Source organism: Klebsiella sp. TF21-TM, assembly GCF_019753495.1.
GTDB lineage: Bacteria > Pseudomonadota > Gammaproteobacteria > Enterobacterales > Enterobacteriaceae > Klebsiella > Klebsiella quasipneumoniae.
This window is the reverse complement of sequence record NZ_JAIJYL010000030.1, coordinates 1-57671: the sequence shown is the minus strand read 5'-3', so window position 1 is coordinate 57671 and position 57671 is coordinate 1. Positions and strand designations below refer to the sequence as shown.

The 57671-nt window shown below is 53.0% G+C and carries 30 protein-coding genes and 1 tRNA gene (1 of these 31 running past the window's edge); 16 read left to right on the top strand and 15 right to left on the bottom strand.

The window, feature by feature from the left end:
• Positions 1-940: the 5' portion of a xylose isomerase gene (xylA, locus tag K5R89_RS22490; RefSeq protein ID WP_023291802.1), read on the bottom strand. The gene continues 380 nt to the left of window position 1, outside the view; only the first 940 of its 1320 coding nucleotides appear in the window; it begins with the start codon at positions 938-940; the stop codon falls past the left edge of the window.
• Positions 941-1366: 426 nt separating this feature from the next.
• Between xylA and K5R89_RS22485 the strand changes: the two genes are divergently transcribed.
• Both K5R89_RS22485 and K5R89_RS22480 read left to right on the top strand, forming a co-directional pair.
• Entirely contained in the window at positions 1367-2806 is a 1440-nt protein-coding gene (locus K5R89_RS22485; protein WP_072199169.1) for an MFS transporter, read from the top strand.
• 58 nt (positions 2807-2864) lie between these two features.
• On the top strand, positions 2865-4544 hold the full coding sequence (locus K5R89_RS22480; RefSeq protein WP_087824611.1) for a glycoside hydrolase family 43 protein: 1680 nt from the start codon (positions 2865-2867) through the stop codon (positions 4542-4544).
• Positions 4545-4626: 82 nt separating this feature from the next.
• Here K5R89_RS22480 and K5R89_RS22475 read toward each other — a convergent pair whose 3' ends face one another.
• Positions 4627-5265, bottom strand: a complete 639-nt coding sequence (locus K5R89_RS22475) for an HNH endonuclease (RefSeq protein ID WP_087827331.1) — start codon at positions 5263-5265, stop codon at positions 4627-4629.
• A 179-nt stretch (positions 5266-5444) separates the two neighbouring features.
• Here K5R89_RS22475 and K5R89_RS22470 point away from each other — a divergent pair, with 179 nt between their 5' ends.
• Positions 5445-6314 carry a phosphorothioated DNA-binding restriction endonuclease gene (locus K5R89_RS22470; protein ID WP_087827330.1) on the top strand — a complete coding sequence of 290 codons (870 nt, stop codon included), beginning with the start codon at positions 5445-5447 and terminating at the stop codon, positions 6312-6314.
• A 55-nt stretch (positions 6315-6369) separates the two neighbouring features.
• Here K5R89_RS22470 and K5R89_RS22465 read toward each other — a convergent pair.
• From K5R89_RS22465 to K5R89_RS22435, 7 genes are all read right to left on the bottom strand, one after another.
• A protein-coding gene (locus K5R89_RS22465; protein ID WP_087827329.1) for an IS3 family transposase occupies positions 6370-7517 on the bottom strand; the annotation gives its coding sequence in 2 pieces (ribosomal slippage) (positions 6370-7280 and positions 7280-7517; 1149 coding nt in all).
• A gap of 320 nt (positions 7518-7837) precedes the next feature.
• Positions 7838-9961: an ATP-dependent helicase gene (locus tag K5R89_RS22460; RefSeq protein WP_087827328.1), complete on the bottom strand. Its 2124-nt coding sequence runs from the start codon at positions 9959-9961 to the stop codon at positions 7838-7840.
• Positions 9958-16299, bottom strand: a complete 6342-nt coding sequence (locus K5R89_RS22455; RefSeq protein ID WP_087827327.1) for a DEAD/DEAH box helicase — start codon at positions 16297-16299, stop codon at positions 9958-9960. Before K5R89_RS22455 ends, K5R89_RS22460 begins: the two co-directional genes overlap by 4 nt.
• Positions 16299-21209 (bottom strand): class I SAM-dependent DNA methyltransferase, encoded by a 4911-nt coding sequence (locus K5R89_RS22450; RefSeq protein ID WP_087827326.1) that lies wholly within the window; start codon positions 21207-21209, stop codon positions 16299-16301. The genes K5R89_RS22455 and K5R89_RS22450 overlap by 1 nt, the downstream gene beginning before the upstream one ends.
• Before the next feature lie 2 nt (positions 21210-21211).
• Positions 21212-24070 carry a DEAD/DEAH box helicase gene (locus K5R89_RS22445; protein WP_137910614.1) on the bottom strand — a complete coding sequence of 953 codons (2859 nt, stop codon included), beginning with the start codon at positions 24068-24070 and terminating at the stop codon, positions 21212-21214.
• Positions 24071-24294: 224 nt separating this feature from the next.
• Positions 24295-30621, bottom strand: coding sequence for a DEAD/DEAH box helicase (locus K5R89_RS22440; protein WP_217220403.1), 6327 nt, complete (start codon positions 30619-30621; stop codon positions 24295-24297).
• Positions 30621-33980, bottom strand: coding sequence for an STY4851/ECs_5259 family protein (locus tag K5R89_RS22435; protein ID WP_142293028.1), 3360 nt, complete (start codon positions 33978-33980; stop codon positions 30621-30623). The genes K5R89_RS22440 and K5R89_RS22435 overlap by 1 nt, the downstream gene beginning before the upstream one ends.
• Before the next feature lie 213 nt (positions 33981-34193).
• Between K5R89_RS22435 and zorA2 the strand changes: the two genes are divergently transcribed.
• Genes zorA2 through zorE form a run of 3 tightly spaced genes read left to right on the top strand, consistent with a single transcriptional unit; the run spans position 34194 to position 37655 of the window.
• The gene (zorA2, locus tag K5R89_RS22430) at positions 34194-35846 is read left to right on the top strand and encodes a type II Zorya anti-phage system protein ZorA2 (protein ID WP_017694609.1); all 1653 of its coding nucleotides are present in this window, start codon (positions 34194-34196) and stop codon (positions 35844-35846) included.
• Between the two features lie 6 nt (positions 35847-35852).
• The gene (gene zorB2 / locus K5R89_RS22425) at positions 35853-36560 is read left to right on the top strand and encodes a type II Zorya anti-phage system protein ZorB2 (RefSeq protein WP_023343022.1); all 708 of its coding nucleotides are present in this window, start codon (positions 35853-35855) and stop codon (positions 36558-36560) included.
• A 3-nt stretch (positions 36561-36563) separates the two neighbouring features.
• Positions 36564-37655: a type II Zorya anti-phage system protein ZorE gene (zorE, locus tag K5R89_RS22420; RefSeq protein ID WP_017694611.1), complete on the top strand. Its 1092-nt coding sequence runs from the start codon at positions 36564-36566 to the stop codon at positions 37653-37655.
• Positions 37656-37743: 88 nt separating this feature from the next.
• On the opposite strand, the gene K5R89_RS22415 is transcribed toward zorE, so the two are convergent.
• On the bottom strand, positions 37744-39018 hold the full coding sequence (locus tag K5R89_RS22415) for an integrase arm-type DNA-binding domain-containing protein (protein ID WP_087827322.1): 1275 nt from the start codon (positions 39016-39018) through the stop codon (positions 37744-37746).
• Between the two features lie 197 nt (positions 39019-39215).
• Positions 39216-39300: transfer RNA gene (locus K5R89_RS22410), tRNA-Leu, on the bottom strand.
• A gap of 594 nt (positions 39301-39894) precedes the next feature.
• On the opposite strand from K5R89_RS22410, the gene K5R89_RS22405 reads away from it, so the two are divergent.
• From K5R89_RS22405 to K5R89_RS22370, 8 genes are all read left to right on the top strand, one after another.
• On the top strand, positions 39895-40575 hold the full coding sequence (locus K5R89_RS22405; RefSeq protein WP_182962301.1) for a carbonic anhydrase: 681 nt from the start codon (positions 39895-39897) through the stop codon (positions 40573-40575).
• Positions 40572-42041 (top strand): SulP family inorganic anion transporter, encoded by a 1470-nt coding sequence (locus tag K5R89_RS22400; protein WP_171878917.1) that lies wholly within the window; start codon positions 40572-40574, stop codon positions 42039-42041. Before K5R89_RS22405 ends, K5R89_RS22400 begins: the two co-directional genes overlap by 4 nt.
• A gap of 111 nt (positions 42042-42152) precedes the next feature.
• Positions 42153-43172 (top strand): NAD(P)-dependent alcohol dehydrogenase, encoded by a 1020-nt coding sequence (locus K5R89_RS22395; protein ID WP_004178400.1) that lies wholly within the window; start codon positions 42153-42155, stop codon positions 43170-43172.
• A gap of 130 nt (positions 43173-43302) precedes the next feature.
• Positions 43303-44187, top strand: coding sequence for a carbohydrate ABC transporter permease (locus K5R89_RS22390; RefSeq protein ID WP_004146807.1), 885 nt, complete (start codon positions 43303-43305; stop codon positions 44185-44187).
• A complete protein-coding gene (locus K5R89_RS22385; RefSeq protein ID WP_217220401.1) occupies positions 44177-45064 on the top strand; it encodes a carbohydrate ABC transporter permease in 888 nt (295 codons plus the stop codon). Before K5R89_RS22390 ends, K5R89_RS22385 begins: the two co-directional genes overlap by 11 nt.
• Before the next feature lie 10 nt (positions 45065-45074).
• The gene (locus tag K5R89_RS22380) at positions 45075-45899 is read left to right on the top strand and encodes a phosphodiesterase (RefSeq protein ID WP_023291782.1); all 825 of its coding nucleotides are present in this window, start codon (positions 45075-45077) and stop codon (positions 45897-45899) included.
• A 5-nt stretch (positions 45900-45904) separates the two neighbouring features.
• Positions 45905-46978, top strand: a complete 1074-nt coding sequence (locus K5R89_RS22375; RefSeq protein ID WP_217259433.1) for an ABC transporter ATP-binding protein — start codon at positions 45905-45907, stop codon at positions 46976-46978.
• The gene (locus K5R89_RS22370) at positions 46971-48281 is read left to right on the top strand and encodes an ABC transporter substrate-binding protein (protein WP_080820645.1); all 1311 of its coding nucleotides are present in this window, start codon (positions 46971-46973) and stop codon (positions 48279-48281) included. Before K5R89_RS22375 ends, K5R89_RS22370 begins: the two co-directional genes overlap by 8 nt.
• A gap of 165 nt (positions 48282-48446) precedes the next feature.
• On the opposite strand, the gene iolE is transcribed toward K5R89_RS22370, so the two are convergent.
• Genes iolE through iolD form a run of 4 tightly spaced genes read right to left on the bottom strand, consistent with a single transcriptional unit; the run spans position 48447 to position 53296 of the window.
• Complete coding sequence (gene iolE, locus K5R89_RS22365; RefSeq protein ID WP_004192343.1) at positions 48447-49346, bottom strand: myo-inosose-2 dehydratase; 900 nt, start codon at positions 49344-49346, stop codon at positions 48447-48449.
• 23 nt (positions 49347-49369) lie between these two features.
• The gene (locus K5R89_RS22360) at positions 49370-50254 is read right to left on the bottom strand and encodes a sugar phosphate isomerase/epimerase family protein (protein WP_004152193.1); all 885 of its coding nucleotides are present in this window, start codon (positions 50252-50254) and stop codon (positions 49370-49372) included.
• Between the two features lie 41 nt (positions 50255-50295).
• Positions 50296-51309 (bottom strand): Gfo/Idh/MocA family protein, encoded by a 1014-nt coding sequence (locus tag K5R89_RS22355; RefSeq protein WP_004152192.1) that lies wholly within the window; start codon positions 51307-51309, stop codon positions 50296-50298.
• Positions 51310-51355: 46 nt separating this feature from the next.
• Positions 51356-53296 (bottom strand): 3D-(3,5/4)-trihydroxycyclohexane-1,2-dione acylhydrolase (decyclizing), encoded by a 1941-nt coding sequence (gene iolD / locus K5R89_RS22350; RefSeq protein WP_023291779.1) that lies wholly within the window; start codon positions 53294-53296, stop codon positions 51356-51358.
• Positions 53297-53801: 505 nt separating this feature from the next.
• Here iolD and iolC point away from each other — a divergent pair.
• Together iolC and K5R89_RS22340 are read left to right on the top strand one after the other, a co-directional pair.
• Positions 53802-55715 carry a 5-dehydro-2-deoxygluconokinase gene (gene iolC, locus K5R89_RS22345; protein ID WP_023291778.1) on the top strand — a complete coding sequence of 638 codons (1914 nt, stop codon included), beginning with the start codon at positions 53802-53804 and terminating at the stop codon, positions 55713-55715.
• 151 nt (positions 55716-55866) lie between these two features.
• Complete coding sequence (locus tag K5R89_RS22340) at positions 55867-56724, top strand: MurR/RpiR family transcriptional regulator (protein ID WP_004206536.1); 858 nt, start codon at positions 55867-55869, stop codon at positions 56722-56724.
• The last annotated feature ends 947 nt before the right edge of the window (positions 56725-57671 follow it).

The following is a 57671-nucleotide window of genomic DNA, read 5'->3' as shown; positions in this document are numbered from 1 at the left end:
TGTTCGGGAACTGATCGGTATCCCAGCCGAGCTGCGCATCGCCGCGGTTGGCATCAACGGAGCCGAAGATCCCCAACGCGATGGCGCTGGCGATTTCATGGTGGAAAGAGTGCCCCGCCAGGGTGGCGTGGTTGGCTTCAATGTTCACCTTGATCTCATTTTCCAGACCAAACTGCTTCAGGAAGCCATACACTGTCGCGACATCGTAATCGTACTGATGCTTGGTGGGCTCCTGCGGTTTCGGCTCGATAAGCAGCGTGCCGCCAAAGCCAATCTTATGCTTGTGCTCCACGACCATCTGCAGGAAACGGCCAATCTGCTCGCGCTCCTGACGCAGGTCGGTATTCAGCAGGGACTCGTAACCTTCGCGACCGCCCCACAGAACATAGTTTTCGCCGCCGAGCTGGTGGGTGGCGTTCATGGCGGTCACCACCTGCGTGGCCGCCCAGGCAAACACCTCCGGATCGGGGTTGGTCGCCGCCCCGGCGCCGTAGCGCGGGTGGGTAAAGCAGTTGGCGGTGCCCCACAGCAGTTTCACGCCGGTTTGCTGCTGTTTCTCCGCCAGCACCTCGGTCATCACGGCAAAATTATGCAAATATTCTTTCAGCGACGCGCCTTCTGGCGAGACGTCGACATCGTGGAAGCAGTAATACGGCACGTTGAGCTTGTAGAAAAACTCAAACGCCACGTCCGCTTTGCGTTTGGCCATTTCCAGCGCATCGCCCGCGGCCTGCCAGGGACGCTCAAACGAGCCGGCGCCAAACATATCCGCGCCATTCCAGCAGAAGTTATGCCAATAACAGGCGGCAAAGCGCAGATGATCTGCCATGCGTTTTCCCAGCACGATTTCATCCGGATTATAGTGGCGAAACGCCAGAGGATTATCGGTTTTAGGTCCGGCAAAAAGAACGCGTTCGAGCTGGTCAAAATAAGTTTGCATGATGAACTCCGAAATTGAGGAAGCCGAAAATTAACAACTGTGACACATCGTGTATTCTCATCGGCGGTTGCTCAATTACGTTATTTCACTCAGCGATTGAGAAAATGCTCAAATGTGAGCCATCTCGCAAATAAAACTATTTTAAATATCTCGCTTCGCGCGCGTATAGAGTACACTTCCTGGGGAATTCAGGTGGACATAGCGAATTAAAATGCCGGTTTTGTCACATTGCCTGTCTGCCAAAAAATTAGCGGCGGATGGCGGCTCAACGCAGGTGATACAGGCCTTTGCTTCGAGGATCACAGAAGTAAAAAAACATAATTACGTAATTTAAAAACGTAATAGATTCTTCCATGTCAACTGTGTCAGAAAGTGTTTCACCTACACAAAACAAACCGGAGTCTGCTTAGAATGAGTAAAAACATAATGCACAGTCGGCATGATGAATATCATAAATTAACCCGCGGAGAACGAATTGGTTATGGCATGGGCGACTTTGCGCAAAACCTGGTTTTCGGCACAATTGGGGGTTTTCTGGCTTTGCATATGCTGACGGTAAATACCATCAGCACGGCAACGGCAGGCTTTATTTTTCTTTTTGTCCGCATAATTAACGTGTTTTGGGATCCGATGGTCGGCACCTACGTGGATAAACGAACCTCGAAAGCAGGGAAATATCGTCCGTGGCTGTTACGAGCCGGCGTGCCGCTGGTGATCCTCTCGGCATTACTGTTCGCGCCCATCCCCGGAGTGAAAGGTTCGGTGGCTTTCGCCTTTATTATTTATCTGGCGCTGGACCTGGTTTATTCCTTAGTCAATATTCCCTATGGCTCGCTGAATGCGTCACTGACCCGCGACCCGGAATCGATCGATAAGCTCACCAGTACCCGCATGATGCTGGCCAACAGCGCCAACCTGCTGGTCTATACCCTGTTCCCGATGTTTGTGCAGATGGCGGCGCCGAAAGATCGCAGCCTAAAAGACACCGGCTTTTTTGGCCTTGAGCTGAATCTGGGGAATTATGCCGATCCGTCGGCAAACTACGCCTGGTTTGGCGTGTACGCCATCTATATGATCATCGGCGCGGTGGCTCTGTTTATCTGTTATAAATTCACCAAAGAACGCGTTGTCGCGACCGCCGAGCAGACCGCCAACGTCAAAACCACCGACCTTTTCCACGAGCTCCGACATAACCGCCCGCTGGTTATTCTGGGCATGTTCTTTATGCTGGCCTTTACCTTCATGTTCTTCATGAACACTGTTAACGGCTTCTTCAACCAGTACGTCGTCGGCCACTCCGAATGGATGGGCGCGGTGGGTCTCGTCGCGTCTATTCCCGGCATCGCCTTCCCGATTTTCTGGCCGAAACTGAAAAAAATCTTTGGTAAAAAAGGCTTCTTCCATCTGTTCCTCGCCATGTTCATCGTCGGCGAACTGCTGACCTACGTCTGGTCCCGCGAAGGGATGCACGACGCGCTGTGGCTGGCCTACATCGCCACCTTTATTAAACAGTGGGGCTTAACCTCCGCCACCGGCTTTATGTGGGCGCTAGTACCGGAAGTCATCGCGTACGGCGAATTAAAATCTGGCAAACGCAATGCCGCCATTATCAATGCCATTATGGGACTCTTCTTCAAGATCGGCTTCACCATCGGCGGCGCGATCCCGCTGTGGCTGCTGGCGGTGTATGGCTTTAATGAAAGCGGCGCCGTGCAAAGCGCCAGCGCCATCGACGGGATTATTATGACCGCGGTGTGGATCCCGATCGCGCTGGCCGCTATTTCGATGGTGATTATCCAAGTTTATCCGATCTCCGATAAACATGTTACCGACATCAACCGTCAACTGGATGAGATCCGCGTGTAGTTAAAAAAATTATAAATCAGACCGATTCGTCACTTTCCATTTTAAAAGGTGTAATGAAATGTCACTTATTCAAAACCCGATATTACGCGGCTTTAATGCCGACCCCAGTATTATTCGCGTCGAGGATACGTACTATATTGCCAACTCGACGTTTGAGTGGTTCCCGGGCGTGCGTTTACATGAGTCCAAAGACCTGAAAAACTGGAACCTGCTGCCTTCGCCGCTCTCCACCACCACCCTGCTGGACATGAAGGGCAACCCCTCCTCCGGCGGCATTTGGGCGCCGGCGCTCTCCTGGGCCGATGGGCAATTCTGGTTGGTGTATACCGATGTGAAGGTCACCGAAGGCGCCTTCAAAGACATGACCAACTACCTGACCACCGCGAAGGATATTCGGGGCCCGTGGAGCGACCCGATCAAGCTGAACGGCGTCGGGTTTGACGCCTCGCTGTTCCATGACGACGATGGCCGGAAATATATCGTCCAGCAAACCTGGGATCACCGGGAGTACCATCACCCCTTCGATGGCATTACCTTAACGGAGCTGGATACCAACACGCTGAAGTTAATGCCGGAAACCGCGCGCACCATCTACCGCGGCACCGCCGTGGCGCTGGTCGAGGGGCCGCACCTCTATAAACTGAACGGTTATTACTATCTGTTTGCCGCCCAGGGCGGCACCGTATTTACCCACCAGGAGGTGGTGGCGCGGTCGACAACCCTCGAGGCCGACAGCTTCGAAACCGAGCCGGGCGACGTGTTCTTAACCAACGTCGACACCCCGGACAGCTACATCCAGAAACAGGGCCATGGCGCGCTGGTCTCCACCCCGGAAGGCGAATGGTATTACGCCTCGCTCTGCGCCCGGCCGTGGAATCGCCCGGGGGAATCCATCTACGACCCGCGCGGCTGGTCAACCCTCGGCCGGGAAACCGCGATCCAGAAAGTGTACTGGGATGACGAGGGCTGGCCGCGTATTGAAGGCGGTCACGGCGGGAAAACCTTCGTCGAAGGGCCGAAAGACGCCATCTTCACCGAAAGCGCCAGCGATAATAGCCAGCAGGATGACTTTACCTCGCCAGCGCTCGACCCGAACTGGAATACCCTGCGGGTGCCGTTTACGGCCAAAATGGGCGCCACCGGCAACGGCAAATTAACCTTAATCGGCCAGGGTTCGTTAGCCAATACGCATGACCTGTCGCTGATTGCCCGCCGCTGGCAGGCCTTCTATTTTGACGCCGCGGTGAAGGTGAAATTCGAGCCCTTCAGCTATCAGCAGATGGCCGGGTTAACGAATTACTATAACGACCGCCACTGGAGCTTCGTCTTCCTTACCTGGAATGAAATTAACGGCAAGGTCATCGAAGTCGGCGAAAATAACCGCGGGAAATACACGTCGTACCTGAAAGATAACGCCATCAAGGTGCCGGACGGCGTGGAATACGTCTGGTTCCGGACCAAAGTCCGCAAGCAGACCTACAGCTATGAATACAGCTTCGATGGCGTGACGTTCACCGAGATCCCGGTCCAGCTGGATGCCGCGGTGCTGTCCGATGACTATGTGTTGCAGAGCTACGGCGGGTTCTTTACCGGGGCGTTCGTCGGCCTGGCGGCGGTAGACTACGCCGGGTACGGTACCCAGGCTGAGTTTTATCAGTTCGAGTATCAGGAGCTGGGCGATAGCTTAGCGGCCGATGGCAGCTACAGCTGGGAGGCTGGCGAGACGCGGGATAAGTAAAAGAGAGCGGGCCCACGCTACCGGTAAGGTAGCGTGGGGTTTGTGGTGTGTTTGATGAACGTAAAGCGAGCGCTGTCGGATTTCAGTCTGTGGGGCGCAGCCGGGCCTTCAGCTCTTCGGGGGTAAACGGCGGATCTCGCCGGTGCAGCATCGCATGGCAGTTGGGACATACCGGGATCAGATCGGTTTCAGGGTTCAGGCGGTAGTCCTGCTTTATCCCGGCCAGCGGGATGAGATGGTGGATATGGATAAAGCCCTGGCCGATATCGCCATAGCGGCTGGCCATATCCAGACCGCATACCTGACACTGGCAGCCATGCAGGCGAAGCGCCGCCTGACGAGCCTGACGGTCGCGCTCATAGCGATTGACCACTACCTGCATCGCCACCCCTTCCACGTACTCCATGGTCGTCTGCCCCTCATCGGGGAAAAGCGCAACCTCGTCATCGCCAGCGCCCTGCGACGCGATCGTAAATCCTTGCTCCAGTAACAGACGCACGCATTTGGATTTAATCCCTCCGCTGAAATCCGCCGGGGTAAATTCCGTCCCCGTCGCAAGCGTGGCCGCTAACCCGACGATGGCTTTTGAAGGATACCGACGCCCCTCAAACTCGATCTCATACAGACGCGCGCTTTTAAACTGATGCGCAACGCCTGCATCGTAAGCGCGAATAGCGGCGATGATGCATTCCCTGGATAAATGGTCCGGTAGTTTTTTCATAAGACATAGCTATCTGATGGCGCGAAGCTTGAGTATAAATAGAAAGCTATGGGCTTTTCGAACAAATAACTGGCAGTGATAATTAAATCGCGATCCACGTAGAATCGCCGCATCTGGTAGGTTGATCGGCAAGGATTTTGCGAGCATCATCGCATTTATTTAGCTGCCAATGTAACGCTATGCCCTCCAGCACGACCCTGCAACACGCGATCGAGAACATCACCATCTGGCGCAAAGGCGAACAGCGTGCGCCGCATAAGCCACTATTGCTGCTGTACGTCCTCTCACAGTACCAGCGCGGCCATGCGCGGATGTTCGATTACGCCTCGGAGATACGCGATGAGCTGCATAGCCTGCTGGAACGCTTTGGCCCGCAGCGCCGCCAGTACCGGCCGGACATGCCATTCTGGCGCCTGAAAGGCGACGGCTTCTGGGAGTTGCACAACAGCGAACAGTGCTCAACCCAGGGCAGCCGACAGCCGCCCGGCAAAGAGCTGGAGCTCTGTCACGTCGCCGGCGGCTTCGATGAGCCGCATTTTGCGCTACTCAACAGAAATAAGAAGCTGATCAATACCCTCGCCCATCAGATCCTCGAAGCGCATTTCCCGGAGAGTATTCAGGAAGAGCTGGCTGAAGAGATGGGGTTTGATCTACAGCAGATCCGCAAAGAGCGCGACCCGCATTTCCGCCAGCAGGTGCTGCGCGCCTATAATTATGAGTGCGCGATCTGCGGCTTCAATATGCGCCATGATAATACCTCCATCGCCCTGGAAGCGGCCCATATCAAATGGAAGCAGCACGGCGGCCCATGCGAAATCCCTAACGGCCTGGCGCTCTGCGCGATTCACCATAAGGCTTTTGATAAAGGATCCATTGGTCTGGATGAGGATATGCGCATCCAGGTTTCGCCGGCGGTGAACGGCGGGGGCATCGTTGGCAGGCTGTTCTGGGATTTTAATGGTAAGCCGATTACCTTGCCTCTGGGGAAAGAATGCTATCCCCAGGAGGGGTTTGTGGCGTGGCACCGGCGGGAGGTGTTCAGGGGGTGACGGGGGATGGTGTGTGGGGTTAATGTTGAGCGTAGGGTGAATCGCCACGGATAATCTAGACACTTCTGAGCCGTTGATAATACTGGTTTTCGTATTCTGTCGGTGACATCTGATTGCTCGAACCATGCCGACGCTTACTGTTATAAAACATTTCGATGTAATCGAAAATATCGCTGCGGGCTTCTTCCCGTGTTCCGTAGATCTTTTTCTTTATCCGTTCGCGTTTCAGCAACTGGAAAAAGCTTTCTGCAACCGCATTATCGTGACAGTTACCACGACGGCTCATGCTGCACTCCAGGCCGTGTGATTTCAGGAATGACTGCCACTCATGGCTTGTGTACTGACTGCCCTGATCTGAATGAACCAGCACCTGTTTTAGAGGATTACGTCGCCATATGGCCATCAGAAGCGCATTCAGGACAATGTCCTTTGTCATCCGGGATTGCATTGACCAGCCGATAATTTTGCGTGAGAACAGGTCAACAACCACGGCAAGATACAGCCAGCCTTCGTGGGTCCTGATGTAAGTTATGTCCGTTACCCAACGCTCATCCGGAGCATCCGGATTGAATTGTCGCTGGAGCCTGTTGGGCGATACGATACTGATCTCGCCTTTGTGTGCCCGCGGGCTCCGGTACCCGACCTGAGCCTTTATCCCGGCACGATTCATCAGTCGCCAGACTCTGTTCACTCCGCACTGTTGCCCGCTATCCCGCAAGTCCAGATGGTTCTTGCGATAACCATAAACGCAACCGGACTCCAGCCAGAACTGTTTGATCTGTCCCGTCAGTCTCAGATCTACCTGGTGGCGCTGAGAATACGGTTGCTTAAACCAGGCGTAAAAGCCACTGGGATGAACATCCAGCACCCTGCAGAGCAGACGAACAGGCCAGCAAAGGGAGTTGTCACGAATAAAGGCGTACCTCAGTCGGACAGCTTTGCGAAGTACGCCGCGGCTTTTTTTAATATGTCCCGTTCGTCAGTAACCCGCTTCAACTCCTTCTGGAGTCGGCGGATCTCGGCCTGAGCATCTGACTGTTCTTTGTTAGTGGATGAGTCCGGACCGTACTTCTTTATCCAGGCGTAAAGGCTGTGGGTGGTGATATCGAGACGTGTTGCAACGCTGGAAACAGAATGACCGCGATCAATAACCTGTTTGACTGCTTCAATTTTAAACTCTTCGGGATAACGTTTACCGCTCATGGGCACCTCTCTTTAAGTCATCATAAATGACTCTGAGGTGTCTGTTAAACCCGTGGCGATTCAAATTGCCCAAGCGGATCAACATTCAACTCACCCGTTAGCGAGTCATCGTATTCAGTCAGAAATTTATCGATGTACATCTCGTTGCGTCAGTCGCTTATGCCCACAGGGCTAACAACACGCAATCAGTGCACTGCGAAAGCCCTTCCATGTTCCACTTTCTTTCCTGGCACTTATCAAATCAGCAAATCAATAGCCGATATTGATGAATGCTAAAATGCAGATAACCAGAAGCTGTAGCTTCTGGTTATCTGGCTGGGTTACTCGCTTTCAGGCTCCAGTAAAAAACTAGGTTTACCGTAAGATGAAACAAACAGCCCTTTTACCGCACGGGTTGCAGCCACGTGGAGCAGCGCACGTTCATTAAATAATGCATCGCGCTGTTCTACAGGGTCATCAGATGCAATTGCTTTGACTTCCGGCACAACACCATCGTTGATGCCCGCAAGAAACACATACTGGAACTCCAACCCCTTAATGCGGTGCATCGTTGCCATACGCACACCAGGGCGTTGATCACTATCACCACTATCCTGACCTAAATTATAGGTCTCGATTCCAGCATCATTCAGAGCAGAAGCATAACGCTCGTAAGCATGCTTCGTACGAGCGGTAATGCAGATATCCTGGGAACGGACATCATTGGCTAACAACGCCTGAATTTGCTTGATAATCGTCGCAGCCTCTTCTTTAAAATCTGAAGCATGAGTGATCATGGGTTTTTCACCATGAAGCAATGATAAATAATCGTTGCTGGCATCAGTTTCACCATCCAGGTTGTCAACCTTAACGCCGGTTAACAACCCGACAGCAAACTGTCGCGTCTCTTCTGTAGTCCGGTAGTTAATTTTCAGTTTTTTACTACGGCGCCCACGAACGTTAATCCCACACTGACCTAGAACGACTTTATTGCGGTAAATACGCTGATGTCCATCACCCACGATAAAGAGATCGTTAGGAGACTCTGGAACCAGGCTACGAATAAGGGTAAAGGCCGGTGCGCCTATATCCTGAGCTTCATCGACTACGATACTGCTATAAGGCAATTGCACCTGTTTTTCTTTAAACAGAATGATAGCCTCATGCATGGCATCTCCCATCTCTCGCAGTTTGGCTCGCGCCATTTGTGCCCGGAACTCTTCAAACACAGGCCAGATTTTCGCGCGCTGAATACGTGATAACGCCGTGCCACGACCAATACGGCTCACCTTCAGATATTCTTCACGACTGTAAACTGCATTCGGCTGAACAACACGTTGCCACTCTTCAGAATAAAAGTTATCCGGTAATCCCAATTCAGCAGGGACTTGCTGCAAGGCATAGTTCCAGCATTTACGTCGCCCTTCATCGCTGTCATACACCACGCGGAAATCATATCCATGGCGTTTCAGTTGCTCGCTCATCCAGGCATCAATGTTAACAACTTCAATACGCGCCATCTCCTCACGACTACACAAACGCTGGAGGTTGGCCCGAATATCCGCCGCCAGGTTACGGGTGAAGGTTGTGAACAGAACTTTTTTACCGGGTTTATCGGCCAGGCGTTGGGATAACCAACGAGCACGATGCATCGCAACAACTGTTTTTCCCGTGCCTGCACCACCTAATACACGTACCGGACCATTTGCCGGAGACTCCACCAGTTTTCGCTGGCTCGGGTGCAGGAACACACGCCATTTTTCCAGTGGCGCATTGAGCATTTGCAGTAGCTCCTGTTCATTTTCAACGACATGGAAACGACGTTTACTTCGTTCCATCGCCTCAATAAAGTCGTTGGTATCAACAGGCTCATCACGGTGATCGTTAAACTCCTCCAGCACTTCCTGGTAATCCAGACCTTCTGCCAGCCAGTGCAGGGGTTCCCAGGCTTCCGCAGGCATCACACTTTCCAGCTGATTCAGCCCTGCAGTATCTACAAGAGCCATCACTTGCTCAATAAACACAGGAGGAATGCCCAGCGCGAGGATCTGCTCTGCCGTATAAGCAGCAAAGAGTTTGGGTTTATCAACAACGGTCGGCTCGGGGGTAGGTTTGATATAGCTGGTATCAATCACCTGAATCGCACCGGTTACCGGGTGAATCGCACATTCATGTCGCCGCGCCCAGTCGTAGGCTTCGTCGTGCTTATCCACCCACATCAGCATATACAGAGCACCCTGCTCAGGTTTCAGGACGATCCCCCGGTAGGTTTGGTCAATACGCACGGAATGCACATTATTGCTGCGTGCATCGTGGATCTTTTCGTAGTTCAGCCCATTACTCGTCGGATCCTGGCGGAACTTGGAGATAAATTCCTGGACCTTTTTTTGCTGCGCTTTAGGAATCCGCGCAAAAGCCCCCAGAAAACCATCAGAAAGTGCCACCTTTGGCGTTGGAATCGTCATTTGTCACCTCCGGACAGATGCTGCAATGTATTTTCGTCAATTGGCCCGAATGCAACGTGCCAACCCTTACTTGCGAATAAAGCAGTAAACTCCTGATTATCAATAATCAAGGCTTGCTTTTGTAATGGCCAGGCGAGATCGGCTTCTGCAATAATTTCGCCATCGTCATCCTGCAATTCATATCCAACCGTCGGTGCCGATAGTGATAACGACTGAAGCAAAGCGATTTCTTCTGCGCCCAATAAGCCAAACTCAAGTATTTCTGCCCAGCTCTCGTCAGGCTGAATATCCACTACCACCGAAGTCTGTATTTTTACCGTTTCAGCCTCCTGCGGTAAATGAACCGCTTTACGGCTGGTAAATGTCATATCTGGCAGGAACTGCAGTAAATTCACCATCCACCAGAAACCGTTAAATCCGGCTTCATAGCCATTATCCTGGGAATAACGATCGTCAAAGCAAATATGCAGCCTCAACCAATTTCGCATTTGTTCAATGCTTGTCGTTGATTTAATGGCTTGTTGCGGTACAACAGCTGCCAGCTCAATGAACTGTTGTGATGAACTACAGCTATCCAGTAAACCACCAAATACAAAAGGTTCATCAGGCAAAAGTGCATTCAACCGATAAGCGGGAGCGTTCTCCTGCATTTCATAGGCGTACTTTTGTTTGGCTCCGGTATCCTGCGACTTTTTAGGATCCAGCCACACCCAGGCAAAGGCAGCGGCCATTTTCTGCCATAGCATAGTTTTATTACCGGGATCAGAGAGATAATCGAGTAGCAGTGCAAAACTGTTTCTCTCCCGGAATGAACCTTCAAGCGTAGCAAAGTTTGTATCATGGAACAGGTTATAAAACTTAGGCTGTTTCATATCCGGATTATGGCCAAGCCCCATAACATTCTGTACATGTTTAATGCCTTGTTCTTGAAGGTCAGCCCAGGTCAGTGTCCATACCCAAAAATTACCGCTGTCTTTAATCGCCTGCCGTTTTTGGACATCATCCGACACGCTATCTTTATGAAAAGCAAAACCATCTAGGAAAATTGCTACCGGTTTTATCTTTTCTGACTGCATCAGAGGATAGAGCACATAATCTGGTCGGCTAAGGATGCCTACTCCTTCTTTAACCCCTAAATCAACCTGTGCTTTGAGATGCCAGCTCATCGCCGGTTCTGTACGGGTATTAATAATCCAGCCTGCATTCTGATGGGCATAACTCCGGCTCACGAGAAGATTTTTGTTATCCTGCAGGCAGTGAATGAACCGTTTTTCCAGTTCACTCCCCATCATGGCATCAAGCGAAATGTTTTTGATGGAATCAATAACGCGTATAGAAGCACTGGCCTTCAGGATTTTCGCCAGTAAGAGACGCGCCTGATCTCTTGATACATACTTCATACGCCCGCGGTCACGGTAAGCGTAAACACAGCGATAGCAGCCATCTTTATGCGTATCATGGTTGCAGCTGCATTCCACTAGCGCCTTGTAGGCCAGCTCAAGTAATTTCAGCAGGTTGTCAGGTGTACGCATCAATTCTTTGAGTGAGCCGGTTCCCCCTGGTACGGTGTCGTAAATCACCAGATACTGTCGCCAGGATTCGCCTTCATTTTCCGGCTCGCGATACACCACGCCTTTCAGATGATCCACGTTACCTTTGAAGTAATGTTTAAGCCCAAGCTGAATGGCTGCACCCAGGGAGGCTTCCACCACGCGATCGTTGCTGTAGCTGGTCACTGGCAGCAGGATACGCAATGCCTCAGATTCCAGTTGGCGATAAAGGTAGAGATAATCTTCAAACTTCGCTTTTTCGGGTTCAGCGCGATATTTACAGCTCAGGTCATGACGAGGTTCATGATCGCGAGGGCGCTGCACCATGCCGCAGCCGAGGCAAACTTTAAACCCGGTGCGTTTCTTTGCCTCTCCTGCGATCATCAGTTCATTGGCATCATCCGCCATTTTGCCAAAGTTGATATCTCGCAGAGTGACTTTGCTCAAAAACTCAAAGCCAAACGGGATTTCTCCTTCATCAATAGCATAAGCGGCCGATACATCCTCTTTTTCGAAGCTGACCAGTAGCTGTCGCTGGAAGAATGCCGGTTCGCGACTATCGCTCTCATCACTGATCTGGCTGTCACGGGCGCTTGAGCGAGCATAAACCTGGCGAAGCTTCAGTAACGTCGTTTTTTGCCCAGCATCAGCCCAACCTGGTGTGCCGCATTTTGGACAGTATTTATGCTGATCGCCGGTCTGATCGATATTCTCGCTGTAGTTACAGTGGCTGCAAATACGCCAGTTTTCTGGCTCAGACACTTTAAGATCAATCTGTTCGATTTCTACTTTATGCCCGCCCGCATAGAAGTTATTCAACGGGGCAAGTTCAGCCAGCGCCGTTGAAGCCGGACGTTCGTATTCGTAGGTCGTGTTCTGATACTCACGCGTTTCCCCACCGTCCTTGCGCCGCCACAGCACAGAACGCAGCGTAATACCGGCCTCCGGGAAGGCATAGTTGGGAAGTAATCCTTCATCGGTAAGGAAATTAAGCGTTTGCTTGTTATTGATCTGGTTCACCAGCGTCATTAGCGCCTGACGTTCCGAAGTCAACTCGCGCATATCGCTGTCAAAGTTTTGATCGTGCGGATCGCTCTCCAGCTTGTCGATACTGCGCTTGAGTTTATCAATCCGGGAACGCAACGATTTGCGATCTTCCACCAGCAGTTTTAATGCTTGTTCGATACGTTGAACCAGAGAACGTTGCCCTGGTGCTCCTTGCAAATATGACAGGAGCTGTGAACGTGTGTCTTCCGTAAGGTCAGGGAAGATAGACGAGAACTGCTCAGCAATATACACATGATGCTGATCAACATAACGCAGGAAGTTATATGGGAACCCAGACTTGTGTCCAAACTCCAGCTCGTCCAGCATCTGCTTCACATTTTTGCTGATAGCAGATGCCGGGATGCCAGTTTTCACCCAGTTGTCCATGCAGAATGCGGCCAGCTGACGCTCCAGGATAGCCGTTGCGTTCAGGAACACACCAGGGGCCTGTACCTGCCCTTGCATCATCCCCAGAGGCTCTTCAAAGAAGAACTGATCGTGCGGATTCCCCTCAGCCACCGTGATGTTAAGCGCGTTGCCGTCTTTACGCCCGGCACGACCAATACGCTGTAAGTAATTAGCCTGGGCGGGTGGAACAGAACAGAGTAATACCGTAGAAAGGTCACCCACATCGATACCCATCTCCAGCGTCGGTGTTGCCGAAAGCAGGTTGATATTCCAAGGCTGATTACCGCGGTAGAACGATTGTTCCGTAGCCTCACGATCTTCACGGCTCAGTAATCCGGTATGCTCTGCCCCCTGAACACGCGCGATGTCCATATTATCCCAGTGCCAGGTCACTGTATTTTCAGCTTCCTGATAGCGGCCTTCGCAGCGCAGAGAAAGGCATGGCGCGTTTCGCCAGTGCCACCCCTGATCGGCCGGCGCCCGAACAACCTCACGACAGCAAGAGCAGTTTAGCTGAACAACATCGCGGCTCACCACCAGCGCCGAAGGTACTAGCCCCCATGCTTCTTTGCCTTTTGTATCAAAATCTTTTACCAACCCGGCCATTTTCAGTGCCGCAAACAGACGTCGTAAAACCGTCTCTGCCAGGCTGCTGATAAACAGATTATTACCGTTGCTGAGTGTGCGGTTGATCCAATGCTGATACCAGCTGGGGTTGGATTTCGCACCAATCAATCGATGGAAACCATTTATTTTTTCAAACGAGGCATAGGCCGGTTTACGCGTTTTCGGACCAATAGATGGCATATAGCGTGAAGTTCGCTCCTTCTGCGTCATCATAAAGGTCTTACCCTCACGACGATAACTTTCGAACGCCGGATGCAGAACAGCGCCTGCCTGCCGCTGATGCCAAAGAACGCCAATCACCAGGTGTGCCACCTGCTCAACGCTGACCCCAACCATTTCATCACCCAGCTCTTCGACAAGCTGTTGGTGAAGCGCCGTTATCGCTGAATTGAAACGTGCAATATCAATTCCTGCAGTTGCATAACCGGTGGCCTCCAGCGTACGGCCAATTCGTGCGCGTAGGGTAAATTCGCTGTATACCTCCCAGTCGAGACGAAGCGAAACCAGCTCCGGTAAATCGGAAGTCTCAGCCAATTGGCCTTCGTTTTTCAGCGTCTGGTAATCGTTCATCCACTGCATGTTGGGCGCGATGAAGCTCGCGGCAAAATGAGCATCATCCGGTGAACGTTCACGCGTCTGCTGGCAGACGCGTGCCGCAAAGGCATCCAACGGTAACGTTTCTTTTTCACCCAACACGCTGGCGATCTGTCCGCGTACCATCAGCGGCCAGGTTCGGGCGGTAAAGAAACTGGCGCGGTGTGCGGCATCCTGTACCGAGTCAGAAAACGTAATCAGTTTTTTATGTTCGTTGAACTGGCTGCCATAAAGCTGATGGATCATCACCGCCGACAGGCTGGCTGCCTGTGACCCAAGAATCGAAATACCCTGTTTGCTGTTGCAGTACGGGCATTCGTTGGCAAATTCCAGCTCATCCTTACGCTCTTTGAGCATATTCGGGATGAGTACTTGTAGCAGATCAGTATGGCCACAATGCCCGCACTGTACGTTAGTCTGCTTGTTGAGCTTTAAACAGGAAGGGCACAGTTTCTGGTGAACTCCACTGACCGGTTTATCGTTGTTGTCCGGGAAGGCCAGTACAATAGAACGGCCTTTTTCGAAGAACTGACGATAAATACCGTCCAGGTCGGTTTCGAGTTGAACACTCTGACCATGGCGCAGGCTCGCCCAACCGGTAGCATGGCAGTCACGACAGTGAATAACAGGAAGATAATGTTCGCGATCTTCCACCGCGACATCATCGGCAAAAACAAGCTCAGGTGTTTTTGACACGCTGGCGACCAGGCGGCGCATCTCGCGCAACCACAGCTGAGAACGTAGTTGCACAAAGGGCAGAACGGGGCGTGCTTTATTCGCCTGAAGGCGCTTTTCCCAATCTTCCTGTTTTTCTGGAACCTCCAGGCGCGCCTGGGCAATCAGTGCCAGAATGCTTTGCAGCACGCGGGTCGCATGCCCGGCGCTTTCCGCCAGCATCACCTGGAGATTTTCCAGGCACTGCTGTTCCGACAAAATTCCCCCCTGCAAATCCTCAAGGAGTACGTGCAGGATGCTGTGGCGACGTAACAATGCGCCCAACTCAATACGCTTTTCACGTCCGAAATCGCTGTCCAGATCGGCAGGTAATTGCAGTGAACTATCCGGGAACCACAGCGGAATTTGTCCGTTCAGATAGTCTACCGGGCTGGCGTACGTTTGCGGATCCAGCGCAGCGCTGGCATCCTGGCCCGGATACTGACTGTACTCGATGGTATAACCTTGCAGATACTCTGCCGCCGTGTAGCGATCTTCGCGAATAACCGCGTCATCGCTAAACGGCTGATCAAAGATCGTTTTCGCGTAATCGAGTAGTTGTCCCAGTTCGTCACCTACGGTAGCCGACGTCCCCACGCAGGCAAAACGCTTGTCATCGACACCAATATGATGCTTTAAGCGGCGCACCAGACAGGCCAGATCCGACCCCTGCGCACCATCAAACGTATGCAGTTCATCCACCACCAGATAACGCAGCGACCCAGGCTGGTTATAGCGCCAGAGTTTCTGATCGCCGGGGCGCATCAGCAGGTAATCCAGCATCTTATAGTTGGTCAGCAGGATATCCGGAGGATTCTCACGCAGGGTATGTTTGCAGGTGATGACTTTATCCGCAGACATCTTTTTGCTGGGCTCGATTTCACTGTCGCCGACAAACAGGCCGACAGTCACTTTGCCATGTAGTTGCGGATCGCTGGCGATGGTTTTAGCGAAACGGCTGGCCTGATCGGTTGCCAGGGCGTTCATTGGATAAATGATGATCGCTTTAACACCGGCCTCTGATGCCCCAGCACAATGGTTAAGCAGCGGGAACATAAAACATTCCGTTTTACCGGAACCCGTCCCGGTCGCCACCAGCGTCGGCTGAGGCATCTCGATACCCAGGCGCTGGAACGCCTGCGCCTGATGCGCATGTGGTGGGAACGGCAGCGTCAGGTTAGGGAAGAAGTTCAGCGGTAAATCACTTTTACGAAACGGCAGCTGAGCGGAAAGATACGGTCCTTTCAGCAACGTTTCCGGCTGGGACAGAAATTGTTCCAGCATCGAGACGTTATTGTTTTCTTCACCGTTAAACAGCGGGCTGTTAAGCGGAAAGGCAGCCCGTAAAAAGGAAGCAACGCTGTCGGCAACCTGCCGACTAACAACGGAAGGCAGCATCAGGCGCTCTCCTTATCTTGTGCAAAGAATGCCCAGGCCACTTTATAGTCGTCTTCGCGGTCGGGTTTGATAAACGGAGCCTGCCAAATGACGGTTCGGCGCTCGCCTTCATCGCTGCGGGTATAGTCATCAAAAGTGACGCTAACAGTGCCGGTTTGCAGATGCTTGACATCATCCCAGCCAATAGCTTGATCGGTGCAGTCGCCGCCGGTCCAGTCTGGGCTGTCGACATTAAAGACAAAACCGTTTTTCAGGTCCGCTTTACGCGCGGTACGCGGCAGGCCAACGCCCACCAGGCCTTTACTTGGAGTAAAGATAATGCGGCCGTTTTGATCGTACCAGGTATCGGCTTCGTACTGGCGCATCACCGGGAACTGAACGCGATAGATGGTGAGCAGTTCTTCAAGGGTTAACCCTAGCGCCTGCGCCACCAGCACGTCGATTTCTACCAACGCCTGACGGCGGCTGTAGTCGGAGCGTAAAGCGCAGTTACGCTGCCATTCTGGAGTCAGGTTGGCGAAGATATCTTGTGGAAGTTGCGGGAGATTTCGGCTCCAGCGTTGGGTGTTAAAATCTGGGGTATAGCAAGATTGCCAAAGCTCGGAGTAATGCGCTGTTATTACATTATTAACTAAGCCACGAGCAAATAGCCTTGCCCCTACATCTGAAAGCATTGGTAAAATTCTCACTAATTCCGCCCGACAATCGCTTTTACCCGTTGTTTTAATTACAAAGTCAAAAGGTAAGGAATTAAAGCTGGTATTGAAAATCACCAGTTGTTTAGTGTCTTTGAAAGTTAATGAGAATCCCCCATCTATATGGGCTACATCTTTGGGTATAATTGCACCTATAGCAGTTCGCTCCGAAGAACTACCAATGGCTCTTCTATTTATATGACGATAATAATCCGTCACCTTCCTCGGCTCATCTTCACCAGGTTCAGTCCATGTAACGCGTGGAGTACGTTTGACATATTCCTGTGCATCACATGCCGGAATGTAGTTAGTGCGCGGCAAATAGTCGTCGGGCAGAGTTAGCAAGTCCAGGCAGTCATAATGTCCTTTCTCTGTGCAAATTGCTCTCGGCGTTTTATAAAGCGGTGTTCCAACATAGAAGTGCGGACCAGACAGAATCCATTGGGATGCGTCTTCCGGGAATTGGGTATGCCGTTTAGTTGTTCCATCAGCTTGAGCATATGTTTCATCAAACATGACGGTGGAGAAATATTCCCCCTGCAAATCCCCCAGCCGTTTAGGTTGCTTAGCGAATTTTTCAAGTACAGAAACAAGAGGTTCAGCATGAAGCGCAGGGAGTCGAGCTTCAAGAGCCGGCGTTCCCTCTTCATCATAAAGGGTGGCAAATAGTGCAAGCCGTTCCATTCCAACGGTCAAAATACGGCTTTGATGCCCCGCTTCATTCCAGGAACCTGTTTCATCATCTTTAATGCCACCAACTTCACCGGAACCATCATGTGCAAGGCAAAGCTCGATCGTTTTGGCTGAGAAAAGGTTAGCCATATTGATAAAACCGACAAATTGATTCTGTGAAGCCGTATAAATATTAATGCTGAATTTAACCCTGTGACCAATTGGGAAAAGCATATGCTGATTCTGAAACTGAAAATGCGCCCTCAGTCTCGGGTACACTGCCGCACGCAACTGCCCTCCTTTCGGGTCATCATAAATCCCTTCCGGGTGCAGGAACCCTGACACACCTTTCTGCGCCCCAAGGCGCCAGGCCTGCGGCAGGAAGCATTTATACAAATTAGTCTGCACACCACGCAGTACCGGGTAGTTCTGCTGCGCATTCAGGAAGTTTTGCATCCCTTCACAACCTTCATACTCGCTGCGCCAGGCCGCTTCCAGCGCCGGAATCTGATTAAAGGTATCAACACGCAACATCGCCAGCTTCGAGGCGCTCAGCTTACGCAGCACAAACTCCGGCTCGTAGTCGCCCAGCACGCCGGCTTCCTGCCATTCCACTTTCAACCACGGCGGGTTTCCGAGCATCAGGTCAAAGCCGCCGCGCTCGGCAAATAGATCGCAGAATTCTAGATCCCAATGGAAGAAACGGTGCTGCTTTTTCAGCGCATCGACTATCGCCAGACGTGGTAAATGGCGGAACAGCACATCGGTTTTCAGGCGACCAGCACCGGAAAACAGCGAAGACTCTTCACGCACCATGCCCTCGTCGGCAAACAGATCGCCGGTGGCCTGTTCTGCGGCTTCAGTGACTCTTTCCGTGACGACAATACCATCGAGCAGAGTCTCCATCTCCATCAGCCACATGCCGCGATCCGGCAGTTCATCCGCTTTGTCGATTGGCCAGAACCACAGCGCGCACCAGTAGTCCATCACCCAACGCAGTTTCTGATAGCTACTGTTATCTTCAAGGCGACCGCTGAAGGTTTCGTCTTTACTGCTTAAAGAAGAGCGGACTTGGGCCGTGTTATCCGCAGGCCAAACCGGGTAATTGTCGGCGGTTTTCTGGCGCTCGGCTTTCAGCTGCTGACGGAACGTGTTCCAGAGCGCTTCTACTTTGCCGCTAATGCGCTGCACATCGGCAATCTCATGCGGTGCAAAGCTTTTGGTAAACTCTTTGCGCCAGCTGTCCAACGCTTTGAAATCATCCGGATAGCGCTGCTTAACGGTTTTGTCGCTGTAGTTGGCCATGCCGCTGTCCGGCAGCAGGAAGTGGAAAATCTGCTTCTCTTCGCGTGGAACATTCATCGCCAGCTCGGCCGGTTCGCTGTTAAGCCAGCTCGGATCTTTCGCTTTTTTGTAGGTCAGCTCGCTCTTGTTGAACACCTGACGCCGCGCCCCAACCAGCGAGTTGCCGCAGTGCAGCTGGTAGCCAAACCACGGTACAAATGCATCGCCGCTGATGGCGTTCAGCCACAGCGACACTTCCGCCAGCTCCACCGCCACCGGGTTTAAGTCCACGCCGAATACGTTGTTGTCGGCAATGTACATTTTCACCCGTTGCAGCTCCTGGGTGTAGCGATCCTGAGGAATGCGGCGACCTTCCGCCTGCTGTTTGTGGAACAGGTAAGCTTCCGCCAGCTGGTTGATGGCTTCGTTAAGGAACGCCGCGCTGCCCATCGCCGGTTCGCACACGGTGAGGTTTAAGATGGCATCGGCTTTGGCATGCGGATCGGTAATCGGATCAATCTGCTCTTTAAACAGTTCTTTCAGGGCATACTTGACTAACGATCGGGTCAGTACTTCCGGGGTGTAGTAAGAGGCTGATTTTTCGCGGTCTCGCCCGGCCATGCGGTAGATAAAGCTGCCTTTACGGTGAATACGCAGGCTGCCGTCTTTTTCGTAGACCTTCTCATCGTCGTGGTATTTACCGATCTCGTCTTTGCTAACGAAATAGCCAGTCTCCAGCTCGTTAAACTCTTCTCCAGCTTTTTTCACCTCGTAGAGGTCATCACTGGCAAAGAATCCTCGATAGGAGAGCAGCGCTTCATACACTGCACCTAACTGGTTGATACCCAACTGACGATAGGAGATACGCCCCCGGCGGTTGAAACGTCCTTTACCCGGGCGGCTTAACGACATCGCCTGAATAATTTGTTGCAGGGTTTCGTTGCGAAACACCACGCGGTTAAGAATACGGGTGTTACTCGCTTCAAACAGATGGCTTTCAAGGCGCGGTACGCTGAACTGATGGCTATGAATAGTGATCCGGTCGCCGCTCTCCAGGTCGCCCTGCATTTTCACGCCGCCGCTGTAGCCGTCACGCACCAGTTTGAACAGCATATTCAGGCTATCGTGGAAGTAGCGCCCATTGCGATCTTCTTCGCTGGTCAGCGGGATCATCTCCAGATCGCGCAGCGTTTCCAGGCTGTAGCCCTGTAGATAGGTTTTGGCGGTCATCGGCGCATAGCCCAGTTCCGGGCGCGCTTCGATATAGAACAGGAACAACAGACGATACATATACCGCAGGCATTCGCGGCTCAACTCATCCGGGTTAATAGCACGTTTCCCGGTATAATAAGCCAGCTCGTTGTCGATGAGATAACGCATCGCTTCATTACCCAACAGCTCAATGCTCTCACGCAGGGCATATTTCAGATCTTCCGACACGCCAAACGCATGTTTGTGCGAATTGTCATCCAGCGAATCGAGATATGGCGCACCGCTGCCGGGTAACAGCGAGTCTTTGTGTAACAACACCGACGTCGCTTTCAACGTATCCGTTTCACGACGGCTTAAAATTTCTTCAAAATCAAAACGCAGCAGACGGTTTTGCGCCCACTTAGTACGATCCAGCAATAACAGCTGGCGATTGCCAAGCAGCAGTACAAAACGCGGCGGTTCATTTTGCGTGAAGACCACCGTGGAGAGCAGATCCTGCCAGCTACGGTATTCGCCGTTCGCTTTTTTACGCAGACTGTCGCGCTTATGTTTATCGGTATCTGCCGGGAACTGCGCGGTCAGCAGCGACAGCGCCAGCGGATCCAGCGTTCCTTCATCCTGATCATGTGCTTCAACAATCCACAGCCACGGGCTGCCGTCGGTACTGTTGTAACGAGCCAGTACCGGCAAAGGCGTATCGTCATCCAGCATCTGAATGTGCGGATTGAGTTCATAACCCAATGCCTTTAACAGCGGCTGCCAGCGAGTGCGCTGATCGGCAAGACGCTGCGGGATCTGGCGCTGTTTTTCATGATCAGTGAGTTTGCGGAAAAACTCTGTCGCCAGGCTGTTAAGCTGGTTCCACGGCGCGCGGTAGCCCGCCTCAACCTCTTTGCCCAGCTCACGGGCTGCGCGTTCAGCTTCGCGAGCGGCATTTTCCTGGTTAATCCAGGGTTCCAGTACATCGCGGATATCGCTGGTAAAGACTTCGCCCAGATAGTGGTTAGAGTAAAACTCGTTTTCGTTATTAATACCGACCAGCGCCATGATTAGCCCTCCGCTCCGGTGATTACAGCAATAACCTGGATGTAGGGCTCTTTTTCGGTGGTCATGGTGTCCTCAATCCATTGGATGTAGCTGTCAAAATTGTGTTCGATTTCGCGCTGACGTTGTTCTTTGCGGCTCTGTTTCACTGAAAGCTGTTGTTTATTATCGGCAAAATCCAGCTCCAGTTGACTCAGCTGACGCCCTCGCAGAACGTCCAGCTTTTGCAGATGCTCATTGAGCTGCTGATTGATATGCTCCTCAAAAGCATTTCGATCGTGAACAAACACATCCCGCGCATGGGCGATTGCCGCTTCCAGCAGATCCTGCTGACGCTGGTGGTTACGATCTTTACCACCACTGTTAGTCAGTTTGCTTCTCAATTGCGGATGTCGTTTCAGGAACTCAGCAAAGGGCAGGCTACCGCTTAACGTTTCGCGGTTAAAGCTCACCACCAGCCACGGGTTCACCATCGGGTGCGACTTACGGTTCGGGAACAACCCGGAAAGGATGAAATGGTCTTCATCAGGCTCAAACAGGTGCGGCAGGCGCATCACCGGAGCCTGGTGGCGACCAAAGGCAGACTGAATTTTGTCGTCTAACCACTGCACGACCGGGTTAATTTGCCAGAGATACTGCACATCGGGCCAGGCATGTTGCTCACCGCGCGCACGCGAAATGGCTTCCGTGATAACGGTTTTGTCCTGGCTTAGATAAAGCTGCCAGTTTTCCGGCGCAATTTCCGGCGGTAACTGGTTAAAGCGACGGCGTAACTCCTCCGGTGCGACCAGCGATAAGGTGTTATCAGGCAAGGTATTGTATTGCACGGTCTGGCCGCAGGCCTTCAGATAGCCTAGCGCTTTTTCGCAGTATGCCTGCTCATTATCAAACAGACTAATGTCGCTTTCGGTCACGATCGAAGCATCGCTGGACACTGCGCTGCAGATTTCGCCAAACAGGTCGTGTTCAGAATTTTCAGTGACATTGCTATTCAACAGGTCGTCGAACAGGCTGGCGCCATCGTCCTGCATCATGAATTCAGCAACCTGCTCTTCTTCCTCTTCCTGCGTAAATTTGCCAGTAAATTCGGAGCTGTCACCGATATTCTTCTGCGCCTGTTCGTCTTTATTGATCAGCACTTCCAGCACACGCATATCACCGTTGATCTGCGGTTCACTGGCTTCAGTCAGCAAGTAACGGATCTGTGGCTGGTGTTTTTGTCCGTAGCGGTCAATACGTCCGTTACGCTGCTGGAATACCATCAGCGACCACGGAATATCGAAGTGAATCATTTTATGGCTGAGGTGATGCAGGTTGATACCTTCAGACGCGACATCCGAGCAGATGAGCAGGCGTAACGGAGACTGGGATTTGCCAAACGCTTCGACGGTTTCCATCAGAACTGTATCGCCCTGATCGCCTCGCAACGTGGCAATTTGATCGTCTTTCAGCTTGAGATCGGAGCGCAGTTGCTGCTCAAGGAACTCGAGCGTTTTGATACTCTCGGTAAAGATCACCAGACGATCTTCCGTGTTATTCGCTTTCCAGCAGAGATCGTTACGGATGGTCTCCAGCAACAACTGATACTTGCTGAACTGGCTGGCATCAATATTATTGAGCGCCAGCAGCAGTGACTCTAATTCGTTAATCTGGCTCTGACTGTTTATTTCTTTGCAGTTCTCAAGCCGCTTCAGGCGGTTAGCCACCACGCTGGCACATGCCATTGGACTGGAGAACAACGCTTTTTCGAGCGTAATTTTGAACAGGCGGCCTTTATTTGACCGCGAGTCTTCATCATCATCGTCACGGAACTGGCTCTCAACCAGCCGACGATAAGCTTCTTCTTCGGCCCCGGTTGCCGGGTGCGTGAGTTTGACGATATTACGTTCCGGAAACTCGCCAGCCATCTGATCTTTCACGTCTTTTTTGAAGCGACGCACAACCAGATTTTTATCGGCAAAATCGGCGTATTCATACTCTTTCGGATTGGCAATGGCCGTCGGGTCGAGCATATTCATCAGGCTGGCAAAACTTTCAGCCTTACCGTCATGCGGCGTAGCTGAAAGCATAATCAGCGTATCGCTGCGCCCGGCGAGCAATTTTGCCAGTTTGCTGCGCAAAGAGCTGGTCCCACGTTCAGCGACATTATGCGCTTCATCGATAACAATAATATCCCACCAGGCGTTTTCCAGGTGATGGCGATATTCGATGTCCTGTTTCAGGGTATCGATGGAGATAATGGTCTTATCGAAATAATGGAACGGGTTGTGGTTGGTTGGGATGCGGTTACGCACCTTTTGTAAACCAGCGGAGTCAAGCCGCGTCAATGGAATAGCAAAACGGCTCCAGAACTCTTTCTGGAATTGCGTGAGCATGGATTTAACCGCCAGCACCAGAATGCGTTTGCCACGTCCACGGCGAATCAGTTCTGAAACCAGGATACCGGCTTCCAGCGTTTTACCCAGCCCTACCGCATCAGCAATTAATATCCGCTGACGCGGCTGCGCCAGCGCCATGCGCGTGGGATCGAGCTGAAATGGCATGGAGTCCATCGCAGCCTGATGTCCAAAATGGACTTTGCTGTCAGTCGGGACGCGTTGGCGTAGCTGGCTCTCTATGTACAATTGAGCCGCCTGGTAATTGGCCGACTCATCTTCCACCAGATTTGTTTTTGCTGGATCGAGAATCTCGACTTTTTGCTCCAGCTTTGTTAGAAACAGCCCTTCTTTACCGCGTACCAGCTCCGAAATACCATCACAGGTCAGCAGGTAACCACCATCTCCGCTGTCATCCGCCCGGCGAATGCGCCACTCTGCATCACGAATAACCACCCGCATTCCAGGTGCATAATTTTGCTTATTCATCGGTTTTTCTGTCTGTATGAGGCAGTGGTGATAACACTATCCCGAGCGATATGTCGCTGCACACTGCGATAAAAAAGGGGGCTTTAAAGATAACATGAAGGGCCGCGTCAGGGGGTATAAAATGGAATGTAATGCGCAGAAATCACGTATAAATTTCAAACAACGATAGTTAAAAAGTGAGCTGAGTCAACTCCCCCACACTGAGTCGGTGGGGGAGAATTCGTTTAGCCTGCGATGATATAACTCTTCAATCCATTATCCGGGGCTATAACCAATGCCCGGCATGTTGCCAGGCGCTCGACCTGATTCGGTATTCGTCCTGAAAAATCGAAGAATGTGTCACCTGTACAACGCCAGTAACTCAGTCCCATATCGAGCAACACATAATGTTCACTGCCATCGCTGAAGGTCACGGTCAGTTCACGTCCGTGATCGGTGTTCTGATTATCTCCTGCTAACCATGAGATTTTCCCTGACCAGGCTGGCCCAAGGTAGCCCTCTTCCAGCAACGTGGTCATAACTTGCTGGCGATCCTGCTCATCAAGCCATGCGTTATAGAGTGAATCGTGTTGGCGAGAACTGTACTCTAACTTTTTAACTGAAACAGTGAGTTCGGCACGTTCTGCCAGCCCCTGTTCAACCAATTCCGTCAAAATTTCACCTAACAAACGTACAGTAAATGGGCTATTGAGATAACGATCACTATAATGGACGTGAGTAATTTCGCGTCCATTAGTAAAAACCTTCTTCCAGCCAGCATGCTGCTGAGCTATCAGTGCCCAGAAACGCGAACCAAAACCTTCCACCTGACCGTCAAGTTGTTGGCTGAGATTGATGCGTACCGCCCCGGCGGGCAATGCTGGCAGTAAGTCTTCTGCACTCAAAGTCTGACCCGAGAATGTTTTTCTGGACGCCCCTTTAATCGTCACTACCGGCGATGCCGAGCTTTGTCCCCATAATTCACCGGGCGAAACGGTGGCACTGTCGGCAGCGGCCCACTGTTGGGTTTGCCCCTCACGAGTGACCTGTGCCAGTAAGTGCCCATTCCCTTGCACAAGTTGCGCAGTGTCTATAGATTTCACTTGCAAGCATTCACCCGGTATCGCCGCTAGCGCGGAAAGCTGATGTCTGGTGCTATCAGCTAAGTTTTCCAGCTGCGTGGCAATCAGCAACTCAACATTGCCCCCAGAGGAAGCAAACTGGAGTAACTCTTTAAATAATGGCCATTGCGCAAAACTCCACTGTTCCTGCGACCCAGCAAGAACCAACGAGCAAGAATCATAAACCTCGCTGTTCAGGCATTGCGCAATACGCAAACTGAGTGGGTTGGTTTCAACCCGACTACTTTCTCCGAAGTACTGATATTCTGGCGCGAGATTAAGCCGCTGTAGACGAAGATTAGTGAGCAGGGTTAATGCCTGGTGACGATCTAATTTGCCGACATAATGCTGACTGTCGTAGCTGAGCAAGCAGTGGTGGCAGAATTTATCACAGCTGCAATCGAGCAATTTTCTGGCGTAATTAAAGACATCCGACCAATTATCGATCAATTGCACTGCATAACCCGCACCACCAGCATTATTATCGTAAATAAAGATAGAATATCCAGTGAAGCCATCGATATCGCGCGCTTGCTGTGTCGTCACGCCCAGCTCAGTATTTTCGATACCCAATTTATGCGCTAATCCTTCACGCAAAGCAACCGCAAGGGAACGCGCGGCAACATCATCCCTGATCAGTAAGCCACTATCATCACTGAGTTGCAGCTCAACCATATCTGTACGGCTGCTATATCCCAACCACAGATCTTTATGAACATGACCGTGGCACAATTTATTGTTCCCCTGCCGATCATTACTACCGCCTCTCAACAGGTAGTGTGTATTTTCCTTCTCCGGGTTCTTTAGATTCTCCGGAGTACGCTGGGGCTGGGTTTGAGATTCTGCCCGGCCACAGGAAAGACAAATTGCGTAGCCATGACCAATTTCACCCTCACTAAAGTGGAACAATTCCCCGCTATGACTAAAACGGTAACGTCCGAGTCCAGCATCGGGTAAGGAGACCCATACCGAAGAAGGTACAAGAACACGAGGATCTTTCCAGGGAAGTTGCGCAGGCATGGATACATCATTATGTGCCTGATAACGAATGTCTGTCGCGAAACCGACAGGCTGTAAATACCGCTTCACATCAAGCTGCTGTATATCTGCCTTGCAGTGGCAACATTCGACAGGCCGGGTGGCGCTGGTCGCTCCCGCGCCGCATTTACGGCAATGCCAGAACCACGGAATATGATGATCGCCAGACAGCTCCTGCCCGCTGGCAAGTACTTTACCAAGCATAATACCCGAGGAACGATATACTTTTCCGCCCAATACCACATCAGCACCAGGAGCATATTCACGTAATGCTGTGGGCAGGTCACGGCTGGGCAGTTTTTCAATGCGGCGAGAAAAGTTTTCTCCCCCTTCATTAGGGTCAGCCTGAGTGGCTTTTATTGCGCGACGTCTTTCCAGTTCATCCGCAGTCAGATAATTGAAATTGACCACGCCAACCGGGAAACCATGACCCGGCAGGAACGCTTCACTGATGAGTTTAGAAAACAGATAAGCACCGCGATAATCACGAAGCTGATAAGTGATTGCTTTGCCTGCTGGCGTTTCTTCCCACGCGCTGTTATCTGCTTTCAACGCTTCGATGTTTTCCAACAGTATGGCAAGTTGGCTTCTCCAACGAGTATCAACCAGCTGCATCATCGTTTGCGTACGAGTCAAGAGCTGTGGCGGCGTCAATGACATCAGTACAGTTCCCTGGGTAAGGCGTTTAAGTTTATCCGCCAGCTGATCGGCCTGATGATTTAACCAATGGAGAAAACGAAGACACTGGCTCTCATCACCTTCAAAGAACCATTTACAACTCAGTTTTGTCGCATCAGGAACTTCAGCCCGTAAAAACGCACCTAAAACCAATGCGTTAACATGCCGCTGAACAATACTACTGCTACCAAAACGAACCCGTGGGGCACTCGCAACGGTGTTGAACGCCCAGAGAGGGTCTTTGAATACCTCCATTCCATGCGCGGTGTTTTTACATAACGTAATGGCGGCAGATGCGCTTTCACCGCGACGGCCAGCACGGCCAGCACGCTGCAAATAATTCGCCGGAGCCGGAGGAACGTTATTCATCGCGACCAAACTCATACCACCAATATCCACGCCCATTTCCATGGTCGTGGAACAGTTCAACACATTGACTTTCCCTGCTTTAAATTGTTTTTCATTAAACTGGTTCTTCTCTGGTGTTCGCTGCGCTGAGTGTTCCTCCAGACGATACCAGCTATCTTTCAGGGCCAATCGATCACTGCGAGTAGACCATACCCCCTCCTCCCGAGCATGTTGAATGCGTTCATTACATTCCAGCCAGTGCAGGCGCTCTTCTCGCGCCATTTCTCCACCACCAGATAAACGCCAGTGACGCGCAGGAAGCTCAGGCATTTCAATCAATACAGCTTTTTCAGGTGCTATCTCTTTGCTACCTGGTAAATACGGAGAATAACCCAATAAAGTGACATCTAACGCACGGCGAGTATAGGGGCAACGCCAGACTTGCTTTGGACTGTAAAATTCAGCTTGTTGTTTAATGTCCAATTGATAACCCGATTCAAACTGACGCAGGCATGGTCGAATAGCTTCCCAGACCTCATTCATTAAGTAATTAACCAGCGCTTTCCAGTGAGCCTGCTCAGGCTGTATTGCCGGAAAGACAGCAATTAATAGCTTAATGACCCGGTTATAATGACGATCGCGTATTTGTGGCCAAAGTTGATCACGTTTCTGCCCTTTGTATTTTTTATCTGGCCCCTGCAGCATTTTTACCGGGAAACGTGCACCCATCCAGCGAGGGTACTCCTCGTTTTCGTAAAAAACGGCACTGTTTTCACGTATAAAGAAATCAAGGGTAATCTTCAATAAATTACGCCATTCCGGTAATTGCTTATCGGGGTCGGGTAATAATGTCTTCCAGTCCTGCGGGCAGGTTGTGACTTTATCAATAAATGGATAGTGAATGGCCACCAGCCCCAGACTTTCGAGGGTCCAGGCATTTTTAGGGCGGCGACCAAACTCACTGTATAAACAAAAATCAGCAAACTGTTGTTTAGTAAGCTCAAGTCCAGACAAGTCTTTAAAACTGCCTCTCATTCTGTCCGCAAGATCCACACTGCCAACAAGTTGTTCAGACAGAGTTTGCCACGACATGGTTTTCTTCTGCTGATTGCCTGAATTGACGAGGAGTATTTGCATTGCTTCAGCATGTTCCTGACTTAAGGAACTAACCATCGGCTCGATAATTCTAAGCGCCTGAACGTCTGCTGGGCTAAGCTTCTCATTCGAAACCATCGCTTTTCTCAGTGCGTCGATGGAATTTTTTAACGGAGGGATAGAAAACTGGGTAATAAAACTCTCTAACAATGCACAATGTGCCGGACTGAGCTTTACTGATGGCTCATTAATATTTGCCAGTTCCTGATAACAAAGGGTTCGTAACGTAGCTTTATCTGCGTCCTGCTGTAATCGGGCAGAGATACGGGCGGTTCCCTGACGTGAATCCGTAAAGGTGAGCAAACGTCGACCATTAAACGGTCCTAACTGCTCTTCTCTTGTTTGCGGTAAAGGCGAAAATTCAAGCAGAGTAGGAATAATTTCATTTAAAAAAAAGGGTGCACCGAGTCGAAGCGGACGGAACAAAGGATTATTTTTCCGTTGGGTGTCACCACAACAAACACAAGCAAAGGAATTATTGCGTCCCTCACCTCGAGATTCAGGTCTTAGCAGATTTATCTCATAGTGCTTTTGCGCCTCGCGGTCGATTTTACCCGCCGTCGCTTCCTCCAGTGAAATGATATATTTTTCACCATCGCTCGCTATAAGACGATCAAATTGGGAGTTATTTTCTAATTCGTTGTTATCTTCATCTTCAGAATAAACATCGAGATCAAGAGCAAACTCATCCTCTTCGGCAGCAGAAGGTTGCGCCACCAACCAGCTCGTTCCATCACCGCGCACTTCCTCCTTGGCAGACAAATAAGCTGAACCACACCCGGAGCAACGTAAGATTTCAAATACAGGCGCACCACAGTCACAATATTGGCGTTGTTCAAACCATACCTGACCAAATGGCCAGTCACTCTCACCTAATTCACTCGCTTTATGTGCGCATTGTTTATTTGAACATGCCCATAGGCCCGCGAGTGTTCGGATAAACCCATGCATACGTAATGGCGTAAAAGCTAGTGAAAATTTAGATTCACCCTCTCGCGATTTCGCCATCAGATCGAGAAGCTGCAGCAGCTCACGGTGATTAATGTCTGGCCAGGTTCTTCTGGCAACATTGAGCAATTCACTCAAACGTACCGCCAGGCGTCCGGGGCGAGTTAACGCCTGACGCAATTGCTGGGCCACACGGTAATGGCACAGCTGTTGGTAAAGTTCCTGAGAACTTAGTGAGTTAAGAGATGCTAAAGATGTGGGATATTCATGACGAATAAGAGACTCCGATATCGGCGGTATTTGTCGATAGCCGCGAACTACTTTTACATCACGTTCTGTGACCCCCGCGAGATCGGCAACAAATTTAGCAAGTTCTTTATTACCTTCAGGAGAATCTTCACCAATAGTGGCCGAGGTAGCAATGATTTGCACAGGTTTATCTGTACCAGGTCCAACATTGAAGGCCTGCATGACGCGACGTAAAAGCAGCGCTAATTCAGCTGCCTGAGAGCCAATATAACTGTGAGCCTCATCAAGGACGATATACTTCAGCATTCCCTGGGACTTTTCAATGACAGGGGCATCTTTGCGACGAATCAGCATATATTCCAGCATCGTGGTATTCGTCACCATGATGGACGGTGGGGCTTCATAAATGGCTTCCCGACTCAATGCCTGTTCAGGTACTTTGAGCTGGTCTTCCTGAACTTCATATTTGGTATGCCGGGTTTCGCCATTATATAGCGCAAAGCGTATCTTCCCTTTAAACCCGCGAGTCCACTCGCGAAGCCGCTCTTGCTGACTATTTATTAGCGCATTCAACGGATACAAGAAAATAGCCTGCGTCCCTGTTAGTGACTGCCGGGTCAAATTTTGCTGACGAATAAGATCTTCCAGCACCGGCACCATAAAACATTCTGTTTTTCCTGACCCTGTACCACTGCTCACTAATAGGGACTGCTTGTCTTCAAGAATCGTTCGCCACGCAGTTAGCTGATGACGAAACGGCACTGGCGCATTGCTCAAAGCATCAACCAGCGGGCTGGAGATCAGTTTGTCACGCAAATCCTCCATTGTTTCATCCGCAGGCATCCAGCCAAAAGTACTTTCGAATACCGGATCTGCAAGCAGTGACCCCCCCAGACCTGGAGGCTGGAAATATTGAGATTCCAGATATTGACTCAACGACTTGCTCCGCAATGCCAGCTGACTTACCACCGACCTCACCGCACGCTGATGAAGCTGATTTAGAAGTGGCGCATAATGCAGTTGCTGAACGTTCATCAATGACATACTCCTGCTTGTTCAAAATAATACTGATAGATAACCCCCAATTGCTGCGGGGCTTGCTGATAGTGAAATTCAAAAAGTGCAGTTAGCTGATGCATAAGTTTATTATTTCTTTGGGAAAGCAGCGCCGCGACTAACATCAAATTAAAACGTTTTTCAAAACGAGTGTGATATGTGTTTTCGATCCAAAATTTATTAAAAACAGATTTAAGGTCTGGAGTAATAGCACTATCCCAAAGCTCTTTAGAAAAAATGCTGACACGTCCAAAACTATCTGGGTTTCTTAATAACATCTGTTTGGCATCATTAAACTGCTCGCGGCTTACAGATGGCAATACAGTGCAACCTGCAGGTAATATCTCACTATGTGTAAGCAACATATTAGCGATGGGAACTAATCGACGATCGATATGCGCTTGATGATTTATAAATGCAATAAATGGCTGTAGTATATTTAATGCAAATGCCTTATCATTAATCTGTTTTTCCAGAGAATACCAACACTGTTCAAAGACATCTTTCCATATTGAAACAGGAATCCATCCCCATGAGAAGGGTAATTCCTCCTGTATATCATAAATAGCATCACTATCCCCAGAAAGACATGATGATATTAACAACTGAACAACCACGCAATAATTACTCGAAATTTCTCTAAATAAATCCAGTTCCTGCAAAGGCAAGCTATTATTCAACTTATATTTTTTAATGTACTCAACCAACAAATAACAAGAGTTTTGCAAAGGATTATTTTTCATTTCCAAAAACAGCGCATTACAATATTCCTTGCGTTGTTCTGGCGATGCGTTGCATATAGCATTTAGAAATAAATCATCTGTCTGTAATGTAGGTAGCATCCATTTAATCACTGGTGCAATACGAATTGCACCATCAATTTTACCCACAATTAACCATGGGCCACCTTGATTATTCAACGTCGAGAAATCATAACCAGACTCATCTTTTTTCAGCAGGACTGTGCATAAGTCAGGAGTATTAAGAGAAATGGCTTCAACAACCATGTCGTCTATTTTATGGTAAGGAAAAACAATAGAATCTTTTATATCAACCAGCAATCTTTCATCACTCTCAATAAAACGGCCATCGTAGCGTTTAATATTGAGTGTTGTTTTGTCCTTACCAAATCTGTCAGAGTAAAAATCAACACGTAATGTACTATCATTTTTCCATGCACATACAAGCATGGCGTTCAGCAGATTATAATTCTCATAAAGTGAAATCTGTTGCAATTTTTCATTACGGCCAGATAACAATGGAATATCCGCATGTAAATAATGAAATTTTTCAGACATCGGGTTTTCATCCAACAACTCGATATTAAGATATCCTTTCCCGGCACAAGATATTGTTAACAGCTCAGCGTCCACGCCATGCAAATGTGCTATAGATGCAACACCGTCAAAATGAACAGAACCATCATTACTTACAAACCGTCCACCGCTAACGGGCTTAGGTAATAACAATTTAAGATTAGAACCATCTTTCCAGGATACTCGTAAATTGATGGTGCTCTCTAGTATCTGTGATGAATTACAATCAATAACACACTCGTTTTGCAAATAATCTGATTTAAGTGTTACTTTTTCATTGTTTGAATATTTATCAACCCTTGCATCCGTTATACCAGAGAGTACAATAACTCCTTTCTGAGCAGTCTCGGGAATAATTTGAATATCGAAATCTGCTGGCAAAATCACAACTTTACCGCTAAATAAAACCTCACCATTGACTATTCGCCTGACTTCTATCTGCCCTTTCGGCATTACTGATGCGACAGAAAACCAGGAGTTGTTACCTGAACGAATGGATCGCCAAAAAAGTTCGTTCTCTGGGACAATGCCATGCTGCATATCCTTTTTCCAGCCGATCTTTGGCCAGGCACGATGGACAGGATAATCAGATTTTACCAGATCGATCTCTGTCGGTTTTATATAATACTCAATCGCAGAATCATAAAGTTGCTGCGTGCGAATCGTACAAACTGCGCCATCATTTAAAACAACGCTGAATACTCCGCTTATTTTAGTTAAGCTACGTTCACTATTTTTCAGCAACCTCGGGATATCAAACTCACCTTCTCCACTAATATCCAAATGACTATTTGTCGGTAGCGAAATAAAAAGAGAGTTTTGCCTGGAACTAACAGAGCCCATGCCGACAAGTTTTAACTGCGACTCGCTCTCATTCATCGCTTCAAAAACCCATGGTAAATCTTCGGTAAGCTCATAACCCCCTTTGGGAATTACGTGACCTAGCAGAATCGGCCCTTCATGGAGCGACAACGATATTTCGGCCATCGCATCTGCCCCAGAGAGTTTTTGCATAGCGAAGGGTAATAACTCTACTCGCCAATCTTGCTGTTCATAACGGCTTAGCATTGCCAACCGGGCCCCACCATTTCTCCATTTTGCAGAAATGATGAGTCGTGTCTGTTCCGGCTGAATATTGCTTTCAAACAGGGATATTAACTGTTCAGTACGCATTGTGGCCGGAAATCGAAACCGGGCATCGCAATACCAACTGTCATCAACATCAACCCATATCCTTTCAACCAGCACATTGCTTGATATACGGGGCTCTGAAGATTGAGAAAGTAATCGTCTTACAATCTCTGAGGCATTCTCTTCCGGGAGTACCAACGGAAGTTGAAGATGCCAGTCAGGATATTGTTTTCGTAGTGAGGAAACGGGGTCCTGACCATGAGTGGGATGCTCATTGAGTAACGTATGAAGTGTCTCGCAAAATTCACCAGCTATTTCATAGACGAGTTCATTTTGCATTGTCGCAGGAATAGTATCGCCCAGTTCTTGTGCGATTATTTCCGCAGGACGCCTTGACGATTGCCCACGTAGTGCCTGATAAACTCGTTTGAAATAGGTTATTAAATAGCCACTTTCATTTTCAATCATCCGGATGGGCAAACCGCCTTCGCAAGCCAGAGTATGCAGATAACCCGATGCTTGACCCAGACTTCTCACCTTTCTTTTCCAGTAACGAATCCCATCATTTACCAGCTTTTGCCGATGTGCGTAAGGTACCTTCCAGCCAATCGATTCTAAAATAACGTCCCATCTTGGATGTCCTGCAGTATGGTTACGGCGGATAAACTCAGCGGCGTATATGCTGAACAAAACATCACTGTAAGAAATGAATATGGTTTTGGGGTAGTTACGTGGAACATGGGCACGAAGAAGAGCAGCCAAACTTTCATACTCTGCATCATGACAACGGTAAGCATACAGCGCCCTCCCATCAGCTCCGGGTAATGAACGACTGCTAAAAAACGCATTGAGCCATCGCAAAAGTGGGTTAACTGGAGTTTTCACAAGCAACCTGCCTTCGATTGATACAATTAGTAACAGATTACTATGATTGCAGGAAAGCTCAACGCCTGAGACCAACAAAATATGATAGAAATCATGTATATTTTGGCGAAAGTTGATACAATCAACGAAGATTCACTGGTTTAAAGGCCACATATTTTACAAGGTGTACATACAATTTTTACACCAGCATTACTAACTGTGATTATTACAGGAATAACAATGTTAGCTCAGCTTTTTGAACATTTGTTTCAATCAATTGATTCCACACTCGTCACAAACATTTTTATTTGGGCTGTTATCTTTGTATTTTGTGCTGCTTGGTGGTGTGATCATAAAAATATTCATAACAAATTCCGAGAGTATGCTCCAACATTAATGGGAGCATTAGGCATACTGGGTACTTTTATCGGTATCATTATTGGATTGCTTAATTTTAATACTGAAAGCATTGATACCAGCATCCCAGTATTATTAGGAGGTCTTAAGACAGCATTCATTACCAGTATTGTTGGAATGTTTTTCGCAATTTTGTTTAATGGATTAGATGCTTTCTTTTTTGCCAATAAACGTCGCCTATTGGAGGCGAATACTCCAGCGTCGGTTACTCCTGAGCATATCCATCAAGAATTAAAAGAACAAAATAAACATTTAGTGAAGTTAATCTCTGGCATGAGTGGTAGCGAAGAGGGTTCCATTGTTGCCCAAATAAAACTACTGCGTAATGAAATCAGTGATGCCTCCCGGGCACAAATATCTAACCATTCTAATTTCAGTAATAAGCTCTGGGAACAATTACAGCAATTTGCAGACCTGATGGCAAAAGGAGCAACCGAACAAATTATCGATGCCCTTAGGCAAGTTATTATTGATTTCAACAATAATTTAACTGAACAATTCGGTGAGAATTTCAAAGCACTTGATACTTCTGTAAAAAAACTTGTCGACTGGCAGGAAAACTATAAAAACCAAGTTGAGCAGATGGGTGAGCAATACCAACAAAGTGTTGAATCTTTAGTCGAAACCAGAAAAGCTGTCGCAGGGATCTGGGAAGAATGCAAAGAGATTCCTCTTGCGATGGCTGAGCTTCGTGACGTGCTGCAAGTGAATCAGCACCAAATTGGTGAACTCTCCCGTCATCTGGAAACCTTTGTCGCCATACGCGATAAGGCAACTGATGTTTTACCTGAAATTCAAACAAAAATGTCTGAAGTGGGTGAACTCTTAAAATTAGGTGCCGCGAATGTCAGCGCGTCTCTTGAACAAACCAGTCAGCAGATACTTATCAATGCTGATTCGATGCGAGTTGCCCTTGATGAAGGCACTGAAGGTTTCAGACAGTCAGTGACTCAGACACAGCAAGCTTTTGCATCAATGGCGCATGATGTCAGCAATTCCTCTGAAACTCTTACCAGCACGCTAGGAGACACTATTACGGAGATGAAACAAAGTGGTGATGAGTTCCTGAAATCTCTGGAAACACACTCAAGAGAATTGCATCGAAATATGGAACAAAACACTACTAATGTTATTGATATGTTCAGTAAGACAGGTGAGAAATTTAATCAACAATTATCCAGCAATGCCGATAACATGTTTGGTTCAATGCAATCTTCGTTTGATAAAGCAAGCGCGGGACTGACATCTCAGGTGAAAGAGTCAATTGAGAAATTTGGTAGTTCAATTAACGAGCAGTTACATGCTTTTGAGCAAGCAACAGAGCGCGAAATGAATCGTGAGATGCAATCACTAGGGAATGCTCTGCTCTCAATCAGCAAAGGTTTTGTCGGTAACTACGAGCGACTACTCAAAGAGTATCAAGCTGTCATGGGACAACTGCAAACATTAATTTCTGCTAATCAAAAACGAGGATAATTGCTAATGGATAAAATCCTTGGCAAGCAGGCCCCTAAAAAAGATCAAGATAATGAACATTGGGTTTCAATGTCAGATTTAATGGCAGGTCTGATGATGGTATTTATGTTTATTTCTATCGCCTACATGCACTATGTGCGTATTGAAAAAGAAAAAATTAAAGAAGTGGCTGTCGCCTATGAAAATGCTCAACTTCAACTCTATAATGCACTAGAAACTGAGTTTACAAAGGATTTGCCAGCTTGGGATGCTGAAATTGACAAACAAACTCTTGAGGTCCGTTTTAAATCACCCGATGTCTTATTTGGTTTAGGTAGCACAGAGCTTAAGCCAAAATTTAAACAGATCCTTGATAATTTCTTCCCTCGCTACCTTAAAGTTCTTGATAACTACCAGGAACATATTACTGAAGTACGTATTGAGGGACATACAAGTACTGACTGGACTGGAGCATCCAATTCTGACATGGCCTATTTTAATAACATGGAGCTCTCGCAAGGGCGAACACGAGCAGTACTGCAGTATGTCTATGGTTTAAAAGAAAGCGCAGCACATCAGAAGTGGGTAAAAAGTAAATTTGCTGCCGTTGGATATTCTTCCGCACACCCTATTCTTGATAAATCTGGTAAAGAAGATCCCAATCGCTCTCGCCGAGTAACATTTAAAGTTGTAACAAATGCCGAGTTGCAGATTAGAAAAATAATTCAGGAGTAAGAGATGAAATTATCTATCGACATTTCTGAACTTATTCAGTTAGGAAGAAAAATGTTGCCGGAAGGCGTTGATTTTTTCCTTGACGAAACGCCTGTAGTTTTTGATCCAATTGATATCGAACTTTCTGCAGGTAAAGAAGTTAGAATTGAAGATCTTGATCCCGGCAGTGGTCTTATTTCCTACCAAGGGAGACAGGTTCTTTTGTATATTAGAGACCATACCGGACGTTATGATGCGGCTATTGAAGATGGAGAGAAAGGGAAGCGATTTCATATTGCCTGGTGTAGAACATTAGATGACATGCGCCAAAAAAATCGATTTGAACGGTATCATGCAACAAATCGTGTTGATGGCTTATTTGAAATTGATGATGGGCTCGGTCGGAGCCAAGATGTCGCTCTTAAAGTTTGTATGAACTGCCTAGAACGCCTTAATTACAAAGGAAGTATAGATAAACAACAGAAAAGAGTAATATTTAAATCATTTTCTTTGAATGAATTTTTTTCAGATTATAGTACCTGCTTTCGCCATATGCCTAAAGGAATCTATGATAAATCAAATAGCGGCTATGTAGAAAATTGGAAGGATATATCCAGAACTACTCGAGAACAAGCTAACTACAAATGTAGTGATTGTGGTGTGAATTTAATGTCCATGAAAAGTCTATGCGATGTTCACCACAAAAATGGTATTAAATATGATAACTCAGCTGAAAATCTACTCGTCTTGTGTAAAGATTGCCATCGAAAGCAACCTTTGCACGAAGGAATATTTGTCACTCAGGCTGACATGGCAATCATTCAACGCTTACGTTCCCAACAAGGGCTTTTGAAGGCTGAATCCTGGAAGGATATTTACGATCTGACAGATCCATCGATTCATGGTGATATAAACATTATGCAACACAAAGGATACCCGCCACCAGTTCCGGGATTAGACTTACAAAACGCGGAGCATGAAATTATTGCTACCGTAGAAGCTGCCTGGCCGGTTTCAAAAATTGCAGTAAATTTAACACCGGTAAAAGTCGATGGTTGGAAAGTATTCTCCGTGGGAGAACTCGTTAAAGAAATACAATCTGGGGTTATTTTCTAATTATACAACCCAAGTCTGAACAAACAGCAGTTGATTATTAATACTAATCTCTGTAAATTTTGACTTGGGTTCTCTTAATAATTCATATTTATCTATCGTCAAAAGACTGTTTGTAAATCTTAGAATAATCAAATGGTGAAGTCTGCTTCTCCCGATTCGCATCCAGAAAATCAGCCCACCACTGCAACATTAGCCTCCTCTCCCCCAGATGCTCCGCCTTATGTATATAAGCCGCCCGAACAGAGTTGCGTTCCTGATGGCTCATCTGCCGCTCCACAGCATCCCTCGACCACAATCCTGATTCAATAAGTGAACTACACGCCATCGTCCTGAAACCATGTCCGCATACTTCCGTTTTCGTGTCATAACCCATCACTCTCAGCGCCTTATTCACCGTGTTTTCACTCATCGGCTTACGCGGATCGTGATCGCCAACGAAGATCAGCTCACGGTGTCCACTCATGCTTTTGATCTTTTCCAAAATAGCCAGAGCCTGCCGCGACAAAGGAACAAGATGAGGAGTCCGCATCTTTGAACCACGCTGAGAATGTTTAACTCCTTCCAGCAGTTCGCGCTCACCTGGAATCGTCCACATGGCCGTTTCAAAATCGACTTCTGACCAGCGGGCAAAACGCAGCTCGCTTGAACGGATGAAAACCAACAAAGTGAGTTCAACCGCCAGTCGGGTTAACGGTCTACCAGAATAGTGATCAATGCGATGAAGTAATTCCGGAATACGGTTAAGTTCCAGAGCAGCACGGTGCTGTCTTTTTGCCGTAGCAACCGCACCGGCAATCTCTTGCGCGGGGTTGTAGTCGATTAAGCCGCTCTGAACGGCAAAGCGCATAATCGCGGTAGTTCGCTGCTGTAAACGGGCGGCGACTTCAAGACGCCCGGATGACTCGACTGCTTTGATGGGTATAAGCAGATCACGTGTCTTCAGGTCAGCAATGTTCCGCTTGCCGATAGCAGCAAAGAGGTTATCTTTCAGGCTTTTCAATACACGAGCACTATGAGACTCAGACCATTTTTGATTGCTGGCATGCCAGTCTCTGGCGACCACTTCAAACGTTATCGCCTCTTGCTCCTGCTCTACCTTAACGGCTTTCTTGTTCTCACTGGGATCGACGCCATTAGCTAACAGCCTACGGGCTTCATCCCGGCGTGCCCGGGCATCCGCCAATGACACTTCAGGATATTTCCCCAACGCCAGCATCTTCTCTTTACCGCCAAAGCGATAACGTAGCCGCCAGTATTTGGAGCCGTTAGGGTGAACCAGCAAAACCATGCCTTCACCGTCAGTCAGTTTATAGGCTTTTGCTTCATGCTTAGCCGAACGAACCTTCACATCACTCAGAGCCATGATGAGTATCCTTTCAAGGGTTCTGTGTGGGTACAAACATTATCGAACCGGGATATACCCGCAGTTGTATCCGCATCAGTAAGTTGATGTAGATTGAATCAGGTTGACTTAGGTTGAGTGAAAAAGCGAGGATAGCCTTGCGGATACTGGATTTCAGGCACAAAAAAGACGTCCGTTGACGTCTATTGATGTTCCGATGGTGCCGAAGGCCGGACTCGAACCGGCACGTATTTCTACGGTTGATTTTGAATCAACTGCGTCTACCGATTTCGCCACTTCGGCACTGAAGGGGATGCGGAAACGTTCTGGATTATACCTGTCGGCGGCGGCCATGCAAGCGACAGCGTGTCGTCATTGCGCTAAGTGTTGAAAAAAACAGCGCTATCCTGCGCGGCGTCACCTTTTGCCGCCGTTCCATAGCGCGACGGCCACCAGCCACCCTCCTCTCACCCTCCCGCAAACCCAACCCCACCAGCCAGCCGTTCCCCCTTCCCGCTCAATAACCCCCCAACCCCACTCAAACTTATCTCAAATTTTTCTCACCTCACTCTCACCCGCATCCCCATCACAATCCCTCTCTCCCCAAACAAATCCCCAACATCCACTCCCCAACTATTCTCCCAACCCCTCCCACCATCATTCCCATATATTCCAGAAAGTTTTAGCCAATGCCTTTTTGTTATTCATCCGTTCCGCAGCCAAATATTAATTTCATCAATATTTTTATAACTTTACATTAATGAAAAGTTTTCTTTTTGCCGTTTATTCCAGGATTTTCCTCAGGCGTGAAGGGTTCCGGTAAACACTATTTTTACTAGTCGCTGTACGAGTCTTGATGGACATATTCACTCGATGAATTAACTCAGGAGAATACTTGTGACGACGTTAAAACCTTTGCTGGCCCGCAACCGCAGCTGGGCGCTGCAGAAGTGTCAGCATGACCCGGACTATTTCGAAAAATGGGTCGACGGGCAGCGGCCCCACTCGCTGTGGATCGGCTGCTCAGACAGCCGCGTTCCCGCCGAGGTGCTCACCGGCAGCCAGCCCGGCGAGCTCTTTGTCCACCGCAATATCGCCAATATGCTCGACCCCGCCGACGACAACGTCATGAGCGTCCTGCAGTATGCCCTCCACTACCTTGAGGTGGAGCGGGTGGTGCTCTGCGGCCACTACGGCTGCGGCGGCGTGCAGGCGGCGCTCTCTCTGCCCACCCTGCCGCTGGCGCAGGAATCCTCGGCGCTGGCTCGCCGCATCGGCCAGCTGCGCCACACCCTGCATCACGAAATTGCGCAGATCGCCGATGGAGGTGGTGTTGCGGCCTCCCCCGGTGTTGGCGCCAGCGCCAGCACCGATGCGGAGCGCTCTCGCCATGCGCTGGACGCCCTGGTGGAAGCCAACGTTCGCGCCCAGTTCGCCCGTCTGCTGGAGAGTGAACCGGTGCAGACGGTGCTCGCCAGCGGGCGGCCGCTCAGCCTGCACGGCTGCGTCTACGATCTGGCTTCCGGCCATTTAACCACCCTCGTCGAACACCTCTCACCGCAGGAGCACGCCCCATGAACACACTTCGTCAGGACTCTCTCGCCGGCATCGTCGTCTTCCTTGTCGCCCTGCCGCTGTGCCTTGGCATCGCCCAGGCCAGCGGCTTACCGCCCTTCGTTGGCCTGCTGACCGGCATCATCGGCGGCCTGGTCGTCACCGCCCTCAGCCCCTCCCGCTTCGCCGTCAGCGGCCCCGCCGCCGGACTGGTCACCATCGTCGTCGCCGCCATTGAATCCCTGGGTTCCTTCTCCGTCTTCCTGATGGCGCTGGTGCTGGCCGGCGTGCTGCAGCTGCTGTTCGGCATTCTGCGGGCCGGGCGTTTTATCTCGCTGGTTCCCGCCAGCGTCATCAAAGGCATGCTGGCAGCGATCGGCATCCTGCTGATTATGCAGCAGATCCCCGTCGCGCTCGGTACGGCGGAAGAGACCGGGCTTGCCGATGTGGTTCAGGGCAATGCCGCTTTCTCCGTCACTGCGATTGCCGTCGCCGCGGGCGGCCTGCTGGTGCTCTGGCTCTGGGGCTCGCCGCTTATCCGCCGGGTGAAGAGCCTGCGCTGGATCCCCGGGCCGCTGATCGCCGTCCTGCTCGGCTGCGTGACCACCCTGCTGCTGACCCATTTTGCGCCGCAACAGCTGGCCGCCCTGCCGCGGATTACCCTGCCGGCGTTCGGCAGCCTCGGCGACCTGCTGGGCGAGCTGGAATCTCCGGCGTGGAGCGCGTGGCGCAATCCGTCGGTGTGGATGGTGGCGGTGACCCTGGCGCTGGTCGCCAGCCTCGAAACCCTGCTCAGCCAGGAGGCGCTGAAAAAGCTGCGCCCGCAAAATCCGCCCCCTTCGCCGAACCGCGAAATGGTCGCCCAGGGCGTCGGCAACCTGCTCTCCGGCGTGCTGGGGGCGATGCCGATCACCGCGGTGATCGTCCGCAGCTCGGTGAACGTCAGCAACGGCGCGCAGAGCAAACTGTCGATCTTTATCCACGGCGTGCTGCTGTTGATCTGCGGCCTGTGGTTCAGCGGCATGCTGACCCTGATCCCGCTCGCCAGCCTCGCCGCCGTGCTGCTCTATACCGGCTATAAGCTGGCGACGCCGCGGCTGTTCATCGAGCAGTTCCGCCAGGGGGCGGCGCAGTACGTCCCGTTCCTCGCCACCATCGGCGGGATTATCGCCTTCGGCATGCTGGCGGGGATCGGGATTGGTCTTGCCACCCAGATGGCGTTCAGCCTCTGGCGCAGCCATCGCCACTCGCTGCAGCTGGCGCGCTACGATGACCACTACGTGCTGCGCATCCAGCAGAATCTGACCTTTATGCACAATCCGCATCTGCTGGCCCTGCTGGCGAAAATCCCGGAAAAGAGCGTGGTGATCGTCGAGCACGACAGCGTCGGCTATCTCGACCCGGACGTGCAGGCGGTGCTGGATGATTTTGCCGAGAACGCCCCGCAGCGCGGCATCCGCCTTAATCAGTGGCCGCTGGCCAGCCGCTGACCTTAACGGGCGGCTGGTCCGCCCGCTTCGCTACCCCTCCGATTGCCAAGCGCCGGGGAATACCATGCTCTACACTTTCTGGGTTATCACGCCAACCCCAAGGAAATAAACATGAGCATCATTAAAAGCTACGCCGCCAAAGAAGCGGGCGCCGATCTGTCGCTGTGGGAATACGATGCCGGCGAGCTGCAGCCGGAAGATGTCGAAGTTGAGGTGGAATACTGCGGGATCTGCCATTCGGATCTGTCGATGATTGACAACGAATGGGGGATGTCGAGCTACCCGCTGGTGGCCGGTCACGAGGTGATTGGCCGGGTGGCGGCGCTGGGCAGCGCGGCGCAGGATAAAGGGCTGAAGATTGGCCAGAAGGTCGGCATCGGCTGGACGGCGCGCAGCTGCGGCCATTGCGACGCCTGCATCAGCGGCAACCAGATCAACTGCCTGGAAGGCTCGGTGCCGACCATTCTCAACCGCGGCGGCTTCGCCAATAAGCTGCGCGCCGACTGGCAGTGGGTGATCCCCCTGCCGGAGAGCATCGATCTGGCGTCCGCTGGCCCGATGCTGTGCGGCGGCATCACCGTCTTTAAACCGCTGCTGACCCACCACGTCACCGCCACCAGCCGCGTCGGGGTGATCGGCATCGGCGGCCTCGGCCATATCGCCATTAAGCTGCTGCGGGCGATGGGCGCGGAAGTGACCGCCTTCAGCTCCAACCCGGCCAAAGAGCAGGAAGTGCTGGCGATGGGCGCCGATCGCGTGGTCAACAGCCGCGACCCTGAAGCCTTAAAAGCGCTGGCCGGCCAGTTCGACCTGATTATCAACACCGTCGCCGTCGACCTCGACTGGCAGCCGTACTTTGAAGCGCTGGCGTACGGCGGCAACTTCCACACCGTCGGCGCGGTAATGAAGCCGTTCCCGGTGCCGGCCTTTACCCTTATCGGCGGCGACCGCAGCATCTCCGGCTCGGCGACCGGTAACCCGTCCGAACTGCGCACGCTGATGAAGTTTGCCGGCCGCAGCAAAGTGGCCCCAACCACCGAGCTGTTCCCGATGTCGCAGATTAACGAAGCGCTGAAGCACGTTCGCGAAGGCAAAGCCCGCTACCGCGCGGTGCTGAAAGCCGACTTCTGATGGTTCTCTCCCGCCGGGCGGCCCGCTCGCCCGGCGTTTTTCCCGTCGCTTCATCAAACCGTCATCTCCCCGCCATGCCTCTGTAGTCATTGCTTACCACAATCCGGGCTTCGATAAATGGCTGAACGAGATGCGCGTCACCATGAGAAAGACCTGGCTTCCCTGGCTGATCCTGTCGCCTTCCTTGCTGTTTTTACTGCTGTTTACCTGGTTCCCACTGGGGCGTTCGGTGTATGACAGCCTGTTTGATACCCGCATGGCCAGCGACGGCGCGCAGTACGTCGGGCTGGATAATTTCGCCCGCCTGTTTGCCGATAACGTCTTCTGGCAGTCGCTGGGCAATAACCTGCTCTATATCCTGCTGACGGTGGTGCCCGGGGTGACCCTCGCCCTGCTGCTGGCAGTCGCCCTGAGCGAGAACCATCGCGTCAACCGCTGGCTGCGCACCGCCTTCTTCTTCCCGATGATCATCCCGATGGTCAGCGCCGCCGCGCTGTGGCTGTTTATCTTTATGCCCGGCCTCGGCCTGCTCGACCACTATCTGGCGAAACTGTTCGGGCCGATGAACAACAACTGGCTGGGGCGCAGCAACAGCGCGCTGCTGGCCCTGGCGCTAATCGGCGTGTGGAAGTTCGCCGGCTACTACATGCTGTTTTTCCTCGCCGGGCTGCAGAGCATTCCGGCCTCGACGCGGGAAGCGGCGCTGATGGAGGGGGCTACCCGCACGCAGGTCTTTTTTAAAGTCACGCTACCGCTGCTGCGCCCGACCCTGAGCTTTGTGATCACCACCGCGCTGATCTACTCCATCACCCAGATCGACCACGTGGCGGTGATGACCCGCGGCGGGCCGGACAACGCCACCACCGTGCTGCTCTATTACATCCAGAATCTCGCCTGGGATACCCACGACCTCGGCAAAGCCTCCGCCGCCACCTTCCTGACCCTGGCCGGGCTGTTCGCCTTCTCGCTGATTAACCTGAAACTGCTGGAGAAAGGAGCCCACTATGAGCGCTGAAATCTCGCCGCTGCTGGTCCGCACGCCCGCCGACGCCCGTCCGCTGTGGCTGCGCCTGCGCCGCTCGTCGCCCTTTACGCTCACAGTATTAATGTGCTGCCTGGCGCTGCTGTGGATCAGCCCGTTTATCTGGATGCTGGCCACCTCGTTCAGCGCCACCACCTTCGGGGAAGATATGGCCTCGTTGCTGCCGCGCCTGCCGCTGACCCTCGATAACTTCCGCGACGCCTGGAACAGCGCCGACTGGCTGAGCCTGTACGCCAACACCCTTATCTTCACCTTCGGCACCTTCTTCGTGCAGCTGTTGACCATCACCACCGCCGGGTACGTCTTCGCCTGCCACGAGTTTCGCGGCAAGCAGACGCTGTTTCTTCTGTTCCTGGTGCAGCTGATGATCATGCCGGTAGTGATGATGGTGCCGAACATGCTGACCCTGAAAACCTTCGGCCTGCTCAACACCCTCACCGGGGTGATGATGCCCTACTTCACCTCGGCGTTCGGCGTGTTCCTGATGCGTCAGGCGTTCCTCGCCATTCCGAAAGAGCTGGAGGAGGCGGCGCTGATGGAGGGCTGCCGCTGGTGGCAGGTGCTGTTCCGCGTGCTGCTGCCGATGTCCTGGCCGTCGGTGCTGGCCTTCGCCACCGTCAGCATTACCTACCACTGGAACGAGTACCTGTGGCCGCTGATGATGCTCAACGATCCCGATAAGCAGGTGCTGACCGTCGGGCTGGTCTCCTTCGCCATGGGCGCCGAATCCGGCGGCCAGTGGGGCACCATCGGCGCCGGCACGCTGATGGTCTGCCTGCCGCTGATGCTGGCGTTCATCCTTTTTCAGAAACAGTTCCTGCGGAGCTTCGGCTTCTCCGGGATCAAATAAGGAGTCATTCATGCTGTTAGCGCACATTTCCGATACCCATTTCCGCAGCCGCGGCGAAAAGCTGTACGGCTTTATCGACGTCAATGCCGCCAACGCCGACGTAGTCTCCCAGCTTAACGCGCTGCGCGAGCGTCCGGACGCGGTGGTGGTGAGCGGGGATATCGTCAACTGCGGCCGCCCGGCGGAGTATCAGGTGGCCCGCCAGATCCTCGGCAGCCTGAACTATCCGCTGTATCTGATCCCCGGCAACCACGACGACAAAGCCCATTTTCTGGAGCATCTTCACCCGCTGTGCCCGCAGCTGGGCAACGATGCGCAAAATATGCGCTATGCGGTGGATGACTTCGCCACCCGCCTGCTGTTTATCGACTCCAGTCGCGCTGGCACGTCAAAAGGCTGGCTGACCGACGAGACCATCGGCTGGCTGGAAGCCCAGCTGTTCGAGGGCGGCGACAAACCGGCAACGGTGTTTATGCACCACCCGCCGCTGCCGCTGGGCAATGCGCAGATGGACCCGATCGCCTGCGAAAACGGCCACCGTCTGCTGGCGCTGGTGGAGCGTTTCCCATCGCTGACGCGCATCTTCTGCGGCCACAACCACAGCCTGACCATGACCCAGTATCGCCAGGCGCTGATCTCCACTATCCCCGGCACCGTCCATCAGGTGCCGTACTGCCACGAAGACACCCGGCCCTATTACGACCTTTCTCCGGCCTCGTGTCTGATGCACCGCCAGGTCGGCGAGCAGTGGGTGAGCTACCAGCACTCTCTGGCCCACTACGCCGGGCCGTGGCTGTACGACGAAAACATCAGTTGCCCAACGGAAGAGCGCTAACCGCCATGCTCAGTCTGCAAAACATCAGTAAACGTTTCGACGGTAAGCCGGCGCTCAGCGCCCTGTCGCTGGATATTCACGAAGGCGAATTCGTGGTGCTGGTCGGCCCGTCGGGCTGCGGGAAAAGCACCCTGCTGCGCCTGCTCGCCGGCCTGGAGCCGGTCAGCGAAGGCCAAATCTGGCTGCATGATGAGAACATCACCGCCACCACGCCGCGCGAGCGCAACTTCGCGATGATCTTCCAGAACTATGCCCTGTTTCCGCATCTGTCGGTGCGCGACAACATCACCTTCGGCATGAAGGTGCGCAAGGAAGAGAAAAACAGCTGGCAGCCGCGGGTGGACAACGTGGCGCAGATGCTGCAGCTGGAGGCGCTGCTCGACCGCAAACCGGCGAAGCTCTCCGGCGGCCAGCGCCAGCGGGTGGCGATGGCCCGGGCGATCGTGCGTAATCCGCGGCTGTTCCTGATGGACGAGCCGCTCTCCAACCTCGACGCCCGTCTGCGCAGCGAAGTGCGCGACAGCATTATGGCGCTCCATCAGCAGCTGAAAACCAGCACCATCTATGTGACCCACGACCAGACCGAGGCGATGTCGATGGCCGACCGCATCGTGGTGATGAACGGCGGCCACGTGCAGCAGGTCGGGCGCCCGGAGTATCTCTACGCCAACCCGGCCAACCTGTTCGTCGCCGGATTTATCGGTTCGCCGGCGATGAACCTGCTGCCGCTGCCCTGCGCCAACGGTGAAGTACTGTTGGGAGAACAGCGCCATCCGCTGCCGCCGCGCCACCGGGATCAGACCCGCGTCTGGCTGGGCATTCGCCCGGAACATATTACCGACCGCGTGGAGGAGGGCCATCTGCGCCTGCCGGCCACCGTTCTGCAACGAGAACTGATGGGGGCCGACTACCTGCTCCACGTCAGCACCCCGATCGGCACCCTGCGCTTTAGCCGCCGCCACCGCGGCACGGTGCCGGAGAAAGGCGAGTCGCTACCGATCGGCTTTTCGCCTGCCGATGTGCATCTTTTTCATGCTGAGACCCAGCAAAATTTACTGATGGAGTGTAATCATGTTTAAACCCCTCACGCTAGTCGCGGTGGGCCTCAGCCTCGCCCTGAGCGGCGCGGCGCTGGCGAAAGAGAAAATAGACTTCATGTTCCCGGCGCCGGTGGACGGCAAGCTGACCATGGAGATGACCCGCGTCATTAAGCAATTCAACGACTCCCAGCAGGATGTGGAAGTGCGCGGCATCTTCACCGGCAACTACGACACCACCAAGATCAAAGCCGAATCGGCGCAGAAGGCCGGCCAGCCGCCGGCGCTGGTGATCATGTCCGCTAACTTCACCACCGATCTGGCGCTGAAGGATGAGATCCTGCCGATGGATGAGTTGTTTAAATATGGCGATCAAAAGGCCGGCGATTTTCTGCAAAAAGAATTCTGGCCCGCGATGCATAAGAATGCCCAGGTGATGGGCACCACCTATGCGATCCCGTTCCATAACTCGACGCCGATCCTCTACTACAACAAGACGATGTTCGATCGGGCCGGGATCAAACAGCCGCCGCAGACCTGGGCCGAGCTGCTGGCCGATGCCAAAAAGCTGACCGACGAGAGCAAAGGCCAGTGGGGGATCATGCTGCCGTCGACTAACGACGACTACGGCGGCTGGATCTTCTCGGCGCTGGTGCGCGCCAACGGCGGAAAATACTTTAACGAAGACTATCCGGGCGAGGTCTATTACAACTCGCCGACCGCCATCGGCGCTCTGCGCTTCTGGCAGGATCTGATCTACAAGGACAAGGTGATGCCGTCCGGGGTCTTGAACTCGAAGCAGATCAGCGCCGCGTTCTTCTCCGGCAAGCTCGGGATGGCGATGCTCAGCACTGGCGCGCTGGGCTTTATGCGCGAGAACAGCAAAGATTTTGAGCTTGGGGTGGCGATGCTGCCGGCCAAAGAGCAGCGCGCGGTGCCGATCGGCGGCGCCAGCCTGGTGAGCTTTAAAGGCATCAACGAGGCGCAGAAGAAAGCGGCGTATCAGTTCCTGACCTATCTGGTGAGCCCCGACGTGAACGGCGCGTGGAGCCGCTTTACCGGCTACTTCTCGCCGCGCAAGGCGTCATACGATACGCCGGAGATGAAGGCCTATCTGCAGCAGGATCCGCGGGCGGCGATCGCGCTTGAGCAGCTGAAGTACGCCCATCCGTGGTACTCCACCTGGGAGACCGTGGCGGTGCGTAAGGCGATGGAGAACCAGCTGGCGGCGGTGGTTAACGATGCCAAAGTGACGCCGGAAGCGGCGGTTCAGGCGGCGCAGAAGGAAGCCGACGCGCTGATGAAACCTTATGTGGATAAAACCGCGCTGGCGGAAGTGAAGTGACGCGTTACCCGTCATCGCCACCCTCACCCTGGCCCTCTCCCTGAGGGAAAGGGGACAGTCCGGCGCCGGGGTTAAGATCCAGTCAGGCGGTTTGCAAGCGGGAACAGGGATTGAGAAAGGAAAAAAGCAGGCCATACCCGGTATGGCCTGAAAATGTCACAACGATTAGATCCCTGCCGTTTCGCGGATATATTTGCGCGCTTTTACGGCGTATTCGAAAGGATTGGCCAGAGCAGGATCCTGCTCGGCTTCCACCACCATCCAGCCTTTATAGCCAAAGTCGTCCAGCAGCTTGAACACCGGACGGAAATCGATCACCCCGTCTCCCGGGACGGTGAAGGTGCCTTTTTTCACGCCGTCGAGGAACGACAGGCCATCGCGGCGCACCTGGTCGATCACCGGCGGACGGACGTCCTTCAGGTGAACGTGGTTGATGCGCGGCAGATACTTTTTGAGGATCGCCAGCATCGGCGCTTCGCCGCCTTCGGAGTACCAGGCGTGGCCGGTGTCGAACAGCAGGAAGACGCGCTCGTCCACCAGCGACATAAACTTGTCGATTTCCGCAGTGGTCTGGATGCCGGTGCCCATGTGGTGGTGCAGACAGACCTGCATCCCCTTCTCCGCCGCCAGGCGACCAAGGGTGTTGTAGCCTTCCGCCACCCGCTGCCACTCTTCTTCGCTGAAGCACGGCTTCGCATCGCCGAGGATCGGTTTATCAAGCCCCTGGATGCTGCCGCTCTGCTCGGAGCAGCCGATGACCTTCGCGCCCATCGCATGGAGGAAGTTCATGTGATTGACGAATTCATCAATGGTTTTTTCCCGCTGGCCGTTAGCGAAAAAGGTGCTGAACCAGGCGTTGCAGATCTGAATGCCGCGGATGTCCAGCATCGGCTTGAGAACCGCCGGATCGCGCGGATATTTGCTGCCGACTTCGCTGCCGGTAAAGCCGGCCAGCGCCATTTCGCTGACGATCTGCTGGAAAGTGTTTTCGCTGCCGAGCTCCGGCATATCATCGTTAGTCCAGCCGATCGGGGCGATAGCCAGTTTGACGTTATCTTTGTTCATAGTAGGGCTCCTGCCGCTGCGCCTTAGCGGCGCAGCAATTCACGTTCAATGAGTTCACGGGTTTCCACTGCCTGGTATTTCATTTTTTCCGGGTAGCCAAACAGCGAGGTGGCGACAATCGGCTCCCCGCCGACCTTGAAGGTCTGCTCGGCGAATTTCATTTCGCGCAGGGTGCGGAACAGCGCGTCGAAATCCACATCCCCTTCCCCGACGCCTACGTGCTGGTGCACCACGGCATCCACGCCCGGCGGGTTAACGATATAGCGGCAATGTTTCGTATGATTGCGGGTATCGGCAATCAGGACATGGGAGAGATCGCTCCCGGCATAGCGCAGCATGCTCGCCACGTCGCCGACGCCTTTGTCGTAGAAAAAGGTGTGCGGCACGCTGTAGACGTACTTCACGTTATCGCTGCGGAACGACTTCACGATATCGACGGTTTCATTGTTCTCTTCGCAGAAATCCCAGGGATGCGCCTGGATCTCCACGCGGATGCCTTCCCGCTCAAAAATCGGCAGCAGCTCTTCCATCGAGCGATAGAACATTTCATCGCAGATCTCAGGCTGATTCGGATCGCCGGAGAACTCGGTGTTGATCACCTGAACGCCCATCTCCACCGCAATTTCCACCAGCCGTTTCCAGTTTTTCACCGCCGCCTGGCGGCGCAGTTCGTCCGGGCCGGACCAGCGGTAGACGCAGATAAACGACGACAGCTCAAGACCGGTATCGCGCAGCGCCTGCTTGTACTCGGCCATGATCTCCCGGCTGGCGCGCGGGTGCTTGTAGAACGGGTTTATCTGCGGGTGCGGCGACTGTTCAATGTACTTGTAGCCCCACTCCGCTACCTGATGGACCATGCGGGTGATCCCGAGGTCCTTAATCACATCCACATCAAAGGCAATTTTCATCGTCGTTACCTGTGCAAAGAAGTTCCGTCGGCAAAGCGTGCTTAACGTTTGTAGAATGCCGGGCACTCAGGCAGCGTCACCTCAACCGGCTCGCTGGTTCCCTGCGCTTTAATGCAGGCGTCCGCCGCTACCGACGCCGCATAGCCGTCCCAGGCCGACGGGCCGTGCAGCTGACCGGCTTTGACGTCGTTGATAAAGGCCTGCAGCTCGACGTCGTAGGCTTTGATAAAGCGGTCTTTCCAGTCGGTCAGAATAGCGGTCGACAGGCTGGCGGACTTGCGCATCTGGACGGCAGACGGCTCCGGCAGACGGGCAATCCCGGTCTCGCCGACCACTTCGCACTGGATGTCATACCCGTACTGGCAGTTCACGAACACCTCGACGTCGATCAGGGTGCCTTTTTTGGTTTCAAAGGAGACGATCTGCGGATCTTTCAGGCGCGCATGGGTGTGCGAGGTGGAGCGCGGGAAGCGCACCTGCACGGAACGGTAGTCATCGTTCAGCAGCCAGCGCAGCACGTCCAGCTCGTGGATCAGGGTGTTGGTGATCGCCATATCGGTGGTGTAGTTCTCGCCAACCGACTGGTTGCGGTGGGCGCAGCGCAGCATCAGCGGCGCGCCGATATCGCCATCGTCAATCACTTTTTTCAGCGCCAGATAGCCTTCGTCGTATGGGCGCATAAAGCCAACCTGCACCAGGCGACGGCCGGCCTTCATTTCAGCATCGACGATACGGCGGCAGCCTTCCGCAGACATCGCCAGCGGTTTTTCGCAGAACACCGGCTTACCGGCGGCGATGGCGGCCAGGGTGTACTCTTCGTGGGTCGGGTCCCAGGAGGTGACCAGGATGGCATCGACATCGCTGGCGTTAATCACGTCGTGGCCGTCGGCGTAGACTTCCGCCTGCACGCCCGGCAGCGCGACCGCCGCACGGGCGTTGTCGGCATTGATATCAGACACCGCCACAACGGTTGCGCCCTGCAGAACCTGGGTGCAGCGACGGATGTGTTCTTTACCGATAGCGCCAGCGCCGATGACACCTAATTTGAGCGACATAATGGTTTTCTCCGTAAGTCTGTAGGATTCAGGGTGGATGTTCGTTTTAGTAATCACGCGCCTGGGCGCGCTTTTCATTAATCATTTGCGCAACTTTGCGGATCCGCTCTGAGAGCGCCGTCTGGGCGACCCCGACGTTCCACCAGCTGCCGTATTTGTGCACCATGGTCTTCGGCAGCACTTTAATATCAATCAGGGTGCTGACCGTTTCGCGACGGGCGGCGTCCAGCGCGTGGCGCAGTTCGTCCAGGGTGGTGACGCGCCAGGTTTTGCAGCCGTAGCCGGCGGCGATGGTGGCGAAGTCCACCGGCACCAGACCGCCCTGCAGCTGGCCGGTTTCCGGCTGGCGGTAGCGGAACTCGGTACCGAAGCTGTCCATCCCGTGCTCCATCTGCAGGTTGTTGATGCAGCCGTTGGCCATGTTGTCGAACAGCACGACGTTGATCTTCGCCCGCTCCTGCAGGGAGGTGACCAGTTCAGAGTGGAGCATCATGAACGAGCCATCGCCGACCAGGGAGTAGACTTCGCTCTGCGGCTGCGCCAGCTTCACGCCCAGCGCGGCGTTGACCTCATATCCCATGCAGGAGTAGCCGTACTCCACGTGGTAGGTGTTTTCCGCGCGGTTGCGCCAGACGCGCTGCAGATCGCCGGGCAGGCTGCCCGCCGCCGCGACGATCACCGCCTCGGCCGGCAGCGTTTCATTCAGTACCCCGAGGACGCTGCTCTGGGTCAGGGTGGAGTCGGTGATCTGGCGGAACTCGCGATATACCGATTCGCGATCGAGATGATCGTCGATCTCCGGCACAAAGGATTTCTCCTGCCACACCGCCTGGTACACGCGCTGGGTCTCTTTTAACTGACGGCTCTGCACGCTCTCGATCTGCGCGCCCCAGCCGGCCTGCCAGCCGCTGTCCGCCAGCGCCGCGTCGAGGGCGGTCATCGCCTCCCGGGCGTCCGCCAGCATGGCAATGCCGTCCAGCTTCCAGGCGTCGAAGTTGCTGACGTTAATATTCAGGAAACGCACCTCCGGGTGCTGGAAAATCCATTTCGAGGCGGTGGTAAAATCGCTGAAACGGGTGCCGACGCCGATCACCAGGTCGGCCTCTTTCGCCAGCAGGTTCGCCGCCAGACAGCCCGTCTCGCCGACGCCGCCGACGTTCAGGGGGTGAGAAGAGACCACCGTCCCCTTCCCGGCCTGGGTTTCGGCAAAAGGCACTCCGTAGCGCTCGGCGAAACGGGACAGCGCTTCGCCCGCGCCGGAGTATTTCACCCCGCCGCCGCAGACGATCAGCGGTTTACGGCTGGCTTTGATGGCCGCCACGGCGTCCGCCAGCTGCGCGGCGCTGGCCGGACGGCGATCGAGACGGTGTACGCGACGCGCAAAGAAGGATTCCGGGTAGTCCCAGGCTTCGCCCTGCACATCCTGCGGCAGGCACAGCGTCACTGCGCCGGTTTCCGCCGGGTCGGTCAGGACGCGCATGGCGTTGATGCAGGCGCTCATCAGCTGTTCCGGGCGGGTAATGCGGTCCCAGTATTTGCTGACCGCGCGGAAGGCATCATTGGTGCTGATGCTGAGATCGTAGCTCTGTTCAATTTGCTGGAGCACCGGGTCCGGCTGGCGGGTGGCGAAGACATCGCCCGGCAGCAGCAGCAGCGGAATGCGGTTGGCGCTGGCGGTGCCGGCGGCGGTGATCATGTTGGCCGCCCCCGGGCCGATGGAGGAGGTGCAGGCGATAATCTGCCGGCGCAGGGCCTGGCGGGCAAAACCGGTGGCCGCGTGGGCCATCCCCTGCTCGTTGCGCCCCTGATAGACGCGCATGTCGCCGCTATCCTGCTCCAGCGCCTGCCCCAGCCCCAGGACGTTGCCATGGCCGAAAATCGCAAAAATGCCTTTCACGAACTTCAGCTCTTCGCCATCCACTTCCAGGTACTGGTTATCGAGGAACTTCACCAGCGCCTGCGCCGTTGTCAGTCTCAGTTTGCCCATGTTGCACAATCCTTATTGTTCAGTATTTGTGTGTGGCGTCGCGCCGATGCCGCCGGGGCCGTCGTTCACGTCACTGGAATACCTGTGGATTATAAGCAAACATTTTTTTCATTAAATACAAATACAGAAGAAATATTTCATTTTGCGAGAAGGATCAAACTCTCTACCCATTTCATACGTTTCACTTACATTCCTGACACGTTTTCGGGCCCTTTTTGGCGGCGCCAGACGGCAATATCCCCTTAAAAATCATAGGTAAATGGCTATCGTTTGGCGTTTCATTTTTCTCCGGTTCGACAGAGGGGGCGATCCGCGCTAACGCGAGGCTCAGTGCGGCAGAGTGGTAGATCCCTCACACTTTTGGTTTTTTAATTTCGAACGAGTTTGCAAATGAAATATTTATTTCTCAAACTAAGGGTAACCAATAACCCTCAGGCTGTTCACGGAGTCGACGTCGGGATCCCGACCCTTCCAGGCAGCAGACACCAAAAAGGAAATCCTAGCTATGAATGCAGCAGTAAAGCGGCTCGACGTCATCTGTATAGGTCGGGTGGCCGTCGACCTCTATGCCCAGCAGATCGGTTCGCGGCTAGAAGACGTTGCCAGTTTCTCGAAATATCTGGGCGGCTCCTCCGGCAACGTGGCCTTTGGCACCGCGATTCAGGGGCTGAAATCGGCCATGCTGGCGCGCGTTGGCGATGAACACAACGGCCGTTTCCTGCGTGAAACGCTCAACCGCGCCGGGGTGGATACCGAGTATCTGATTACCGACAAATCCCGCCTGACCGCGCTGGTGATGCTGGGGATCAAGGATCAGGAGACCTTCCCTCTGATTTTCTACCGCGATAACTGCGCCGATATGGCCTTAACGCCTGACGACATCAGCGAGGAGTATATTGCCTCCTCCCGGGCGCTGGCGGTGACCGGCACCCACCTGTCGCACGCCAACACCCGCGCCGCGGTGCTGAAGGCGCTGGAGTACGCTCGCCGTCACGGCCTGCGTACCGCGCTGGATATCGATTACCGTCCGGTGCTGTGGGGGCTCACCTCGCTCGGCGATGGCGAAACCCGTTTCATTGAGTCCGGGCCGGTCACCAGCCAGCTGCAGGAAGTGCTGCATCTGTTCGATTTGGTGGTGGGAACCGAAGAAGAGTTTCATATTGCCGGGGGCAGCACCGATACCCTGACCGCGTTGAAAAATGTGCGCCATGCCACCAAAGCCACCCTCGTCTGCAAGCGCGGACCGATGGGCTGCGTGGTGCTGGAAGGCGACATCCCGGACAGCTGGGACCAGGTGCCGCTGCAGCAGGGCGTGCGCGTGGAAGTGCTCAACGTGCTGGGCGCCGGGGATGCCTTTATGTCGGGCCTGCTGCGCGGCTGGCTTAACGACGAGGGCTGGGAGCAGGCTTGCCGTTACGCCAACGCCTGCGGGGCGCTGGTGGTCTCCCGCCACGGCTGCGCGCCGGCGATGCCGACCAAAGTCGAACTCGATGACTACCTGCAGCGCGCCGAATCGGTGCCGCGCCCGGACGTCGACGAGCGCCTCAACCATCTGCACCGGGTGACCAGCCGCCGCCAGCAGTGGCCGGAGCTGTGCATTTTCGCCTTCGACCATCGCAAACAGCTAGCCGACCTGGCGCGGGAGACCGGGCGCGATGAAGCCTGCATTCCGCAGCTCAAGCTGCTGTTGTTGGCCGCGGCCGAAGCGGCGGCGCAGGAGGCGGGTCTTGACCAGCGCAGCGGTATTCTGGCCGACGGCACCTACGGCCAGCGTGCGCTGAACGCCATTACCGGCAAGGGCTGGTGGATCGGGCGCCCTATCGAACTGCCCAGCTCGCGCCCGCTGCGTCTGGAGCATGGCAACATCGGCTCGCAGCTGATCGACTGGCCGCTGGAGCATGTCGTCAAATGTCTGGTCTTCTATCACCCAGACGACCCGGCGGCGCTGCGTGAAGAGCAGGACGCTCTGCTGCTCGAGGTGTGGCAGGCCTGTAACAAATCAGGCCACGAGCTGCTGCTGGAGGTGATCCTCCCGGAAAATGGCCCGGACAAAGACGAGCGCCATTACCACACCATGCTGGAGCACTTCTATCAGCTGGGGATCAAGCCGGACTGGTGGAAGCTGCCGCCGCTCTCCAGCGCCAGCTGGCAGCAGATCACCGCGCTTATCGAACGCGAAGATCCGTGGAGCCGCGGGATCCTGATCCTCGGTCTCGATGCGCCTTCCGACAAACTGCGCGCCGGTTTCGCCGAAGCGGCCGCACACCCGATGATCAAAGGTTTCGCCGTCGGGCGCACCATCTTTGGCCAGCCGTCGCGGCGCTGGATGCAGGGCGAGCTCAGCGATGAGGCGCTGATAGAGGAAGTAAAACGCAACTACCTGACGCTTATTGGCTACTGGCGCGAAGCCCGCCGCTGATCCCCCAACGCCCGTCTCCGTCACCTTGCGGAGCGGGCGTTTTTCTGTTTCTTCGTGAAATGAATCGCGTATTTCGTCGCAATAAATGAAAAATTCGCTTCATTTGGTACACTGGAAGCCATATTCCTTCCATTTTCTCAGAGCGCACTCTATGGCCAATAACCCAACACAGCTGACCATCCTGCAGGATGAAATCAGGCGTCGCTACGATACGTTAAGCAAACGTCTGAAACAGGTCGCCCGCTATATCCTTGATAACAGCAATAGCGTGGCTTTCGATACCGTGGCCTCCATTGCGCAACAGGCGGATGTTCCCCCTTCCACGTTGATTCGTTTTGCCAACGCCTTCGGCTTCAGCGGCTTTAACGAAATGAAACAGATGTTCAAGCAGCATTTGATGGAAGAGACCGCCAACTATACCGAGCGCGCCCGTCTGTTCCGCCAGACCACCAGCGATGAGTCCAGCCCGCCGGAAACGCCGACGGAGATCCTCAATATGTTCACGATGGTGAACAACCAGGCGTTGCAGCAGCTGGCGATGCAGACCTCCAGCGATGAGCTGGAGCGCGCGGTGGCCCTGTTGGGCGAGGCGGAAAATATCTACGTCATTGGCCTGCGCCGGTCGTTCAGCGTCGCCTCCTATCTGACCTATGCGCTGCGCCACCTCGATCGCAAAGCCTTTCTGATCGACGGCCTCGGCGGCATGTTCACCGAACAGCTGAGTCTGGTCGGCCCGAAAGACGTGGTGGTGGCGGTGAGCTTCTCGCCGTACGCCCGGGAAGTGGTCGAGCTGGTGGAGTTGGGCGCGCAGCGCAAAGCGCGGCAGATCGCCATTACCGACAGCCAGGTCAGCCCGCTGGCGGCCTTCAGCGATGTCTGCTTTGTGGTGCGGGAAGCGCAGGTGGATGGCTTCCGCTCGCAGGTTGCTTCCCTGTGCCTGGCCCAGACGCTGGCGGTTTCGCTGGCGCTGAACAGCAGTCAGGAGTCCGAGGCCAAGCAGAAGGCGTGAGATAGGCCGCCTGGCGTCGGTTGCGCGGCGGCGCGGGATAAGCCTGCGGGGGGACCCCGTAGGCCGGATAAGCGTAGCGCCATCCGGCACAAGACGGGTATGGCGCCAGAGGTGTCCTGCCCGGCGGCGCTGCGCTTGCCGGGCCTGGGGTATATGCGCCTGCAGGTCGCCGTAGACACTGTTTTCGGTTTGCAACTTTCCCGGCCAGACAAAGCGTTTATCACGTGTAACTTCAGTGAAATTTGCGCTCCCGGTTAATCGTCTGCGTTATGCCTGGCATGGCGCAGGGAGCGCACAAGGGGCGGCCAGTCGCCGCCGCCCCCTGTACCCCCGGGCTCCGGCCAGCAAAATCGCCGCTGCGCGGTACCTTCGACTTATCCCTGCAGGCTTCGGGTCGGGCCGAGGCAGCGTCCGTGCAAAACACGGCCCTCAGCCCGCATCCATGCGGGCTGCCCCGGCCTTCCGGGAACGTCTCAGCGATTTTGAGGCCGTCAGCACCGGCAGTTTCAGTCGCGCAAGTGGGTAAATCAAGGACAGGTCGCACGACCCCTCCAGGCCGGGTCAGGCGCAGCCGCCACCCGGCATAAAAGCGGCTCCGTACCCGCTGTCATCGCCCGGTGGCGCTGTGCTTACCGGGCCTGGGAGGTATGAGCCTGTGAGAGGCCCCCGTAGGCCGGATAAGCGTGGCGCCATCCGGCACAAGACGGGTATGGCGCCAGAGGTGTCCTGCCCGGCGACGCTGCGCTTGTCGGGCCTGGGGTATATGCGCCTGCGGGTCGCCGTAGACACTGTTTTCGGTTTGCAACTTTCCCGGCCAGGCAACGCGTTTATCACGTGTAACTTCAGTGAAATTTGCGCTCCCGGTTAATTTTCTGCGTTATGCCTGGCATGGCGCAGGGAGCGCACAGGGGGCGGCCAGTCGCCGCCGCCCCCTGTACCCCCGGGCT

Excerpts from the sequence above, each read along its gene's own strand:
- K5R89_RS22485 (WP_072199169.1), top strand. The coding sequence starts at position 1,367 with ATGCACAGTCGGCATGATGAATATCATAAATTAACCCGCGGAGAACGA.
- K5R89_RS22480 (WP_087824611.1), top strand. The coding sequence starts at position 2,865 with ATGTCACTTATTCAAAACCCGATATTACGCGGCTTTAATGCCGACCCC.
- K5R89_RS22475 (WP_087827331.1), bottom strand. The coding sequence starts at position 5,265 with ATGAAAAAACTACCGGACCATTTATCCAGGGAATGCATCATCGCCGCT.
- K5R89_RS22470 (WP_087827330.1), top strand. The coding sequence starts at position 5,445 with ATGCCCTCCAGCACGACCCTGCAACACGCGATCGAGAACATCACCATC.
- K5R89_RS22460 (WP_087827328.1), bottom strand. The coding sequence starts at position 9,961 with ATGACGATTCCAACGCCAAAGGTGGCACTTTCTGATGGTTTTCTGGGG.
- K5R89_RS22455 (WP_087827327.1), bottom strand. The coding sequence starts at position 16,299 with ATGCTGCCTTCCGTTGTTAGTCGGCAGGTTGCCGACAGCGTTGCTTCC.
- K5R89_RS22450 (WP_087827326.1), bottom strand. The coding sequence starts at position 21,209 with ATGGCGCTGGTCGGTATTAATAACGAAAACGAGTTTTACTCTAACCAC.
- K5R89_RS22445 (WP_137910614.1), bottom strand. The coding sequence starts at position 24,070 with ATGAATAAGCAAAATTATGCACCTGGAATGCGGGTGGTTATTCGTGAT.
- K5R89_RS22440 (WP_217220403.1), bottom strand. The coding sequence starts at position 30,621 with ATGAACGTTCAGCAACTGCATTATGCGCCACTTCTAAATCAGCTTCAT.
- zorA2 (WP_017694609.1), top strand. The coding sequence starts at position 34,194 with ATGTTAGCTCAGCTTTTTGAACATTTGTTTCAATCAATTGATTCCACA.
- zorB2 (WP_023343022.1), top strand. The coding sequence starts at position 35,853 with ATGGATAAAATCCTTGGCAAGCAGGCCCCTAAAAAAGATCAAGATAAT.
- zorE (WP_017694611.1), top strand. The coding sequence starts at position 36,564 with ATGAAATTATCTATCGACATTTCTGAACTTATTCAGTTAGGAAGAAAA.
- K5R89_RS22415 (WP_087827322.1), bottom strand. The coding sequence starts at position 39,018 with ATGGCTCTGAGTGATGTGAAGGTTCGTTCGGCTAAGCATGAAGCAAAA.
- K5R89_RS22400 (WP_171878917.1), top strand. The coding sequence starts at position 40,572 with ATGAACACACTTCGTCAGGACTCTCTCGCCGGCATCGTCGTCTTCCTT.
- K5R89_RS22395 (WP_004178400.1), top strand. The coding sequence starts at position 42,153 with ATGAGCATCATTAAAAGCTACGCCGCCAAAGAAGCGGGCGCCGATCTG.
- K5R89_RS22390 (WP_004146807.1), top strand. The coding sequence starts at position 43,303 with ATGCGCGTCACCATGAGAAAGACCTGGCTTCCCTGGCTGATCCTGTCG.
- K5R89_RS22385 (WP_217220401.1), top strand. The coding sequence starts at position 44,177 with ATGAGCGCTGAAATCTCGCCGCTGCTGGTCCGCACGCCCGCCGACGCC.
- K5R89_RS22380 (WP_023291782.1), top strand. The coding sequence starts at position 45,075 with ATGCTGTTAGCGCACATTTCCGATACCCATTTCCGCAGCCGCGGCGAA.
- K5R89_RS22375 (WP_217259433.1), top strand. The coding sequence starts at position 45,905 with ATGCTCAGTCTGCAAAACATCAGTAAACGTTTCGACGGTAAGCCGGCG.
- K5R89_RS22370 (WP_080820645.1), top strand. The coding sequence starts at position 46,971 with ATGTTTAAACCCCTCACGCTAGTCGCGGTGGGCCTCAGCCTCGCCCTG.
- iolE (WP_004192343.1), bottom strand. The coding sequence starts at position 49,346 with ATGAACAAAGATAACGTCAAACTGGCTATCGCCCCGATCGGCTGGACT.
- K5R89_RS22360 (WP_004152193.1), bottom strand. The coding sequence starts at position 50,254 with ATGAAAATTGCCTTTGATGTGGATGTGATTAAGGACCTCGGGATCACC.
- K5R89_RS22355 (WP_004152192.1), bottom strand. The coding sequence starts at position 51,309 with ATGTCGCTCAAATTAGGTGTCATCGGCGCTGGCGCTATCGGTAAAGAA.
- iolD (WP_023291779.1), bottom strand. The coding sequence starts at position 53,296 with ATGGGCAAACTGAGACTGACAACGGCGCAGGCGCTGGTGAAGTTCCTC.
- iolC (WP_023291778.1), top strand. The coding sequence starts at position 53,802 with ATGAATGCAGCAGTAAAGCGGCTCGACGTCATCTGTATAGGTCGGGTG.
- K5R89_RS22340 (WP_004206536.1), top strand. The coding sequence starts at position 55,867 with ATGGCCAATAACCCAACACAGCTGACCATCCTGCAGGATGAAATCAGG.